This window comes from Geodermatophilus sp. SYSU D00965 (genome assembly GCF_054050075.1).
In genome coordinates this window covers 1-56,068 of the sequence record NZ_JBJGYQ010000017.1, presented here as the reverse complement: position 1 = coordinate 56,068, position 56,068 = coordinate 1, and the positions used below count along the sequence as shown (strand labels likewise).

The window sequence follows — 56,068 nt, the reverse complement described above, 5'->3', positions numbered from 1 at the left end:
GTCCGGCCGTGTCCGCGTCCTCCCGTGGTACGAGGCCTTCGACATCGGGTTCGCCGCCCTGGAGGACCTCGCCCGGCGGATCGAGGAGGTCGACTTCGCCGCCTTCCTCCTGCTGCCCGACGACCGGGTCGACCACCGGGCGGACTCGCACCCCGTCCCGCGCGACAACGTGGTCTTCGAACTCGGCCTGTTCATGGGCCGGCTGAACCGCGAGCGGACCTTCGCCCTGGTGGAACACGATCCGCAGTCCGGGTCCACGATCCGGCTACCCAGCGACCTGCGCGGGGTCACGACCGTGTGGTTCCAGCGGGAGGGCGTGGCCGAGGCCGCCAGGACGATCGCCCGGCGGGTGCGCGCGCTCGGCCCGGCGGCGCGCGTGCCGAGGGGCGCGCACATCGTCGAGAGCGGGGTGGAGGGCCGCAACATCCACGACTCCATCTCCTCCGCGGTGCGGGCCGCCTGCCCGGGCGACGTGGTCCTCGTCCGGCCCGGGATGTACGCCGAGCAGGTGGTGCTCACCAAGCCGCTGAGCATCCTCGGTGTGGGGGTCGTGGAGCAGCAGCGAGCCGTGCTCCGCGCCGCGGGCCCGTGCACGCTGAGCTACCGCGCCGCCGGCGGCACCGGGCGGGTGAGCGCACTGACCGTGGAGGGCGGTGGGCCGGCGCAGGGCGCGTCCATCGACGTCCTCACCGGAACGCTGGTCGTCGACGGGTGCGACGTCATGACGCGCGGACCGGTCGAGGCCGCCATCCGGGTGCGCGGGGACGGTCAGGCGCGGATCACCGGCAACCGCATCACCGACGGCAGTGGGATCGGCGTGCTGGTGTGCGAACGGGGGCACGCGCACGTGGCCCACAACCTGATCACCGGGCACGCGCACTCCTGCGTCGAGGTCCGGGACGGGTGCCGCCCGGAGCTGTCCGACAACCGGATCGGCCTCGGTCTGGGCGGCGGCGTGCTCGTCCGCGGCCCGGGGACGCGTCCCCGCATCGAGCACAACGACATCTCCGGCAACCGGGACGCGGGTGTCGCGATCACCGAGCAGGCCCAGCCCGTGCTGAGGGGCAACCGGATCCACGACGGCTACGGCCCCGGGCTGTGGGTGGGCGACGGCGGTGGCGGCACGGTCAGCGACAACGACCTGTACGGCAACCGGGGGACGGCGGTGGAGATCGCCGGCGGCGGGCGGCCGCTGCTCGTGGACAACCGGATCCACAACGGCACAGCCGGGGGCGTCCTCGTCGCGGCCGGCGGGAGCGGTCGCATCGAGCACAACGAGATCAGGAACAACGAGCGGGCGGGGGTGGCCCTCTTGCGCGGCGCCCGTCCGGAGACCTTCACCCGCAACCGCATCGTCGACGGCCGCGCCGAGGGCGTGTACGACGAGACGAGCGCCGACCGCGACGACAACGACGTCCACCGCAACGCCCGGGGGGACTGGCGCACGCCCGACGACCCGAGGTGACCGGCCGCGGCGTCGCGCTCGGCGGTCGGCGTATCAGCGCGCTGCGCGCCCCCTCTACCTGGAGCAGGACCACCCCTTCGACCGACAGGAACGAGGACGATGGACCACTCCACCACCGCCGACCCGCCCACGGGAGCACCGGACCGGACGGGAGCGGGCCGATGAGCTGGCGCGTCGCACGCTCTCTGGAGACCTTCCGCGCCCAGCTCGATGCCGCGTGCCCGTCCCGGGACAAGCGCAGCGACGGGTCGATCGGCGACGCGGCGCACGCAGCCCGGACCAGTGACCACAACCCGTGGTACGGCCCGGGGATCGTCACGGCGCGGGACTTCACGCACGACCCCGCCGGGGGAGTCGACATCGGCGTGGTCACCGACCAGCTGGTGCAGACCCGGGACCCCCGGATCAAGTACGTCATCGCCAACGGGCTGATCCTCGACTCGCGGCCGGGGAACCAGCCGTGGACGTGGGTGCCGTACCGGGGGCCCAACCCGCACCGGCACCACTTCCACCTGTCGGTCGTCGCCTCGCCCCTCTGCGACGACCCGGCGCCCTGGGCACTGCCCATGTTCGCCGGCGTGGACCTCGGCTCGGACCAGGTCAACGGCGACCTGCTGCGGTCGGGCAGGCGCGGTCCCGCCGTCCTGGGCCTCCAGCGTCGGCTCAACCGCGACCACCCGGAGTTCGCCCGGTTGCGGGAGGACGGAGTGTTCGGGCCTGCCACCGAGGCCGCCGTGCGTGAGTTCCAGCGGCGCTCGGGACTGACTGTCGACGGCATCGCCGGACCAGCCACCATGCGGGCACTGGGCCTGGTGCCCGTCTGATCCGCAACGCGCCGGCGGCCACGTCGTGTCCGCCGGCGCGCTCACCGACGGCCCGGGACGGCACACCGTCCCGGGCCGTCCGCGCGCCCTGCCGCCGCGGCAGTCCGGGGGCGGACGAACCGGGGCGTATCAGGCAGCCGACTCCGTGGCTCCTCTCCTCGGGCGCCCACGGAGAGGCCGCCACGCACGACGGCCTGTTCCACCGCCGCCTCGACGGTGCGGTGTACCGGTGGCCGCGTCCGTGGGTGCCCGGCCCCGCTCCACATCACCCCGAGGGAGACCCATGCCCACCATCGGCGAGCTCGGCAAGACCCTGATGGACAACATCGGCGTCGTCCTGCGCGGCGGTCCCGACCAGCCGCTCCCGGAGTCGGCGTTCCTGACCTGGTGCCGCCCCGGCATCCCGTTGACCGCGGCGGACCTGGACTTCGCCGAGAACGGCGTCTTCAGCGCGGCGACGGCGGAGGGTCAGAAGGCGCTGTCGAACCACGCGTTCGCCTTCAGCACGCTCATGGACTACATCCCGACCATCGGCCGGAACTACGACCACGCCCAGCAGGAGGCCTCCTTCGCGCCGCAGGGCGGGATGCGCCTGAGCGTGATGTACGAGCAGATCCTCAAGGCCGCCAAGGTCGTGCACCACGAGCTGACCGACGAGGAGAAGGCCCGCCTCGAGCGCTGCCGGGCCTTCCTGCAGAACACCGTCAAGGTGCAGGACCTCATGAGCGGGCAGCTCGTCGAGAAGGCGACGCCCTCCGCGGCGGTGAAGGCCTACGACGACGCGATGGCGGCGTGGATCCTGGCCAAGACCAGCCGCGGCAACAAGCTGGCCGCCGCACGCGCCGCCACCGGAGCGGCGGGGCTGGCCGCCGTCACCGACTGGGAGACCAACCACGAGGTCTACGACATGCAGGTCGCCCTCGCTGAGGCCAAGTGGGCGGCCGAGGGCCACCGCAACGAGGTGGACCAGGCACGGGCCATCGTCGACCAGACCACACTGCGCAACCTCGTCCTCTGGAAGGCCGCACTGCTCGACCAGTTCGCGAAGGGCCGGCTGGCGCACGTCGACTCGGGCACCAGTTTCCCGTACACGACTCTGGTCCCCGGCAACGTCGCCAATTCGCCGGGGTGGACGACCTACGAGCAGACGCACGAGCACCGCAGCATCTCCACCCACCAGGAGTCGACGTCCTGGAACGCCTCGGCGGGCCTCGGCTTCGGGCTGTGGTCCTTCGGGGCGAACGCCGGCGGGGAGAGCCACAACAGTGGCATCGACGTGCAGTGCCAGAGCTTCCGGCTCTCCGTCGAGCTGGCCCAGGCGGTCGTCGTCCGGCCGTGGTTCTTCCCGGAGTTCCTCGTCAGCCGCGGCTGGACGCTGCGCCCGGGGGACGGCTGGACCTTCGACGGCGTGCCCTCCGACGGAGGGGACCCACCGCGCGGCCTCCTCGTCGGCTACCCGACACAGGTGATCCTGGCGCGCAACCTCACCATCACGTCGGACGAGTTCGCCTCCACCTACCGCGAGACGTCCTCGCGCGTGGGTGCCGGCGGGAGCGTGGGCTGGGGACCCTTCCGCCTCGCGGGCGGCTACTCCCACAGCGACCACGACACCAAGCTCGAGGTCACCCAGGACGGGGCGACGATCAGGACGAACGGCATGCAGGTCCTGGGGTTCGTCAACCACAAGCTCGGCAAGACCCCCGACCCCCTGCCGAGCATCCCCGAGACGGACTTCGCCTGATGCCGGGGGACGAGGCCGCGGTGCGTCCAGGCGTGGACACGAGGGTCGTCCTCGCACTCCACGCCCTGGGCGTCACCGGTTTCGCTGCGGGCCGGACGGCGGCGGTGCCCCGGCCTGCCACGGGGTTCTCCTTCGAGGACCTGCGCTTCTGGCCGGCCGAGGAGGCCGAGGACAGCCGGCGAGCCGAGGCGTTCGCGCTGCTGCTCAACAGCCGGCTCCGCCCACCGTTCGCCACTCCGGAGCCCCGCCTCCTGTGGGACGTCTACGGCGAGGTCCTCGATCCCGCGCGGGTCCGCCTCGCCGAACGGACCCCGACCCCCGAGGAACAGGCGCGCCACGACGCAGCGAAGGCACTGCTCACGCCCCAGGTGCTCAGCACGTACTTCTCGTGCAGACAGGCCGTGGGGACGGCGCTGGTCGACCTCGCCACGGTGCGTGCCTCCCGGCCCGACCCCTCGACCGGGTCGGAGGCGGCCTGGCAGGCGCAGGTGGCCCTCGCCGAGGACCGGGTGGCTGCGGCGCAGGTCGAGCTGCAGCTGACCGGCCGGGCCGGGGAGGTCGAGGCGGCCATGGCCGTGGTCGATGCCTGGCCGGGAGCGGCTACCGCCGTGTCCTGGTCGGAGCACCGGCAGCAGTTCGAGCTCGCCGACGTGGGGTCACTCGACGGCGTCTCGAGCTACTTCCTCACCCGCTTCGTCCCCACCGACGTGCTGGAGGGACGGGGCTGGGTCCGCTTCGAGCTGCCCGGGTCGCGGATCGGGGAGCTGATCGCCGGGCTGCCTCCCGAGGTGGCCGCTGCCGGTGGTGAGCCCGCGCAGGACGCCGACATCGACCGGCTGACCGTCGAGCTGAGCTACGTCCAGGTCCTGCGGCCGTGGTTCGACCCGGGGGTCCTCCGCTCGCGAGCGTGGCGGTACGCCGACGACACCTCACCCGTGGTGTCGGACGGGGGCACACCCGCGGCCGGGGACTTCCCGTACCTGGTGACCGGGCTGGTCCTCGCCCGCAACCTGGAGCTGACGGCGGCGTCCGGGACGGGCGGAGGGACCCCACCGCTACGGCTGGGCTACCTCCGGCACGGGATCGAGATGTCGCCTCCCTCTGCGCTGCCGGGTCTGCGACCGCCGGTGCCGATACCGGAGCCGGACGGTCCGCGGGTGGTCGACGTGAGCCACGTCGTGCGCCCGGACCCGGTGGACGGGGGACTCCTGGTCGACCGTGACCCACCGGTGCTGGCCCGCCGCGAGACCGACCTGGTCGAGGTCGTCCACCCGCGGTGGCGTGCCGAGCTCCGTTCCCGTCGGCTGACCGAGCTCCCCGTTCGGCTCCGGACCTGGCTGGCGGACGTCGACTTCGCCAGTCCCGATGTGTCCACCACCCCGACGACACCCCCGTCGCCGTCCACGCGTGTCCTCGTGGGCGCTGACGAGGCCATCGTCGTCGCCTACCTGCTGGAGCCTGTGGGCCCTGCTCCGGCGCCCGACCCCGGGCTGAGCTGGCCCTGAGTCGCCCGGCCGGCCGGGGCGCCCGCGCGTAGGCCCCCGGCCGGCCCTGGGTTCGCCGCGGTCCACGACCGGCGCCGCGACCGCTTCGTCCACCCCACCCCTCAGCTGCACAGGAGGTGCACCATGCCCGTGTCCGACCGTGAGCTCGTCATCGGGGACGGTCCCGAGATCTACTACGTCCAGGGCCAGTTGCGTCGCTGGGTGCCCGACGCCGTCACCCTCGCCACGCTGGATCCGCGGAGCTGGGCCGCCGTCCGGCGCGTCCCCCAGGACGAACTCCTGGCCCTGGAGCTCGGGGCGCCCCTGCCGCCGATGGTCGACGGCAGCGTGCTCGTCTGCCCCGACGGCACCGCCTACCTGGCACGCGGCGGAGTGCTGCACCGGATCCCGGACGCCGAGACCCTCGCGCGTCAGCCACGCGACCGCGTGGCCGCCGTCGATCCGGCCGACATCGCCCTGCTCCAGGCCGCGGTCGGCGATCCGCTCCCCAGCGTTCGGGACGCCGACGCCGGAGCCCTGGCGATCGACGCCTACATCCGCTCCCTCGCACCGCTCCCGCACGAGGGCGATGGCGACACACCCGGGCCGGTACAGCAGCGGCCGGGGGTCACCGACGTGGACGGCGTAGCGGTGGAGGTGTTGGAGCAACGTGTCCGGATGGCCCGGCAGGTGGCCGACTTCGTGGAGGTCAGCCCCATCCCGGACACCATGTGGCCCGGCGCCGCCGTGACCGGGGCCTCCGTGCAGTCGGGCGCCCTGGCACCGATCGCCCTCGGCCGGGCTCCGGGGTGGGTCACGCTCACCACCGACCTGACCCTGCCGCAGGTGCGCTCCCAGTCCCGTCGCCTGGACGAGCCCTCTCTGCGCGGGTACGTGGACACGCTCAACGAGCTGGTCGACGACCTCGCCCCGCAGGACAGCGCGGCGGTCATGTCCCTCCGGCTGGAGAAGGTCAGCACGCTCGAGGAGGCGATGGTGAAGTTCGGCCTGAACCTCAAGGGCTCCGGCTGGGGGGTCGACGCGAAGGCGCGACTCGACACGCACCTCGAGCGGAGCACGACCTTCGGGGTGTTCTCCCAGGCCTACTACCAGGTGGTGTTCACGCCCGACGGCTCACCGCCGCGCTTCTTCTCCGACCAGGTCACCCTCGCCGACGTCCAGGCCTACGCAGGCCCGGACAACCCGCCCTGCTACATCTCCTCGGTCACGTACGGTCGGATGCTCACCTTCCTGGTGGACAGCGAGGCCTCCAGCCTCGAGGTGCAGGCGGCCGTCAAGGGGAGCTGGCAGGCGGCCGTCAGCGGTCAGGCCGATCTGGAGGCGACCTACAAGAGCACCCTGTCCCGCAGCTCCGTACGGGCCGTCGTGGTCGGTGGCTCGAGTGGTGCGGGCGGTGACGTCATCGTCGACCCGGCCAACCAGCTCCTGCCCTGGATCAAGAGCCAGCTCCGGATCTCGCGAGACCTGCCGGCGGCGCCGATCCAGTACACGGCGCGCTACCTGGCCGCACCGCACAACCTGGTCCGGGTCACTCGGGTCACCGACCCGGTGAAGATCGTCGACGCGAACGTCTACGGCGGCCGGGAGTTCGCGGGCCGGTTCGAGGTGGGGGAGGGCTCGGGCCGTGGTCCGGTGGCCACCGGCGTCCGGGTCAACCGTGGTGACGAGGTGACCGTCACCGCCACGGGGTCGATCTGGGCGGGCTGGGTCTTCATCGGGCGGAACGGCCCGGAGGGACTCGATGGCCCGCCGAAGCCGTGGTACCCGCTCCCGGAGGGCGACGGCGTCCGCGGGTCGATGCTCATCGGCGGGTACGACAACGGCAACTGGTTCCCCATCGGGTCGGGAACCCGCTTCCACGTCCCACCCGACAGGGACGACACCGAGCTGTGGTTCCGACTGAACGACGACAACATGGAGAACGGGAACGGCACGTTCGACGTCTCACTCACCCTGCGACGCCGCATGCCGGTCATCAACGCGATGGGCTGATGCACCTGACGCCCCCGGGAGCGCCCGACGGTCGCTCCCGGGGGCGTCGTGCTTCGCAACCCGTCTGGCGATCGCCATTCCACCGCCTCCGCCCTACGACTACCGGCATCGTTCTCCCTCATTTCCGCAGGGGGTGATCCACGTGGTCGCGTCGCGCGTCGCGTAGCGACCAGGTACAGCCGCCCGCATTCCTACGTCATGACGGCGGCCATTCCTACGTAGTCCTCTGGATGTGGCCTGACCACTCGTCTCGGAAGAGTCCTCCTCGACCAGTTCGACGCACCACAGAGGAGGGCGCAATGGCCACCGATGAATGGCGAAATGGAGCGGGGAGTGCCTCTCGCCGAGGCGATTCGTCCCCTTCTGACGTCATCGAGCGGCTGCGGATCGGGGACGAGGCGGCCTGGACCGACGTCGTGCGGTCGCACGAGTCCCGGCTGCGGGCGGTCGGCCGTGCCCACCGGCTGGGTGGCCAGGAGGTGGAGGACGCGCTGCAGCGCACCTGGGTCTCCCTGCTGACGCATGCGCGGCAGATCCGCGACCCCCGGTGCCTGCCCGCGTGGCTGACCACCACGATGCGCAACGAGTGCCTCCGGGAGCTGCGCGGCCCCGGCCGGCTCCGCGACCAGCTGGTCGGCGACTGGGATCCGTACGAGGCCCGGTGCGCGGACGACGACGTCTGTGACGTGCTCCCGGACCTGCTCCACCGGAGGGAGCTCGCCGCGCGGATCTGGGACCACGTCGACGCCCTGCCGCCGCGACAGCGGGACCTCGTCCGGGCGCTGTACGGCGAGGAGGAGGTCTCGTACGCCGACGTGTCGGCTCGGACGGGCATGCCCGTGGGCGCGATCGGACCGACCCGTCAGCGAGCTCTCTCCCGGCTGCGGGAACTCATCGGCACGCAGGATGGCTCGGAAGACGGGACCGCCCTGCTGAGCGCATGAGATGAGTAGTCAGCCGCCAATGGGCGGAGCTTCCGGTGCAACACACGCGAGCAGCATTCGAGAGGGTTCCGCTGACCTCCTGCCACGGCTAGGCTGCGGCTACTGCAATTCTGCCGGAACACCCCGACGCGCAATCCGAGGTGGCACACCGAAATCGCACCGTGGGAACCATCTGCTGTTCTCACGGCGACACCCAGGGGGCGGGATGCCGGAAGAGTCGAAGAAGGTCTGGATGGACATCTGGATCGACAATCGCGAGCCGGTGGCCGTAGAGGGCATCCCCGACGACCTCGTCCGGCAGATCGAAGACGCCCTGCGCGATGGCACGGTCCTCCGCCTCGACGTGGACCAAGGCGTCATGCTCATCAACGGGACGGCCACATCGACCGTCCTGGTCGCGGCCCACCGCCGGCCGGCGACCGCGGAAGCTCGTAACACCTGACCCGCTCGCGGACTCAGCGTTCAGCGGCTGGGCTGTCCGCCTCGGACACCAGGAGCCGGTGGGCGAGGGAAACCGCCTCCACTCGACTGGACACCCCGAGCTTGCGCAGCAGGTTGGAGACGTGTGTCGCGGCAGTGCGTTCCGTCGTGCTGAGAGCCCGGCCGATCTGACGGTTCGTCCGCCCGCGCATGAGCAGGTCGAGCACCTGCCGCTCCCTGACGGTGACCCCCAGCGCGCTGATCGGGTCCTCGGGCGGCGTACGGCCCGAGTCGCGCACCGGCGAGGCCTGGACCGCGATGGCGTCGCGAAGCAGCTGCGCGCGGCGCAGGAGGGGCGTGGCGCCGAGGTCCACGAGCAGCGTCTCGGCCTCGCCCAGCCGGTCGGCGGCCTCCCTCCGGCGTCGCCCTGCCGCCAGATCCTCGGCCTGACGCAGCAGGGCGTACGCGACGTCGTGGGGCTGGCCAGCCGCCCGCCACGCACCGGCTGCGATCGCCCAGCGTGTTCCCGGTTGAGCATCACTCTCCGGGTCGAGTTCGGCCTCGCACTGCGCGAGCAGTGCCCGTTCGTGCAGCGAGCACCGGTCCGGGTCGCCCCGCCGTGCCGTCAGGACCTCGACCACCGCATGCTCCACGGTGGCCATCCCGGACCGGAGGGCTGCGTCCGACCGGCGGGCACGGACGTGCGCCAGCGCCCGCGTGCAGACCGCGCACAGCCGGAGGGCGGTCGTCTGCAGGCCCACGCCCGGGAGGTCCCGCACCGCCTCGGCGGCGATCCGGAGCCCGTCGTCGCCGCGGCCCTCCAGCAACGCGAGCTGGATCTCCAGACCCCGGAGTCCAGCGGTGATCCGCGGGTCGGTGACGCTTTCCGCAGCAGTTCGCATGTCTTCCAGCAGGAGGCGGGCGGAGGCGGTGTCCCCGCGGGTGAGGTGCACTTCCACCAGCAGACCCTGCAGGTACTGGCGGTCCAGCGGCCCCCAGTCCTCCAGACCGGCCTCCGCCACTTCCCGCGCCTCGGTCAACCGCCCGGCCCGCAGGTGGGCGACGGCCAGGTTGGTGATCAGCACCGCGAGCATCGAGCGCGGCACGTCCAGGCTCGTCAGCTCCGCGACCCCCTCGGCCGCGGTGTCGCCGGCGTCAGCGGGGCGGCCTGCCTCCAGCAGGACGAACGCCTGGTTGGCGAACACCCGCATCAGTTCCTCGGCGTCGCCGGTGCGCCGCGCGAGGTCCCGGGCCTGACTCAGCCGCTCCAGCCCGGCCTCGAGCTCACCGGACACCCCCTGGCTGGTGCCCCAGGTGGTGAGGGCGTGCGCCTCGACCGCGGTGAGCTCCAACGTCCTGGCCGCCTCGACGGCCTCTTCCGCCACGGACGCGGCGCGGGCGAACTGCCCGGCGGTCGAGAGGCGGGTGGCCCACGACGCGAGGGCGCGCGCCGTCACGGGCGTCATGCCCTGGTCCCGCGCGAGGGTGACCGCCCGTTCGTGCAGGTCCAGCGCGCCGGACAGGTCCCCGTCGGCCCACACCAGCTGCCCCAGCCGCTCCAGCGCCATGGCCTCCTCGAGGGGCGAACCCCGGTCGACCGCCAGGGCGACGGCCCGACGTGCGTGCGCCAGTGCAGGTCCCAGGTCGCCGGCCCAGCGGCGGTCCTCCGCCGCCTGGAGCAGCAGGGGCACCAGCCGGGTCCCCGATGGACGCTCCGACGCGGCGTCCCACACGGCCAGCGCCGACTCGGCCTGCCGTGCCGCCTCCCCGTGGGCGTGTGCGTGCCGGGCCAGCGCCTCGGCCGTGACCGCCGCTGCCAGCGCCGCGGTCGGTTCAGCGGCCGCTCGCCAGTGGAAGGACAGCGCCACGGCCGTCCCGAGGTCGGGGCCCCGCTGCTCGGCGACGCGCTGGAGTGCGGGAGCCACGGCCCGGTGCACCCGACGACGCTCGGCGGGCGGCAGGCGCGCGTACACGGCCTCCTGGAGCAGCGCGTGCCGGAAGCGGTACGCCTCTCCGTCCGGGACGAGAGCGCCACGGTCGAGCAGTTCCCGCAGCGCCGCCAACCGGCGGGACTCGGGCAGGTCCAGGACGGCTTCCAGGAGCTCGTCGGTGAACTCCCGGCCGATCGCGGCGGCCGACCGCAGCAGCTCGGCGGCGTCGCCGGCCAGGCCTCGGAGCCGGGAGAGGGCGGCGTCGGCCACCTCGTCGGGCAGGACCGCGGCCCCACGCTCCCAGGCCGTCCGCAGTTCCAGCGCGTAGAAGGGGTTGCCGTCCGCACGCCGGGCGATCTCCCGCCGGACGTGGCCCGGGAGGCCGCCCCCCGCGTCGAGGAGGGCGTGGACCGCCGCGTCGTCCAGCGGAGGGAGGTCCACCGCCGTGGCCGAGCCCCGGCGCCGCAACTCGGTGAGCAACGTCCTCGTCGACTCCGCCGAGCTCTCGTCGTCCCGCGCTGTCACCAGGACCAGGAGCCGCTGCTCCCGGAGACCGGCCACGAGGAAGGCCAGCAGGTCCAGGGAGCTCCGGTCCGCCCAGTGGACGTCCTCGAGGACGAGGAGGACCGGGAACTGGGCGGCGAGCTCCGTGACCGCCCGCAGGCACTGCTGGAACAGCCGGCCGCGGTGAGTGCTGCCGCCCGCACGCACACCGGTGCCGATCGCGTCCAGGTCCGGCGCCGACTCGACGGCGGAGAGCAGGCGCGAGACGTCCCCGCGCAGCCCCTCGGGGAGGTCCGGCACCGTGAGGACGTCGTCGAGGACGCCGAGGAACGGCCCGTAGGGGAGGTCCTGGCCGCCCAGGGGGAGACACTCGCCGCGCAGCGCGCGTCCACCTCGCCGGGAGACCTCGTCCACGAGCTCTGCGGCCAGCCTGGTCTTCCCGCTGCCGGCCTCGCCGACGAGGAGTGCCACCGCCGGCATCGCGGCTTCGGCGCCCTCCCAGAGCCGCCGCAGGGTGACGAGTTGGCGCTCACGTCCCACCAGCGGTGGGGTCATGAGCCGGGCCCTCACGTGTCCGAGTGTCCCGCCGAGGCGCGTGGTGGGGAAGGCGATCGGTGACCGTGCGGGGTCGAGGAACTGCGGTGCGGCCGCCGCGGAACGGCCGGTGTCCACCCCGCCCCACTGGCGACCGGCATGTGGTGCGATGCAGCGGCGGGGAGGGGGGAGGGCCCATGACCGCCGCGTGGACCGGCGACGACGGTCCCGCACCGTGCCGCGGCCCGGCGATCCCGGCCCCGTCCCGGCCCCTTCGGCGGGGGACGGTGACGCGCGCGCTCGCCGTTGTCCGCCGGGTTCCCGTGGTGCAGGTCCTGACGAGCGGGCCGGTGCTCCGCGCCTCGGCGTACGCGGTCGTCTCGGCGGTCGTCGGTGGCGTCGTGCGCCGCCTGGCGACCGCGGGGCGGCCGGCCCGGCCCGAGCCGGTGAGCCGGGCCCGGGCGGCGCCGGCCGCGGGTGCGGAGGTCCGGGTCAGCTGGACGGTGGTCGACGTCCGCTGGACCGTCCGCTGAGCCCGCGGACGCGCCCACGGCGGGCCGGGCACCCCCGCCGCCGGCGCTCCGGTAGGATGGACGGCGTAGGGGAGTACCCCTCCACGCTGCGTCGTCAGTACGACCTGCCACCAGGTCCGGCGCGTCGGCCCGGGAGACCACCGGGCGGGGGAGACCTGCCGACCGTGTGGTGGAGGCCCCTACCGTGAGTACCGCTGACCTGTCGACCGTCGCTGCGCCGGCCGAGCCCGAGGGCTGGGTGACGCCGACGTGGGAGCAGGTCGTGCGCGACCACTCCGCGCGGGTGTACCGGCTGGCCTACCGGCTCTCGGGCAACCCGCACGACGCCGAGGACCTCACCCAGGAGACGTTCATCCGGGTGTTCCGCTCGCTGGCGGACTTCTCGCCGGGCACCTTCGAGGGCTGGCTGCACCGCATCACGACCAACCTGTTCCTGGACATGGTGCGCCGCCGGCAGCGGATCCGGTTCGACGCGCTGCCCGAGGACACCGAGCGGCTGCCGGGCACCGCGCCGGGCCCCGAGCAGGTCTACGCCGACACCCACCTCGACCCGCAGGTGCAGGCCGCGCTCGACGCCCTGCCGCCCGACTTCCGGGTGGCCGTGGTGCTGTGCGACATCGAGGGGCTGACCTACGAGGAGATCGCGGCCACCCTGGGCATCAAGCTCGGCACGGTCCGCAGCCGCATTCACCGCGGCCGCGTCCAACTGCGGCAGGCGCTGGCCCACCTCGACCCGCGGACGGGCGCCGTCCCGGCGGAGTAGCCGGCGTCAGCCCAGGACGTGGGTCTCCAGCCAGTCGTTGCGGAAGGCCCCGCGCGGATCCAGCCGCTCGGCCAGGCGGACGAAGTCCGCGTGCCGCTCGTAGCGCCCGGCGATCGCCGCCGCGTCGGCCGCGAACAGCTTGCCCCAGTGCGGCCGGGGCGCGAAGGGCTCGAGCACCCGCTCCAGGTCGACCAGCAGCTCGGCGACCGGCTCGGGGGCCGGCTGCCAGGTGAAGTGGAACGCCACGCTGGGCCGGTCGTGGTTCATGCTCAGCCAGAGCCGGTCGGCGGCCACCGTGCGGACCTCGCAGACCTGCACCACCGACCGGATCCGCGGCGCCAGCGACCGCATCGCCTCCAGCGCCGGGACGGCGCACCCGCTCGGCACCAGGTACTCCGACTGGAGCTCGTCGCCGGCGCTGGGGGTGAAGCCCATCCGGAAGTGCGGGAGGCGGTCGGACCACAGCCCGCGCCGGCCCAGCTGCGGAGTGGCCGGCGCGGGGTCCAGGCCGATGACCGGGTGCCGGTCGACCGTCGCGGGGACGGCGCCGAACAGGTCACCCTCGGGGACGACGTCCCGGTCGACGCGGGACTTGACCCACACCATGTCGACGTCCTCGCCCCAGCCGGTGAAGACGCTGACGCTGTAGCCGCAGGACACGATGTCGTCGAAGTGCTCGGTGAGCGCCGTCCACGGCAACCGCTCGAACACCCGCTGCTCCACCTCGTAGGCCGGCTCGACGTCGAGGGTGAGCCGGGTGACCGCACCCAGCGCGCCCAGCCCGACGACCACGCCGTCGAAGTCGGGCTCACCGCGGGCGAACCGCACGAGCTCGCCGTCGGAGGTGACCAGCTCCAGCGCCGCGACCGCGGTCGCCAGGTTGCCGTTGGTGACCCCGGAGCCGTGGGTGGCCGTGGCCACCGCACCGGCGACCGAGATGTGCGGGAGGGACGCGAGGTTGTGCAGGGCCACGCCGGCGTCGCGCAGGACGTCTGCCAGCTCCCCGTACTTCACGCCGCCGCCGAGGGAGACCGTGCGTGCCTCGGGGTCGACGTCGATGTGCGCGGGCAGCGTCGCCCCGCTGGTCATCGCCTCGAGCGAGATCAGCTCGGCGGAGTCGGCGATGCCGGTGAAGGAGTGCCGGGACCCCAGCACGTGCACGCGCGGCGCGGCGGCCACGACCTCCTGCACCTGTTCGACGGTCGCCGGCCGGTGCAGGCGCCGGGCGCCGTACGTGTAGTTGCCCGCCCAGTTGGTCCCCGCGGTCGCGTCTGCTGTCACGGTGCCCAGTGTGCCGAGGAAGCGCCCCGGTGGTCCGGCACACACCCGGATGAACCGGCCCCGGGTCGGTGTTGCACCGAAGTCCACCCACCGGCCGGGGCTCCCGGCCACCAGAGGAAACCCCATGCCCCACCGCACTCCCTGTTCCCGTCACTCCCGCTCCGTCTGGATCGCCAGCTGCGACGACTGCACCGCCTGGCACCTGTCCGACCTGCGCTCCCGCCGCGACGCCCCGGCTCCCGTCGACACCGACCGCGGAGCCGAGCCCCGGGCCCGCCCCGGCGAAGCCGACGCCGCCTGACCGCCGTCCCGCCTCGCCGGGGGACGGCGGGGTAGCGTCGGTACCGACCGACCGTGGCGGCGGCCCGCGGGTCCGCGGCCGCGCCGGCTGACGCAGAGGGGGTGCCGGTGTGACCGTGGTGCGCCCCACCGGCGACTGGGACGGGGCCACCTTCGCCCACGAGGGCTTCACCTTCGGCACCGACCAGGAGGTCGTGGACCGGGTCGTCCCCTTCGTGCTGGAGGGCCTCTCCCGCGGGGAGCCGGTGCTGGTCGTCGCCGGTGAACGGGTGCGCACCGTGCTCGCCGAACACCTGGGACCGGACCTGGACCGGCTGGCGTCCTTCACCGCCGCCGAGGGCTGGTGGCAGGGCGGCCACCGCACGCTGCACGCCTACGACCGGGACCTGCGTGCCCTGCGGGCGTCGGTGCCCACCTGGCGGCTCGCCGCCGAGCCGGTCTGGCTGGCCGCGGAGGACGGCCGGGAGTGGAGCCGCTTCGAGGCGGTCGCCAACCGCTGCTACACCGCGATGCCGTACTACAGCCTGTGCCTGCACGACCGGCAGCGCCTCACCCCGGCGGTGCTCGACGCGGTCGGCCGCACCCACCCGCTGACGTGGGGCGGCTCCACGCCGGTGGCAGCCGCGGCGTTCGAGGACCCCCGGCACTTCCTCCGATCGGCCCAGCCGGCCTGGCGGGAGCGGCCCGCCGGGGCGCCCGCCGTCGCGGTCACCAGCCCGGCCGAGGCCCGCCGACTGCTCGGGGCCGCCAGGGACGGGTGGTCGGCCCGGTGCGACGACGTCGTCGCGGCCGGCCACGAACTGGTGGCCAACGCGCTGGCCGTCGCGCCCTTCGCGTCGGTCGCCACCTGGACCGACGCGGACGCCCTCGTCGTCGAGGTCGCCGACGCCGGGCCCGGCCTGCGAGACGAGACGCTGGGCTACGTCCCGCCGGACGACGACCCGCGCGCCGCGCGGGGGATGTGGCTCGCGTGGAGCCTCGCCGACGACGTCGCCGTCCGCACCGGGTCCTCGGGGACGACCGTCCAGCTGTTCTTCCGCCGCTGAGGATCGCGCCGCGACCTCTCGCCGGCGGCTGAGGCGAGGAGGGGAACGGCATGGACATCACCACCGTCAACGACCGCCACCTGTACCAGGCGCGGGTCGTGGTCAGCGACGCCGATGACCCCGGGGGACGGGTCGAGCTGCCCGGCCGGGTGGTCCGGTTCGGGCCGCCGGGCTGGCTGACCGTCGTGGACCAGCTGACCGACGACGCCGACGTCGAGCTGTACCCGATGACCCGGGTGCTGGCGGTGACGCACCTGCGCGAGTACGGCGGCGCCGCGCTCCGCTCCAGCGCCGCCCACTGACCCGGTCGGGCTCGGGAGACGGTGGGACGCCGGTCGGTCAGCCGCCGGCCAGCAGCCCGCGCACCGCGTCGATCGTGTCGGCCTCGGCCGGCGTCTTGTCCGGGCGGTAGCGCAGCACGCGGGCGAAGCGCAGGGCCACGCCGCCGGGGTAACGGGGGCTGCGCTGGGCGCCGTCCAGGGCGATCTCGACGACGAGCTCGGGCCGCAGCAGCACCCCCCAGCCGGGCCGCTCCCGGGCCAGCTCCGGGAAGGTCCGCGTCTGCCAGTCCAGCAGCTCGTCGGTCATGCCCTTGAAGGTCTTGCCGACCATGACCGGCTCGCCGCCGTCGGGGTCGCGGGCGCCGAGGTGGATGTTCGACAGCTTCCCCGAGCGGCGGCCGTACCCCCACTCGGCGCCCAGCACCACCAGGTCGAGGGTGTGCACCGGCTTGACCTTCTGCCAGGCCCGGCCGCGCCGGCCGGCCGCGTACGCGGCGTCGAGGGCCTTGACGACGACGCCCTCGTGGCCGGCCGTGAGCGCGCCGTCGAGCACGTCGGCGGCCTGGCCGGGGGAGGGGCGGCGGACGCCGGGCATCCGCAGCGGCGCGTGCTCGTCGGCGGCCAGCAGCCCGGCCAGGGCGTCGAGGCGCACGCGCAGCGGCTCGTCGAGCAGGTCGCGGCCGTCGAGGTGGAGCAGGTCGAAGAAGAACGGGCTGAGCAGCACCTCCGCCTCTGCCGCTTCCCCGCCCCCCTCGCTGCCGAAGCGGCTCATCGTGTCCTGGAAGGCGCGCGGCCGGCCGTCGTCGTCCAGCGCGAGGGTCTCCCCGTCGAGGACGGCCGCGGTGCACGGGAGCGCGCGCACCCGCTCGACCAGCTCGGGCACGCCGGCGGTCACCTCCCGCAGGGTGCGGGTCCACACCCGGACCTCGTCGCCGTCCCGGTGCACCTGGATGCGGGCGCCGTCGAGCTTGTACTCCACGGTCACGTCCTCGCCGAGGTCGGCGAGCGCGGCGTCCAGCGAGGAGCCGGGGCTGGCCAGCATCGGCCGCACCGGACGGCCGACCTGCAGGCGCACCGCGGTGAGCGCGTCCACCCCGCCGGCCAGCGCCGCGGTGGCGGTGGTGGGGAGGCTGCCCGACAGCATGAAGGCCCGCCGGACGTCGCCGGCCGGGACGTCGGCCGCCGCGCCGACCGCGTCGAGGACGACACCCTCGAGCGCCCCCTGGCGCAGCTCGCCGGTGAGCAGCCGGACGAGGAACCGCTGCTCGTCGTCGGTGGCGGCGCCGAACAGGCCGGCGAGCGCCGCCTCGCGGCGGGCCGCCGACCCCGGGCCGGAGGTCGCGGCCAGCTCGGTGAGCGCGCCGTCGACGGCGCCGACGGTCAGCGACGCCTGCGGTGCGGGGTCGTGCGCCTGCCGCGAGAGGGTCCGCCAGCCCACGCCGAGCCGGCCCTGCAGGGGCTCGCCGGCCAGCCAGGCGGTGACGGGCGCGACGTCGTCGGCGTGCGCGCGGCGCAGCAGGTCGGCGATCGCCGCGGCCTTCGCGGTGCGGGAACGGGTGGCCGCGACCGCGGCGGAGACGGCGACGACGTCGGCGAACAGCACCGCGCCATCGTGGCAGCAGGGACCGACCTCAGACGGGGGTGCTCAGCAGCTCGCGCAGGGTCTTGTCGACGAACTGGTTGTCCGGGCCGTACACCCCGAGCCCGCCGAAGTGGCCGTAGATCGTGTCGATCACCCGGACCTGGCCGTTCGGGATGAACTGCGATGCCCACTGTTCGTCCTCGGGCGGGAAGTACAGGTCGGTCCGCGCCGGCATCGACACCAGCGGGCAGCGGATCGAGCGCAGTGCCGCCTCGGTGTCCCCGTCGAACCCCGGGGTCTTGCCGACGTCCCCGTTCTCCCACGTCCACAGCATGGCCAGCAGGTTGTTCGGGTCCCGGCCGTCCAGCCAGAAGCCCTCCCAGAAGCCCACGAGGAAGTCCTCGAGCGTGGAGTAGCCCATCTGCCGGTACTCCTGCTGCCAGTAGAACGCCTGCGACAGCCCCCAGCCGGCGTAGATGCGGGCGAAGGCGCGCAGCCCGGCAGTGGGCAGCGCGTCCGGGGTGTAGTGGCCGCCCTTGAAAGCGGGGTCGAGGGTCAGCGTGGCCCGCAGGCTCTTCAGGAACACCTGGTTGTGCTCGCTGGTCCGCGGCGAACCCACGATCGGCGCGGCCCGCTTGACCATCTCCGGGTGGCTGACCGCCCACTGGTAGGTCTGCCCGGCGCCCATCGAGGAGCCCAGGACCAGCTCCAGGGACTCGATGCCCCACTTCTCGGTGAGCAGCCGGTACTGGGCCTCGACCTGGTCGTAGAAGGTGACCGGCGGGAAGTGCGGCCCGTCGAACGGGGGCGGGGTGTTGCTCGGGGACGACGAGAGCCCGTTGTTCAGCTGGTTCGGGACGACGATGAAGTACCGCCCGGGGTCGCAGGCCAGGCCCGGCTCGATGCTCCACTCGTTGGCGTCGTGCCAGGCGCTGAACCAGGTCGGGTGCAGGATGACGTTGGACCTGTCCTCGGCCAGCGTGCCGTAGGTCTTGTACGCGAGCTTCGCCCCGCGCAGCGTGCCTCCGGACTGGAGGGGGAGGTCTCCCAGGTCGAACAGTTCGTGGTCGCTCGGTGCCGGCATGGCGCGCCTCCGTGGCTGGGAACCGTGGGGGCAGCCTGCAACCGGCGGCACGCCGTGGCAATGGCCCGGTGCGCGGGCCCGGTGCGCGGACCGGCGGGTGCGGACGTCGCCGCACCCGCCGGCCGGACTGGTCAGGCGCCGCCGTCGGCGTCCTGCTGGCCGATGCGCTGGTCGGCCAGGTCGCCGGCCTTGTCGGTCTGCTGGTCGAACTTGCCGCCGGTCTTGTCGTCGGCGAACTGCTCGGCCTTGTCCAGCGCCTGGTCGCTGCGCTGCTCGCCCTGCTCGCTGTTCAGGGCGTCCTTCGCCTTGTCCGCGAAGCCTCCGACGTCCATGTCGTGCTCCTCCCAGTCGGTGTGCGGGAGGTCGGGGACTACCCCACCGGAACGGCTCCGACCCCCGGAACGACGCGGCGATGAGTTCTCCCGCCGGTCACCGTCCTGACCTCGACACCGCTTACCACCGGGAGGAGACCCGATGTCGTTCCAGGCCTACCTCGACGCGATCGAGGAGAAGACCGGCAGGACGCCGCAGGAACTGCTCGACCTGGCCGCTGCCCGCGGCTTCGGTCCGACCACGGAGGCCGGGGAGGTCGTGGCCTGGCTGGAGGACGACCACGGCCTGGGGCGTGGCCACGCGATGGCCTTCTACTCGGTGCTCAGGAACGGGCCGGTCATCAGCGACAGGCACATCGGCAGCAGCGGGTCGCACCGGGACGAGTCCACCGTGCTGCGCCTCGACGGCAAGGCCGACCGCTCCCCGTCGTAGCCCGGCCCGGCCCGTGGCTCAGTGCAGGGGACGGGCGGCGCACCGCGCGTAGCTGTCGGCCCAGGGCCGGAGGCGCTCGACCGCCGCGCTCGCGGCGAGCACGTCGGCGTCGCCGTAGCGGCGCCCGATGACCTGCATGCCGACCGGCAGCCCGTCGACGTCCCCGGCGGGCACGGAGGCCGCCGGGTGCCCGGTGAAGTTCACCGGGTAGGTGAGGCACCAGCCGATCAGCGGGTCGACGTCGACGCCCTCGACGCGGCTCGGGCCGACCGTGTTGCCGTCCGTGGCGTTGTCCACCGGCAGGGCGGCCAGGGTCGGGGTCACCAGCAGGTCGTGGGTCCGCAGCACCTCCTGCACCCGGTCGTAGACGGCGGTGCGCATCCGCTGGTCGCGCAGCACGTCCATCGCGCTGAGCCGGTAGCCCTCGTCGATCCAGCGCAGGTACTCCGCCGGGAGGTCGTCGCGGTGCTCGCCGAGCACGTCGACGCCCTGGTCCCGCAGCCCCTCCAGGCCCTCGATGTTCAGCGGCGCGATCAGCCGGCACCACAGGTCGCTCAGCTCGCGCTGGTCGGCGTCGAAGCGGAGGTCGACCTGTTCGACGACGGCGCCGGCCTGCTCGAAGACCCGCACCGCGTCGGCGACGACGGCGGCGACCCGGCGGTCCACGGGGAAGCCGCCGAAGTCGGGGCTGTAGGCGATCCGCCGGCCGCTGACCGACCGGCGGGTCGCCGCTGCGAAGCCGGAGGGTTCGTCCAGCGAGAACGGGTCGCGGTCGTCGTAGCCGGCCAGGACGTCGAGGGCCAGGGCGGCGTCGTCCACGGTCCGGGTCAGCGCCCCCTCGAACAGGAACGGGTTGACCGCACCGAATGCGTTCGGCCGGGAGACCTGCGGCACCCGGCCGAAGGAGGCCTTGAACCCGTAGAGCCCGCACCAGGACGCCGGGATGCGGATGGAGCCCCCGCCGTCGGTGGCCTCGGCCAGGGGGAGCAGCCCGTCGGCGACGGCGGCCGCGCTGCCGCCCGAGCTGCCGCCGGTGTTCTTCGTCGGGTCGAACGGGTTGCGGGACGGGCCGAACAGCGGGTTGTCGCAGGTCCCGCGGAAGCCCATGACCGGGCTGTTGGTCTTGCCGACGAGGATCGCCCCGGCGGCCTCCATCCGCTCGGCGTACGTGCAGTGGGCAGGGACGCTGAAGCCCTGCAGCGCGGGGATGCCGCCGAAGGTCGCCGGCCAGCCGGGCTTGAAGTCGAACAGGTCCTTGAGCGCGGTCGGCACCCCGTGCAGGGGACCGAGGGCCTCCCCGGACACCAGCGCCCGCTCGGCCTGCCGCGCGCGTTCGCGGGCCTCGTCGAACGCGGTGAACACCAGCGCGTTCAGGCTCGGGTTGCGCGCCTCGATGCGGTCGACCACGGCGTCGAGCAGTTCGACCGGGGAGAGGTCGCGGCGCCGGATCCGGGCGGCGAGCTCGGTGGCAGGGGTGTAGGCGAGATCGTCGGACACGGTCTTCTCCGCACTGCGTCGTGGGGGGATCCCGGGCGTGCGGAGTCTGCCCAGGTCGCCGCGGCCGGGACAAGGGAGAGCGGCTCAGCCCCTCGCCGGGAGCCGGCCGTGTGCCGCGAGCGTCTCCAGCGCGCGCAGCGTCACGCCGCCCCGCCACTCGACCCGCTGGCCCTCGGACCAGGCCAGCCAGGAGAACTCCCACCCGCCGTCCGGGCGCTGCTCGGCCTCGAGCCGGTCGAGGTCGGCGTCGACCTGCTCGGGGGTGAACAGCGCGCGGCTGCGCAGGCCCGGCCGGGGCGACAGCTCCACCGGGGTGAGCCGCTCGTCGGCCGTCCCGCCGGGGACCGCGATGGTCCCGTCGGGCCCGATCGCCGGGCGCAGCCCCTCGACGGCGGCGCGGGCGCGGTCGTCGTCCGGGACGGCGTCGAGGAAGTCCAGCGCGAACTTCACCCAGTAGGCGCCGAGTTCCGCGGGGGCCTCGACCCGCGACCAGCACCACGCGGTCGCGTCGGCCAGCCAGGCGTCGTCCCGGCCGGCGCGGGTCAGCAGCGCGACGACGGCGAAGGTGAGGAACGACGGGCCGTCGTCCGGCGCCATCCAGGGCGCGTGCGGGAAGGCCGCCGCGCTCGGGAGGACGAAGGGCAGCGCGCCGTCGGGGCGGGCGGTCCGCGCCGCCCACGCGGCGGCTCCGGCGACCATCGGGTCGTCCAGCGCGCCCACCTCGTCGAACACCTCCAGCGCGTGCAGCAGGGCCGCCGGCTGGCTGGCGGGGTCGCGGACGTCGGGCTCCAGGGCGTGGCCGAACCCGCCGTCGGGATTGCGGTAGGCACGCAGGGCAGTGAGGACCGGCTCGACGGGCGCCCCGTGCAGCAGCACGGCGAGACGGTGCCGGTCGAGCAGGCGGGCGGTGTCGAGGACGAACCGTTCGGCTGCGGGGACGTCGATGGCCATGGACCGCACGCTAGGGAGCGGTCGGGGCGCCGTCTTCCAGGAATCGGACGGGCGTGGTTCCGGTGAGCCGGCGGACGTCGTCGGTCATGTGCGCCTGGCTGGCGTAGCCCGCGGCGAGGGCCCGGCCGGCCAGGTCGCCGGCGGGGAGGGCCCGCAGCCGGGCCAGCCGCCCCACCCGGGCCAGCATCTTGGGGCCGTAGCCGACCGCGGCCAGCGTCCGCCGGTGCAGCCGGCGCTCGGTCACCCCCAGCTCGGCGGCCACCGTCGCGACCCGCGCCTGCGGCCGGGCGAGCAGCCGGGCAGCGGCCGCCACCAGGGGGTCCGGGCCGGCCCGCCGCGACAGCACGGCCGCCAGCAGCAGCGCGCGACGGCGGACCGGGTCGGCCTCCGCCAGGGGAGCCGCCAGCCGCCGGGCGCCGTCCCCCCACAGGTCGGCCAGGTCGACCTCGCGGTCCCGCAGCTCCGCGGCGTGCGCCCCCAGTGCCGGGCCGGCCGCCCCGGGGCGGAGACGGACGCCGGTGAGCACCGTTCCCGGGGGGAGGTCCACCAGGCGTGGGCCGGTGTCGGCCCCGGCGACGACCAGCTCCCCGCCGGCTCCGGCGATGACGTCGAGACAGCCGTCGGGGACGACGAGCTGCACGTGGCCGGCCGGCGCCCGCTGCTCCCACACGCAGGCCACCAGGGTCGCGGCGGCAGCGGCCGGCCGGACCTCGCGGTACTCCGACGCCACCCCGCGACCCTACGACCGCGCGCCCGGGCGGAGGAGGGCCGTGCAGGTGACCCGCACCGACCTCCTCCGCTCGGCCGGGCGGGGGGGCATGACGTCCTAGACATCTGTTGCGAGACCCCGGAGTCCATCGCATCCTGTGCGTGGGCGGGGCCCCGGGGTTCTCCTCGGGTGCGCCCCGCCCGCCAGCTCCCCGCCCGTGCGGCGGGTCCCCGGCTCAGCCGCCGTAGGGCCGGGTGATGATCTCCAGGACGTGCCCGTCGGGGTCGTGCCAGTAGACGCCGCGACCGCCGTCGTTGGTGTTGATCTCGCCGGGGTGCTGCTCGAACGGGTCGGCCCAGAACGGCAGCCCCCGGGCCCGGATCCGGCCGAAGATGGCGTCGAACTCCTCCTCGGTGACCAGGAACGCGTAGTGCCGCGGATGCGCCTGCGGGTCGTCCATGAAGTCGAGGGAGACGTCGTTGTCCAGCGAGACGACGGCGAACGGGCCGAAGGTGGTGGGCGGCGGGAGCCCGAGGACGTCGGCGAGGAAGGCCGCCGACCGCTGCCTGTCGCGCGCGCCGACGATGGTGTGGTTCAGGTGCACCGGCATCGCGAGCTCCTCTCCGCGCCGGTCAGCCAAGCACCCGGACGGGCGCCGCGGAGGTCAGCGGGCCGTGGCAGGGCGGTTGGGCCCTGTCGGCACGGGGAGCCGGCGGTGAGCATCGGCCCCGGACGCGCCGTCCCGACGACCCGCGAGGGGCAGACGATGCTCGAGCACCCGACCACCGACCGCAGCCGGTTCCTCGAGGGGCCCTACGCCCCGGTCACCGAGGAGGTCACCGCCTTCGACCTGCCGGTCACCGGTCGCCTGCCCGCGGAGCTGACGGGCCGGTACCTGCGCAACGGGCCCAACCCGCTGGGCCTCGACGAGCCCGTGCAGCACTGGTTCCTCGGCCCCGGCATGGTGCACGGCGTCCGGCTGCGCGACGGCCGCGCCGAGTGGTACCGCAACCGCTGGGTCAGGTCCCGGCAGGTGGCCGAGGCGCTGGGGGAGCAGTGGGCCGGCGGCCCGGTGCACGCCGACATGGACTTCGCCGCCAACACGCACGTGATCACCCACGCCGGCCGGACGCTGGCCACCGTCGAGGCCGGTCCGCTGCCCTACGTGCTCACCGACGAGCTGGAGACCGTGGGCCCCTGCGACTTCGACGGCACGCTGCCCGGTGGCTACGCCGCGCACACCAAGCTCGACCGGGCGACCGGGGACCTGCACGCGGTCGCCTACTTCTGGGGCTGGGACCACGTCCAGCACGTCGTCATCGGTCCCGACGGGAGGGTCAGCGGCACCACCGACGTGCCCGTCGCGGACGGGCCGATGATGCACGACTTCGCCCTCACCGAGCGGTACGTGGTGCTGCTCGACCTGCCGGTCACGTTCAGCATGGACGCCGCGATGGCCGGGGTGCGGCTGCCCTACGCCTGGAACCCCGCACACCCGCCGCGGATCGGGCTGCTGCCCCGGGAGGGCGCGACCCGGGAGGTCCGGTGGGCCGAGGTCGACCCCTGCTGGGTCTTCCACACGCTCAACGCCTACGACGACGAGGACGGCCGGGTCGTCGTCGACGTGTGCCGGTACGGCGGCGACTACGACTTCTCCGCGCTGGCCGGGCAGGGGCCGCTCACCCTCGACCGCTGGGTCGTCGACCCGGTCGCCGGGCGGGTGTCCACGAGCCGGCTCGACGACCGCGAGCAGGAGTTCCCGCGCGTCGACGAGCGGGTCGTCTCCCGGCCGCACCGCTACGGCTACAGCGCCGCCATGGGCGACCTGGGCCCGGCGACCGTGCAGCCGACGGGGACGTTCACCGACGGCGCGTTCGCCAACGCCCTGCTCAAGCACGACCTGGTCGCCGGGACCGTCGAGGCGCACGCCTTCGAGCGGGACGCCACCGTCGGGGAGGCCGTGTTCGCGCCGTCGTCCCCCGACGCCGCGGAGGACGACGGCTACGTCCTGGCCTTCGTGCACGACCCCGACCGCGGCGCCGCCGACCTCGTCGTCCTCGCCGCGCAGGACTTCACGGGGGAGCCCGTGGCGCGGGTCCACCTGCCGGCGCGGGTGCCCCTGGGCTTCCACGGCAGCTGGCTCGCCGACGGCTGAGGCCCCCGCCCTCCGCGGAGCCGTCGGCGGTGTCCGCGACACTGCGGGGGTGAACCGGGTCGTCCTCGTGCGCCGCGGCGAGGAGGCCGTCCAGGCGCGCGAGTGCACCGAGGACGGCAGGCCGGTGGAGGTCACCCTGCTGCCGCCCGGGGAGCTGCCCGGCTACGTCCGGGAGCGGGAGTCCGCGCCGGTCCGCTGGGTGTGGGACGACACCACCCGGTGGTACCCGGCGCTCCTGGCGGCCGGCGTCCGGGTCGAGCGCTGCACCGACCTGCGGCTCGGCCACGCCCTGCTGCGGCGCTCGCCGTTCGCCGACCAGGCGCTGCTCGGCGGCGGCGACACCGCGGGGTGGGACGCGCTGCAGCCGGTGACCGAGGCCGCCCCGGCGCTGTTCGCGCTCGACGACCCCGCCGACCGCCTCGACCCCCTCGCCGAGCACGAGCGGCAGCAGGCGGTGCTCGCCGCGTCGCCCCGGCGGGCGCGGCTGGGCCTGCTGGTGGCGGCGGAGTCCTCCGGCGCGCTCGCCGCCGCCGAGATGACCTGGGCCGGCCTGCCGTGGCGGGCCGACGTGCACGAGCGGCTGCTCACCGGTCTGCTCGGCCCGCGGCCGGTCGGCGGGGCCCGGCCCTCGGGTCTGGAGGCGCTGGCCCGGGAGGTGCGCGCCGCGCTCGGCGTGCCCGACCTCAACCCGGACTCGCCGGGCGCGCTGCTGCGGGCCCTCCAGGACGCCGGGCTGCCGGTCCGCGACACCCGGTCCTGGACCCTCGAGCAGGTCGACCACCCCGTCGTCGCGCCGCTGCTGGAGTACAAGAGGCTCGCCCGGCTGCTCGCCGCCAACGGCTGGAACTGGCTGGACAGCTGGGTGCGCGAGGGCCGGTTCCGCTCGGTCTTCGTGCCCGGCGGCGTGGTCACCGGGCGCTGGGCGTCGAACGGCGGAGGAGCGCTGTCGGTGCCGGTCCAGGTCCGCCCCGCGGCGGTGGCCGACGACGGCTGGCGGTTCGTGGTCGCCGACGTCGCCCAGCTGGAACCGCGGGTGCTCGCCGGGATGAGCGGCGACCTCGCGATGGCCGAGGCGGCCCGCTCGTCGGACCTCTACCAGGGCATGGTCGCCTCCGGTGCGGTCGCGACCCGCGCCGAGGCCAAGGTGGGCATGCTCGGGGCGATGTACGGCGGCACCCGCGGCGAGAGCGGCCGCATGATGCCGCGGCTGGCCCGCCGGTACCCGCGCGCGATCGGGCTGGTGGAGGAGGCCGCCCGCGCGGGGGAGCGCGGCGAGGTCGTGCACACCCTGCTCGGCCGGGGATCGCCGGCGCCGACCGGGGCCTGGGCGCAGCGCCCGGTGGGGCTCGGCGAGCCCGCCGACGGGGACGACGGCAGCGAGCAGCGGGACCGCCACCGCCGCGCCTGGGGGCGGTTCACCCGGAACTTCGTCGTCCAGGGCACCGGGGCCGAGTGGGCGCTGTGCTGGCTGGCCGACCTGCGCAACCGGCTGTGGCGGCTCGGCGGCACCGGGCGGGTCGACGAGCGCCCGCACCTGGTGTTCTTCCTGCACGACGAGGTCGTCGTCCACACCCCCGAGGCCCTGGCCCAGGACGTGACCGCCGAGGTGCGGCGCGCGGCGGCCGAGGCGGGCCGGCTGCTGTTCGGGGCGTTCCCCGTGGACTTCCCGCTCGACGTCGCCGTGGTGCGGTCCTGGGCCGACGCCGGCTGAGGGCTCCGGGATCGTCGGTGGCAGCTGCCACGCTCGCCGCCCATCGCAGCCCGCAGCCCCGGAGGACCCGTGACCGACGACACCCTCGCCCCGCTGGCCACCGCGCTCGACGGCACCGGACAGCTGGTGGCCGCCGTGACGCCCGACCAGTGGGACGCCCCGACCCCGTGCACCGACTGGACCGTCCGCCAGCTCGTCAACCACCTCGTCGGCGGCAACCGGCTCGTCGTCCGCGTGCTGCGCGGGAAGCCGCTGCCGCCGATGGACCAGCTCGGCCGGCGGGCCTCCGTCGACCAGCTGGGGGAGGACCCCGCGGCCAGTCACCGGGACTCGGCCGACCAGCTGCTGGCCGCGCTGCGGGAACCGGGGGTCCTGGAGCGGGCGCACACGCTGCCCGCCGGGACGCTGCCCGGCCCCGCCCTCGTGCACCTGCGCACCGTCGAGACGCTGGTGCACGGCTGGGACCTCGCCCGCGCGACCGGCCGGCCCGCGCCGTTCCCCGACGAGCTCGCCGAGCCCGAGCTGGCGTTCAGCCGCGACCTGCTGGGGCGACTCCCGGAGGACCGGCAGCCGTTCGCGCCGTCCCGGCCGGTGGCCGACGACGCACCGGCGATCGACCGGCTCGCCGCGCTGCTCGGCCGGTCCGTGGGAGGAGGCGGACGGTAGCCGTGCGGCTGGACGTCCACGACCGCACCGGGCTGGACACCTCCACCCGCGAGTGACGCGCGCCCCGCGCCGGTCCACCCGCGCCCGCACGGCGGGCAGCGATTACGTTGAGCGGCATGTCGATCGAGTCGCCGGGGGGCGGGCCGGCGGGGACGATCCGCGACCTGGGGTTGCCCGGGCGGGCCGTGACCGCGCTGCTGCGCGCGGGCGTGACCACCACCGAGGAGCTCGCGGGCCTCAGCCGGCGGGAGCTCGCCGCGATCGACGGGCTCGGCCCGGGCCTGATCGCCGCGATCCGCACCGTCGTCCCCGAGCCGGTCACCCGCGTGCCCCGCGCGACCCCCTCGGAGGCCGAGGTGCACACCGAGGCGGTCGCCGCGGGGATCGAGGCCGACGACGAGGCGCCCACGCCGCCGCCCATCCCGTCGTTCGAGTCGCTGCGCGCGCCGCGGCGGCGGACGACGGTCGACCTGATCGTCCCGGCGACGCCGCCCCCCGAGGAGGCCGCGCCGGCCGCGGGCCCCTGGCCCGCTGCGGCGAACCGTCCGCGGCCCGCCGAGTACGCCGATCTGCGGCGCCTGTGCGTGCGCGGGGCCCGGGCCGCGGCCGGCGTGCCGGTGCGGCTGGCGTGGTGGTCGCTGCGCGCGCCGGTGACGGGGCTGCGTCGGCTGCTGGGCCGGTAGCGCCGACCGGGCTCAGCCGTCCCCGTCGCGGCGCCGTCCGGCCGCGACCACCTCGGTGAGGGTCTGGTCGTCACGGGCGATCCACGCCCGGCCGTCGTCGGTGAGCACCAGCGGGCGCTGGATGAGCCGCGGGTGCTCGGCGAGCAGGCGGATCCACGCGTCGGCGTCCTGCGGCAGGTCCGCCAGGCCCAGCTCGCGGGCGAGCGGCTCGGACATCCGCGTGACGTCCCACGGCTCGAGGGAGAGGGCGGCCAGCGCGGCGCGCAGCTCGTCCCCGGTCGGCGGGTCGTCGAGGTAGCGGCGCAGCGTGTACTCGACCCCGGCCTCCTCCAGCTGGGCGCGCGCGGCGCGGCACTTGGAGCAGGACGGGTTGAACCAGACCTCCACGGACCCACCCTAGGGCGGCCTCGCGGCCCTTCCCGCGGCCCCGACGACGGTTCGTGCACGTACCGCGTTCTGCGGGCACCGACCACCGCGGTACGTGCACACCCGGCGCGGGCGGCCCCGCGCACGCGGATCGACGGCGCCTACCAGCTCCGACCGTCGGGCGGGGAAGGCGCGACACGCATCACCCGACGAATCGTCGGCGCGCGATTGTCACAAACGCATAACGCCGGTTACTGTCGGTGGGTCCGCCCGGTCGTCACGTCCCCTCCGGGGAAGCCGGCGGACGCCGCCGAGTCGCCCTCTGGGGCGAGCCGGGGACCCACCGCAGTACTGGGGTGAATCCGCTCCGGGCCACGTGCCCGGGGCCGGTAGGGCTGCTTCCCGCCCGAACCCGTCAGCTAACTCGGTAGGCGGCTCACGGAAGAACGGAGAGCCGCCGCATGGCGTGCCCCTGCGCTGCTGGACGCCCCTCGTCGCTCCGGTACCGGGCGCGCCGGCGCACCTGACCGCACGCGGCCGTCCCGGGCCCGCACCCGCCGCACCCCCGAGCACCCTCGCTCGACCGGCGCCCCCGCCGTCCCCGGAGTGCCGCGGACCGGCCCGCCCGGACCGCCGCCGCCCCCGCCCGACCTCCCCCGCCGCAGCCCGCGCCCCGCCGTGGTCCCGCTGCGCTCGCACACCTCGGAGCAACACCCCATGGACCCCCGCACCACCACCTCCACCCGCGCAGACCGCCGCGGGAAGCCCCGCTCGCGCCGCCGTCCGGCGCTGCTCCTGGGCACCGCCGTCGCCGGCGCCGTCCTGGCCAACGCCCTCATCGGCGTGGAGCCGGCCGCGCAGGCGGAGGCCGGCGCGTCGGAGTCGGTCAGCGTCGCCGCGGAGCTCGGGCTCAGCGCCCAGTCCGCCCCAGCGCGGGTCGACGCGGCTCCGGACCTGCAGCCGCTCGAGGACCTCGCCGCCAGCCGCGCCTCCCGCGAGGCCGAGCAGACCGCCGCACAGCAGGCGCAGGCCGCCGCCGACCAGGCCGCGCGGGACCGGCAGCAGGCCGAGGCCGAGGCCGCCGCCCGGGCCGCCGCCGAGGCCGAGGCCGCCGCGCGCGCAGCCGCCGAGGCCGAGGCCGCCGCTGCCGCCGAGCAGGCCGCACCGGCGGCTGCCGCCGCCCCCGCGCGGGCGGCGGCCCCGGGCGCGGTCGCGCGGATCACCAACACCGCCGGGAGCATCAAGCCGGCCGCCCAGGCCGCCGCCAACGCCGTCGTCTCGAACGTGCCGGGCGCCGCCGACATCACCCTGGGCGGCACCCGCGCCAGCGCGGCCGACCCGCACGGCCACCCGTCCGGCCTGGCCGTGGACTACATGGTCCTGACCGACGCCGCCCTGGGCGACGCCATCGTCCAGTACCACCGCGACCACTGGGCCGAGCTCGGCGTGGAATACCTCATCTGGGAGCAGCGGATCCTGCAGTCGCCGAACGGGTCCTTCGAGCCGATGGCCGACCGCGGCGGCGTGACGGCCAACCACTTCGACCACGTCCACGTGAACTACCGGGGCTGAGCCCGCTCGGCCGGCCGCCGCGGGGAGGACCGTGGAGGTCGCCTGCGGATCGGTCGGGGAGGTGGTGGCCGGTGCTCGAACCGGGAACCGTGGCCGACCAGCTCGCGGCCGTCCGGGCGGACCCGCTGCGGGTCCTGGTCGTCGGCGCCGGCGTGGCGGGGGTGACGCTCGCGCAGTGCCTCCGCGGAGCCGGGCTGCACCCGGTCCTGCTGGAACGACGGCCCGCCGGCCCCGACCGGGGCTACATGCTCGGACTGGTCCCCCTGGTCGATCCGGCGCTGCGACACCTGCAGGTGGAGGGCGCCTACCGGGACCGCAGCGTGCCCATCCGCCGGTACACGCTGCGGGACCGGGCGGGCCGACCGGTGCGGGAGTACTCCTTCGAGAGCCTGCTGGCCTTCGGGGACCACCGCGGCATCGAGCGGGGCGAGCTCCTGGCCGTCCTGGCCGCCGCGGGTGGACCGGTCAGCAACGGCGCGACCGTCCGCCGCCTCGAGCAGGACGGCGCCCGTGTGCGCGCCGAGATCACCGACGGGTCCGCGGTGGCGACCGGCGAGTTCGACGCGGTCGTGGCCGCCGACGGGATGCGCTCGGCCACCCGGTCGCTGGCGATGGGCGACGGCGCGGCCCGGGGGTACGACACCGGCTGGGGCGGCTGGGTCGGCTGGACCGACCCGGACGACGCCCCCGACCGGTACGAAGAGTGCTGGGGGCAGGGGTTCTCCCTCGGCACGTACCCGGTCCCGGGCCGGGTCGGCGTCTTCCTGGGCGGCCCGCGCCGGGACACCGCCCGGGGAGCCGCCGAGTTCGTCGGCCGGGTGCGCCGGCGGCTGCGGGCCCACGACCTCCGGCTCGAGCGCGCACTGCGCACGGTCGCCGCCGGCCACGGCACCCACTACTGGCCGATGACCGACGTCCGGGCCGGCAGGTGGACCGCCGGCCGGGTGGTGCTGCTGGGTGACGCCGCGGCCGGGTTCCTGCCCACCGCGGGCATCGGGGCGGCCATGGCCATCGAGTCCGCCGACGTGCTGGGCCGGGCGCTGGCAGGGGCCACGCCGGGGTCCGTGCCGGCGGTGCTGCGGGACCACGAGGCCCGGCAGCGCCCCCGCGTGGAGTCCGCGCAGCGCACCTCCCGCGTCCTGGGCCGGCTCGTGTTCCGCAGGTCCCGGCCGGCCGCCGTCGTCCGGGACCTGGTCGCGCGGTTCGGAACGCTCGACCGGGCGCTGGCCCCGATCGTCCGGCTCCTCGCGGACCGGCCGCACGGCGGGTGAGCGGGCCCCGCGCCGTGCCGGGGCCCCGGGGGGCCACCCTGCGGTGGCGGTGCCGGATGTCCGGGTGTGCCATGTGCCTGCAGGCCTCCACCGGCAGGAGTTCCCGTGAGCACGTCGAGAGCATCGCTGGAGACCGACGACCACCCCGTCGACCAGGCCAACGTCCGGCGGGCCGCCCTCGGCGGGCTCGTCGGCACCGCGCTGGAGCAGTACGACTTCGTCATCTTACGGCACCGCGGCGGCCATCGTCTTCAACCGGGTGTTCTTCCCCGACGTCTCCCCGGCCGTCGGGGTGGTGGCGTCGCTGGGCGCCTACGCCGTCGGGTTCGCCGCCCGCCCGCTCGGCGGCCTGTTCTTCGCGCGCTTCGGTGACCGGCTCGGCCGCAAGTGGGTGCTGGTGGCCACGCTGTTCCTGATGGGCATCGCGACGTTCGCCATCGGCCTGCTGCCCACCTACGACCAGGTGGGGATCCTCGCGCCGATCCTGCTGGTCGTCTGCCGCTTCCTGCAGGGCTTCGGGGCCGGGGCCGAGCAGGCCGGCGGCGTGACGCTGCTGGCCGAGACCGCGCGGCGCTCCCGGCGCGGCCTGTACTCGTCGCTGGTCTTCGTCGGTGCGGCCCTGGGCTCGGTGCTCGGCGCCGTCGCCTGGATCCTCGCCCAGCGGCTCGACGACGAGGCGCTGCTGTCCTACGGCTGGCGGCTGGTCTTCTTCTCGTCGGTGTTCGTGACGATCGGGGCCTACGTCCTGAGGCGCCGGCTGCGGGAGTCCCCGGTCTTCCGGGAGACCGAGCGCGCGCGGATCGGCACCCAGGACACCCCGGTCGGCGACGTCCTCAAGCACGGTCGCCCGGGCCTGCTGCGGGTCTTCCTGATCAACATGGGGTCCAACGGGCAGTCCTACATCTACCAGGTGTTCATGGGCAGCTACCTGGTCACCTGGCTCGGCGTCGAGGCCGACTTCATCCCCGAGATCCTGCTCTACGGCGCGATCGGCGCCTGCTTCGCCGCCGTCGGGGCGGGTGCGGCCACCGACCGGTTCGGCCGCAAACCGGTGATCCTCGCCGTCCTGGTGTTCCTGTTCCTCTTCCCGGTGCCGGCGTTCCTCCTGGTCAACACCGGCTCGCCGGTCCTCATCGGGCTCGTCGTCGTGGTCGGGTTCATGGTCGCCGGCTACGGGACCGTGGGCAGCCAGGGCGCGTGCTACGCGGAGATGTTCGGCGCCCGCTACCGCTACGCCGGCATCTCGCTGGCCCGCGAGTTCTCCTCGGTCTTCGGGGGCGGCATCGCACCGCTGGTCTCCTCCGCGCTGATCACCTGGGCGTCAGGCAGCTGGTGGCCGGTCGCGGTCTACATGATGGGGATGATCGGGATCTCCGCCGTCGCCATGCTGCTGTCGCCGGAGACCCGTGGCCGCGACCTGCGCCTCGAGGACGACGCCGTCCCGGGGCGGCGCCCGGTCGCCGCCTGACCTGCGACGAGAGGCCCCCCGTGAAGCTGCTGCTGCCCGACTCCGTCCCGCTGGCGCCGGACCTGCCCGACGGCGTCCGCACCGTCACCTACGACGCCTCGGCCCCCGTCCCCGACGAGCACCTGGACGCCGAGGCGCTGGTCGTGTGGGGCAACGCCCCGGCCGACCTCGCCGCCGTCGCCGGCCGGATGCCGCGGCTGCGCTGGGTGCAGACGCTGGCGGCCGGACCCGACGCCGTGCTCGCCGCCGGCTTCCCCGAGGACGTCGTCGTCACCGCCGGGGTGGGGCTGCACAGCGCGACGGTGACCGAGCACGCCCTGGCGATGGTGCTCGCGCTGGTGCGCCGGCTGCCCGCTGCCGCCCGCGCGCAGGCGGAGCACCGCTGGGCCCGCGAGCTGGGCGGCCTGCAGCCGCTGCACCCCGAGGGTGCGGTCACCACCCTGATCGACGCCCGCGTCCTCATCTGGGGGTTCGGCGCCATCGGGCAGACCCTCGCGCCCCTGCTGGCCCAGCTGGGCGCCTCCGTCCGCGGCGCGGCGCGCAGCGCGGGGGAGCGGTCCGGGTTCGCCGTCATCGCCGAGGACGACCTGGACGCCGAGCTGAGCCGGACCGACGTGCTGGTCATGGTGCTGCCCTCGACCCCCGGCACCACCCGGGCCCTCGACGCCGGCCGGCTGGCCGCCCTCCCGGCGCACGCCTACGTGGTCAACGTCGGCCGCGGCTCGACGGTCGACGAGGCCGCGCTCGTCGCCGCCCTGGAAGAGGGCCGCCTCGCCGGCGCCGCCCTCGACGTGACCGAGACCGAGCCCCTGCCCGCGGACTCCCCGCTGTGGGACGCCCCCAATCTGCTGCTCACGCCGCACGCGGCCGGCGGCCGGCCGGTCGGCGCGGACGACCTCGTCTCCGCCAACCTCGCGGCGCTGCTGGCCGGCGGCGAGCTGCGGAACGTGGTGGACCGGTGACCGACGTGCTGGCCGCCCTGGGACGGGCGCGGCTGGTCCCGGTCGTGGTGCTGGACGACGCGGGGCACGCCGGCCCCCTGGCCGACGCGCTCGTCGCCGGCGGCCTGCCCGTCGCCGAGGTCACCTTCCGCACCCCCGCCGCGGCGGACGCCATCCGGGCCGTGGCCGACCGGGGGGACGTCCTCGTCGGGGCGGGGACCGTGCTGACCCCCGCCCAGGTGGACCGGGCCGTCGCCGCCGGCGCCCGCTACGTGGTCTCGCCGGGCCTGAGCCGCGCGGTCGTCGAGCGCTGCGCCGAGCACGGCGTCCCCGCCCTGCCCGGCGTGGTCACCGCGACCGAGGTGCAGGCGGCCCTCGAGCTGGGCGTGACGACCGTCAAGTTCTTCCCCGCCGGCACCTCCGGGGGTGCCCGCGCGGTCGCGGCGCTGGCCGCTCCGTTCGGCGAGGTGCGGTTCGTGCCCACCGGCGGCATCGGCCCCGCGGACCTGGCCGACTACCTGCGCCTCGACGCCGTCGTGGCGGTCGGGGGCTCGTGGATGGTGCCGCGCGACCGGATCGCGGCCGGCGACCTCGCCACCGTCACCCGGCTCACCGCGGAGGCGGTCGCGCTCGTGCGGGGCGGGCCGCCGCCCGGGCGGTGAGGCCTCAGTGGTTGTCGCGGGGGATGCCCGCGGTCCGCGCGACCCGCTGGTAGCCCACCGCCGGGCGCAGGACCATGCCGTCGCACAGCTGGGTGACCATCGAGCGCTGGATCTCCTGCCACGGCGTCTGCGACGGCGGGACCGGGTAGCCGCCGGCCTCCTCCAGCGCCCGGCGGCGCTCGGCCAGCTCCTCGTCGGGCAGCAGGACGTCGGCCCGGCCGGCGGGCAGGTCGATCCGGACGACGTCCCCGGTCCGGAGCAGCGCCAGCCCGCCGCCGGCCGCGGCCTCGGGTGAGGCGTTGAGGATCGAGGGGGAGCCCGACGTCCCCGACTGCCGGCCGTCGCCGATGCACGGCAGCGCGTGGACGCCCTCCCTGATCAGCGCCGCGGGCGGCTGCATGTTGACGACCTCCGCCGCGCCCGGGTACCCGAGCGGGCCCACGCCGCGGATCACCAGCAGGCACGTCTCGTCGATCTCCAGCGCCGGGTCCTCGATGCGGGCGTGGTAGTCCTCGGGCCCGTCGAAGACCACGGCGCGGCCCTCGAACACCCCCGGGTGCGCGGGGTCGGACAGGTAGCGCTCGCGGAACTCGGGGGAGATGACGCTGGTCTTCATGATCGCGTCGTCGAACAGGTTGCCCCGCAGCACGAGGAAGCCCGCGTCGGGCAGCAGCGCCCGGTCGAAGGTGCGGATGACCTCGCGGTCGGTCGCGGCGCTGTCCCGGCAGTTCTCGCCGATCGTCGCGCCGTTGACGGTGAGGGCGCCCTCGTGCACCAGCCCGTGGGCCATCAGCTCGTGGACGACGGCGGGCACCCCTCCGGCCCGGTGGAACTCCTCGCCGAGGAACCGGCCGGCCGGCTGCACGTCGACGATCAGCGGGACGGTCAGCCCCAGGTCCTGCCAGTCGGCCAGGTCCAGCGGGACGCCGGCGTGCCGGGCGAGGGCGCCCAGGTGGATCGGCGCGTTGGTGGAGCCGCCGATGGCGGAGGTGACGACGACGGCGTTCTCGAACGCCTCGCGGGTCAGCACGTCGGACGGCTTGAGGTCCTCGTGCACCATCTCCACGATCCGCCGGCCGGTGAGGTAGGCCATCCGGGCGCGGTCGCGGTGCGGCGCGGGGATGGCGGCGCAGCCGGGCAGGCTCATGCCGAGGGCCTCGGCGATCGCGTTCATCGTCGAGGCGGTGCCCATGGTGTTGCAGTGGCCGGGGGACGGCGCCGAGGAGGCGACCAGGTCGACGAACCCGGCCTCGTCGATCTCCCCGGCGGCCAGCAGCTCGCGGGCTTTCCAGACGATCGTCCCCGACCCGGTCCGCTCCCCGTCGTGCCAGCCGTTGAGCATCGGCCCCCCGGACAGCACGATCGCCGGCAGGTCGACGGTGGCCGCGGCCATCAGGCAGGCCGGGGTGGTCTTGTCGCAGCCGGTGGTCAGCACGACGCCGTCGAGCGGGTAGCCGTGCAGCACCTCCACCAGGCCGAGGTAGGCCAGGTTGCGGTCGAGCGCCGCCGTCGGGCGCCGCCCGGTCTCCTGGATCGGGTGCACCGGGAACTCCAACGCCAGGCCGCCGGCGTCCCGGATGCCCTCGCGCACCCGCTCGGCGAGCACCAGGTGGTGCCGGTTGCACGGGGCGAGGTCCGAGCCGGTCTGCGCGATGCCGATGACCGGCCGGCCCGACTGGAGCTCCTCGCGGGTGAGCCCCCAGTTGAGGTACCGCTCGACGTAGAGCGCCGTCATCCCGGGGTTCTCGGGGTTGTCGAACCAGGCCTGGCTGCGCAGCCGTCGTCCGGGCGTTCCGTCGTCGTCCACCGGGGCCTCCTCTCGCCGGCCGGGGCCGGGTGCCGCGCGACCGCTCCGGGCGCGATTGTGGGACGACGCGCGGGCTCCCGGCGACCCTGCCACCCTGGACGGTGCCGCGGCCCACGCGCGCACGGACGTGCGGCACACGGGAGGAAGGGACATGGGGGACAAGCCGCCGCTGGGGCCGGTCTCCACCGCCCGTCAGGTGCCGCGGTGGTCCGAGCTCCGCGAGGTCGTCCAGTTCCGGCGGCCGCGGCTGGGCCGCACCGCTCGGCGGCTGGAGCACGCGCTCACCGTCCGCGACCTGCGGGCGGCCGCCCGGCGCACCACGCCGCGCGCGGTGTTCGACTACGTGGACGGCGCCGCCGAGGAGGAGATCACCGCGGCCCGCAACGTCGCCGCGTACCGGCGGGTGACGTTCCTGCCGGACGCCCTGCGCTCGGTGGCCGACCCCGACCCCGGCATCGAGCTGTTCGGGTCGCGCATCGCGATGCCGCTGGTGTTCGCGCCGACCGGCTACACGCGGATGATGCACCACCACGGGGAGGCGGCCGTGGCGGCCGTGGCCGAGCACGTCGGCGTGCCCTACGCGCTGTCGACGGTGGGCTCGACCTCGATCGAGGACGTGCGGGCCGCGGCCCCGGGGGGCGAGCTGTGGTTCCAGCTGTTCTTCACCGCCGACCCGGCGGTCAACGAGGACCTCCTGGCACGGGCCGAGGCGGCCGGCTACACCACGATCCTGCTCACCGTCGACACCACGGTCTCCGGGATGCGCTACCGGGACGTCGTCAACGGCCTGACCATCCCGCCCACGCTGACCGCCCGCACCGTGCTGAACATGTCCCGCTTCCCGGTGTGGTGGTTCAACAAGCTGACCACCGGCGGGATGACCTTCGCCTCGCTCACCGGGGTCCCGGGCAACCCGACGCCGGGCGAGGTCGCGAGCATGATGTTCGACCCCGGCCTGGACCTCACCTCGCTGGACTGGCTGCGCGCGCGGTGGCGGGGCAACCTCGTGGTCAAGGGCGTGACGACACCCGCGTCGGCCCGCGAGGCGGTGGAGCACGGGGCCGACGGCGTGGTCGTGTCCAACCACGGCGGCCGCCAGCTGGACCGCTCGGCCGCCACGCTGGACGTGCTGCCCGCCGTCCGAGCCGCCGTCGGCCCGGAGGCCACGGTGCTCATCGACGGGGGCGTCCTCCACGGCCAGGACGTCGTCGCGGCCCGCGCGCTCGGCGCCGACGCGGTGATGATCGGCCGCGCCTACCTCTACGGGCTCATGGCCGGCGGCCGGGACGGCGTGCTGCGCACCTACGAGGTCCTCGCCGAGGAATACCTGCGCTGCATGCAGCTGCTCGGGGTGCGGCGCAGCGCGGACCTCTCCGAGCGGCACGTCGCCTTCACGCCGCACGGCCCGGGGGACTACCCGAACGTCTCGGTCTGACCGCCGCCCGCGCACCCCGGGTTGCCCCCGTGCCGCGGACGTGCAGCAATAGGGCCACGGAGGCGGTGACGCAGCTCACACAGGGGGCGCGATGGTCACGACTCGTCCGGGCGGCCGGCCCTCCTCGGTGGTCGACCGGTTCCCCACCAAGTACCTGCCCGCACCGTCGGTGCGGGACATGCCGGAGCCGCCGTCGAGCTTCCGGCACGTGATCGGACCGGGGATCATCGCCGCCGGCGTCGGCATGGCCAGCGGCGAGTTCATCCTCTACCCCTACATCGCCTCGCAGGTCGGCCTCGTCTTCGTGTGGGCCGCGTTCGTGGGCCTGGCCACCCAGTACTTCCTCAACATGGAGATCGAGCGCTACACGCTCGCCACGGGGGAGACCGCGCTCACCGGCTTCAGCCGGTACTGGCGGCACTGGGGCCTGGTCTTCGCGATCATGGCGTACTTCGCCAACATCTGGCCGGGGTGGGTGACCAGCTCGGCGACCCTGGTCACCTACCTCGTCGGCGGCAGCGTGGTGCCGATCGCCATCGGCATGCTGGTCCTCATCGGCCTCGTCCTGACCCTGGCGCCGGTGGTGTACCAGGCCCTCGAGAAGATCGAGATGGTGAAGGTCGCCGCCATCCTGCTGCTCATCGCCGTCGCCTCGGTCGCCGTGATCGGCGCCTCGACGTGGGCGGACCTGCCGCACATCGTCACGCGCGCGGGGCTGCCCTACGAGGAGCTCGGGTTCGCGCTGCTGCTGGGCGCGCTGGCGTTCGCCGGCGCCGGCGGCGGGCAGAACCTGTGCCAGAGCAACTGGATCCGCGACAAGCGCTTCGGCATGGGCGCCTACGTGCCGCGGATCGTCAGCCCGGTCACCGGCCACCTGGAGGCGGCCCCCTCGACCGGCTACGCGTTCGAGCCGACCCCGGAGAACCTCGGCCGGTGGCGGCGCTGGTGGAAGTTCGCCAACACCGAGCAGCTGACCACGTTCGTGCTGATCAGCTTCCTCACCATCCTGTTCACCTCGCTGCTGGCGTACGCCACCGTCTTCGGCCAGGAGGGGCTGGCCAGCGACATCTCGTTCCTGCAGGCCGAGGGCGACGCGCTCAACGCCAGCGTCGGCGGCTGGTTCGGCACCTTCTTCTGGATCATCGGCGCGTTCTCGCTGTTCGCCGCCGCGCTGGGCATCGTCGACTACACCAGCCGGCTCGGGGCCGACGTCCTCAAGACCGCGTACCTGCGCAACGCGAACGAGAGCAAGATCTACTTCGCGCTGGTGTGGGGCCTGGTCGCGATCGGCTGCATCGTGCTGCTGTCCGGCCTGTCGCAGCCGCTGATCCTGCTGGTCATCTCCGCGGTGACCGGCGGGCTGATGATGTTCATCTACTCCGCGCTGCTGCTGCTGGTGAACCGGCGGGTGCTGCCCGAGGAGATCCGCCCGGGCGGCGTCCGGGTCGCCGCGCTGGTCTGGTCGTTCCTGCTGTTCGGCTTCCTCTCCGTGCTGACGTTCAACGAGCAACTGGCGAAGCTCTTCGGTGGGTGAGCAGGGGCCGGGCGCCGTCCCGCGGGTGGTCACCGCGGGGGAGACGATGGTGCTGGTCGTCCCCCTGGCCCCCGGCCGGCTCCGGCACGCCGGCGCGGCGACGCTGTCGATCGGCGGCGCGGAGAGCAACGTCGCCATCGGGCTGTCCCGGCTCGGCGTCCCGGCCGGCTGGGTGAGCGCCCTCGGCGAGGACGAGCTCGGCGAGCTGGTCCTGCACCGGGTGCGCGCCGAGGGCGTGGACACCAGCGCCGTGCGGCGGGTCCCCGACCGGCCCACCGGGCTCTACCTGCGGGAGGAGGTCGCCGGCGCGCTGCGGGTGTACTACTACCGCCGCGGGTCGGCGGCCTCCACCCTGGCGCCGGGCGCGTTCGACCCGGCGGTCCTCGAGGGCGCCGCCTTCCTGCACCTCACCGGGATCACCGGGGCGCTGTCGCCGGAGTGCGCCGAGTTCCTGCCGTGGGCGGCGCGCACCGCTCGGGAGGCGGGCGTCCGGGTGAGCTACGACGTCAACTACCGCAGCCGGCTGTGGGAGCCGGCGGCCGCGCGGACGGCGACCGAGGCGCTGCTGCCGCACGTCGACGTCCTGCTCGTGGGCGACGAGGAGGCCCGCGCCCTGTGGGGGGAGGACGAGACCTGCCTGGAGCGCCTCGCCGACGCCGGACCTGCCGAGGTGGTGCTCAAGCTCGGCGCCCGCGGCTGTGCGGCGGCGGTGGACGGCGAGCGGCTCACCTCCCCGGGGTTCCCGGTCCGCCAGGTCGACCCGATCGGGGCCGGGGACGCGTTCGCGGCCGGCTACCTCGCCGCGACCCTGTGGGGCCTCCCGCCCGACGAGCGGCTGCGGACGGCGAACGCCATGGGCGCCTTCTGCGTGCAGAGCGCCGGCGACTACGAGGGCCTGCCCAGCCGCCGTGAGCTGACCGCGTTCCTCGACCGGACCGTCGACCTCGGGAGGTGACCATGACCGCCGCGGCCCTGCTCGAGGGCGTGTACGTCGCCAACGTGACGCCCTTCCGCGACGACGAGCGCGCCGGCATCGACGTCGACGCCTACCTCGCCCACGTCCGGTGGCTCGCCGGGCACGGGGTCACCGGCGTCGTCCCGTTCGGCACCAACGGCGAGGGGCCCTCGGTCTCCGCGGGGGAGAAGCGCGCCGTGCTGAGCGCGCTGCTGCCGGAGGCGGGCGCCCTGCACGTCGTCCCCACGGTCGCGGAGGGAAACTTGCCCGACACCCTCGACCTGCTGGCCTTCCTGCAGGACCTGCCGGTGCGGGCGGTCATGGTGCTGCCGCCCTACTTCTTCAAGCCGGTGCCCGCCGAGGGGCTGCGGCTGTTCTACGAGCGCGTCCTGGCCGCCACCCGCCACCCGGTGGTCGTCTACCACGTCCCGAAGTACGCCGTCCCGGTGCCGCCCGAGCTGGTGACCGGCCTGCCGGTGTGGGGCGTGAAGGACTCCGGGGGCGAGGCGGGCTACGCCGAGACCGTCGCCGCGGCGGGGAAGGGGGTGCTGCTCGGCACGGAGGACGACCTGCCCGCCCGGCTGCCGAGCGCCACCGGCGCCATCTCCGCGTTGGCCAACATCGTCCCCGAGCAGGTCGTGGCGCTCTACGGGCACGTCCGCGGCGGGCGCGCCGCCGAGGCCGCGGCCCTGTCCGCGCACCTGCAGCGGGTGCGGGCGATGACCAAGCAGCACGCCAGCCCGGGGGTGCTCAAGCGCGTCGCCGAGGCGCGGCACGGGTACCCGATGGGCACCGTGCGGCCGCCGCTGGTCCCCGTTCCCGCGTCGTTCGACGCCGCCGCCGTGGCCGAGGGCGCCGCGGCGGTCCCCGTCGGCTGAGGCGGGCGCGGGATGCGGGTGCTGGTCACCGACGCGGCGTACGGCGAGCTCGACATCGAGGCCGGCGTCCTCGCCGGCGCCGGACTAGAGCTGCGCACCGCGCAGTGCACGACCGCGGCCGACGTGATCGCCGCTGCCCGGGACGTGGACGCGGTGATCGTCCAGTACGCGCCGATCACGGCCGAGGTGCTCGAGGCGCTGCCCCGGCTGCGGCTGGTCAGCCGCTACGGCGTGGGGGTCGACGTCGTGGACACCGAGGCCGCCCGGGCGCGCGGGGTGTGGGTGTGCAACGTGCCCGACTACGGCACGGCCGAGGTGGCGCTGCACGCGGTCGCGATGCTGCTGGCGCTGCTGCGCAACCTGGCCGGGCACGACCGCGAGGTGCACGCCGGGCGGTGGGACCACCGGCTGGGCGGGCCGCTGCGCCGTCCCGGCGGGCTGACCCTCGGGGTGGTCGGGCTCGGCCGGATCGGCCGGACGACGGCGGAGCGGGCGGCCCCCTGGTTCGGCGCCTGCCTGGGCTACGACCCGCACCTCCCGGACGAGGCATGGCCGCCGGGCATCGAGCGGGCGGGCCTCGCGGAGCTGTTCGCCCGGAGCAGCGCGGTCACGCTGCACCTGCCGCTGACGCCCGAGTCGCAGGGCCTCGTGGGCGCCGAGCTGCTCGGGCGGATGCCGCGCGGCTCCTACCTGGTCAACACCGCCCGCGGCGGGCTGGTCGACCTCGACGCGGTGCACGCGGCGCTGGAGGAGGGCCGGCTCGCGGGCGTCGCCCTCGACGTGCTCCCCGAGGAGCCGCCGCCGGCCGGCCACCCGCTGCTGCGCCACCCGCGGGCGCTGCTCTCACCGCACGTCGCCTGGTACTCCGCGGAGGCCGAGGTGGAACTGCGGCGCAAGGCGGCGGAGAACGTCGTGGCGTGGGCCCGGACCGGGCGCCCGACGTACCCGGTCGTCGAGGGCCGCTGAGGGAGCCGCTCCCGCGTCAGGAGGCGCAGCCGGCCAGGCGGCCGAGGATGGCCGGGCTGGCTGCGTGGACCACCCCCATGAGGCCGGCCTCCTCGAGGTGGTGGGCCCGCAGCCCGGACACCGCGTCGGAGGCGAGCAGCACCCGGTAGTCCCGCGCACTGGCGCCGTACACCGTGGCCCGGGGGCAGTTCGGGTAGTTGCACCCGGCCAGGACGACGGTGGTGACCCCGAGCCCGCGCAGGTGGTGGTCGAGCGGTGTGCGGTGGAAGGCGTCCCAGCGCGGCTTCCACACCGCCCACTCGCCGTCCGCCACGGCCTGCACCGCACCGGCGCGCAGCCGATCCGGATCGAGGTCCCCGGCGCCGGGGGGCCGCAGCTCCGGGACGATCTGCGAGCCCGCCGATCCGGGCCGCACCAGCGGCGCCCCGGACGCGATCAGCGTGCGCCGGGCCAGGTCGACGTCCTGCCCCTCGTACAGCCGGACGACGTGCACGATCGGGCGCCCGGCGTCCCGGTAGCCCTGCAGCAGGCGGGCGATGACGGGCACGACGTCGCTGGTGCCGGGGACCGGGTTGGCGCCGCCGTCGACGAAGTCGACCTGCGTGTCGATGACCACGAGTGCGGAGCGGTCGAGCTCCGGGACGACGTGCGGGTCGAGGTCGGTCGGCCAGGTGCCCACGCGCACTCCTTCCTGGGTCCCGCGGCCGCGGTGCGGCGGCCGGTGCGGCCACTCTGGCGCAGCGGCGGCCGGACGTCACGGCTCCGCGGGCCCCGCTGCGCGCCATCGCCCGTCCGGGTGGCTCGGCCTCGCGGTCGCGCCGCTTCCTTGACGTTCGGAAACTCCTCCGTCCACGATGCGCCGTGTGATGAGGCTCACACTCCACGGATCCGACACGACCGGCACGAGCCGCGCCCACGGCACGGCGGCCCCCCGATGAGGCTCGTCTCGTTCCACGGCGAGGGCGGTGTGCGCCTCGGGGTCGAGACCGGCGCCGGCGTGGTGGACGTCCGCGCGGCCGCTCCGGACGCGCCGGCCACGGTCGCCGAGGTCATCGCAGCCGGCCCCGCGGCCCTCGAGGAGCTGCGGCGCGCCGTGGGATCGGCGAGCGACGCCGTCCCCGTCGAGGAGCTCCGGCTGGCCGCGGCCGTCCCCGACCCGGGGAAGATCATCTGCGTCGGGCTCAACTACCAGAAGCACGCCGCGGAAGGCGGTCTCCCGGTCCCCGACCACCCGATCTACTTCGCCAAGTACCGGAACAGCCTGGCCGGCTCCGGGCAGGACGTGGCCATCCCGGCGGCGACCCGCCGGGCCGACTACGAGGTCGAGCTGGTCGCGGTCATCGGGCGGAGCACCCGCCGCGTGTCGCCGGAGGAGGCACTCGACCACGTCTTCGGCTACGCCACCGGCAACGACCTGTCCGCGCGTGAGCTGCAGATGCGCAGCAGCCAGTGGACGTACGGCAAGGCGATCGACGGCTTCGCCCCGCTGGGGCCCTACCTGGTCACCGCCGACGAGGTCCCCGACCCCCAGGCGCTGGACCTGCGGTGCTGGGTCAACGGGGAGCTCCGGCAGAGCTCCACCACCAGGGACATGGTCTTCTCCGTCGCCGACCTGGTCAGCGACCTGTCCCAGATCATGACGCTCGAGCCCGGGGACGTCGTCTACACCGGGACGCCGGAGGGCGTGGCCATGGGCATGGCCGACCCGGTCTGGTTGCAGCCCGGTGACGAGGTCGTCTGCGAGGTCCAGGGCCTGGGACGCCTGGTGACCCCGCTGGTGGCCGACCCGACCTGACCGACAGCTCCCGCCCCGGGACCCGCACACGGGGGGCACCGGGCGGCCCTCCCCACTCCCCACCGACGAGGAGTCCTCGTGGAACCGTCCCTGCTGTCCCTCCTCCCGCCGCTGGTCACGATCGTCCTGGCCATCACCACCCGGCGGATCCTGCTGTCGCTGGGCGTGGGCATCGTCCTGGGGGCCCTGCTGTTCGCCCAGTGGGACGTCGGGGGCGCCGTCGACCTCGTGCTCGACACCGCCGGCGGGCTCGTCGTGGCCGACGGCGAGGTGGCGGAGGAGGTCTACATCCTCGCCGTCGTCGTGCTGCTCGGCGTCCTGACGTCGTTCATCTACGTCTCCGGCGGGCTCCTGGCGTTCGCCTCCTGGGCGGTCACCAAGGTCCGGACGCGCGTGCAGGCCGCCTTCGTGCCCGTCGTCATCGGTTTCGTGATCTTCTTCGACGACGCGTTCAGCAGCCTGGTCGGCGGCACGGTCAGCCGGTCGATCACCGACCAGCACCGGATCTCGCGCGCGAAGCTCTCCTACCTCGTCGACTCCACCGCCGCGCCGGTCATCGTCCTGGTGCCGATCTCGGGCTGGGCCGCGTTCATCGCGGCCACCATGACCGGCATCCTGGACGAGAACGGCGTCACGGACATGAACGGCTACGAGGCGTTCCTCCGGACCATCCCGGCGATGATCTACCCGATCACGGCCCTGCTGCTGGTCGTCGCCGTCGCCTGGCTGACCATCGACTTCGGGCCGATGCGGCGGCACGAGCGGGCCGCGATCGAGCGGGGCGTGCTGTTCGACGACAGCCGGGGAGCGGTGCCCGGCGAGACCGACCGGGACCTGCCGGCCCGCCGCGACGGGAGGATCGGCGACCTGCTGTGGCCGGTGGCCACGCTCCTGGGCGTGACCGTCGTGTGCGCGCTGTGGTTCGGCATCGCGGGGTCGGAGGGCTCGCTGAGCCCGATGGACATCCTCACCAACACCGACGTGATCCTCGCGCTCTTCTACGGGACCATCGCCGCCACGCTCGTCTCGGCGGCCATCCTCGTCGCGCGCCGGACGCCGGGCGGCCTGCTGGGTCGCGCCGCCTGGGCGGGTGTGCGGTCGATGCTCATGGCCGCGGCGGTGCTCTTCCTGGCCTGGATGACCGCCGAGATCATCTCCGAGCTGGGCATCGGTGAGTACCTGGCCGGGGTCGTCGACGCGGCGCTGCCGCTGGCGCTGCTCCCGGTGGTCCTCTTCCTCCTGGCGAGCTTCATCTCGTTCTCTATGGGGAGCACCTTCGGCACCTTCGGCCTGCTGCTGCCGATCGCCGGTCAGATCGCCGTGGCCCTCGACCCGGGCCTGCTGATCCCGGTCTTCGGGGCGGTCCTGGCCGGCGCCATCTTCGGGGACCACACCTCACCGCTGTCGGACACGACGATCCTGTCGTCGATCGGTTCCGGCGTGCACCTCATCGACCACGTCAACACGCAGTTGCCGTACGCCCTCGTCGCGGCTGCCGCCTCGGCGGTGGGCTTCCTCGTCGCCGGGCTGACGGAGAGCACCGGCCTGGCGCTCGTGGCGGCGGTGCTGGCCCTGGCGCTGGCCGTCGTCGTCCTGCACGCCCGGTCCCGCCGGACGGCGCGGTCCGACGCGGTCGTCGAGGGCCGCGGCAGCCCCCGGGACGTCAGGCGCTGAGCGGAGCCCGCCGCTGCAGCCGCAGCCGGCGCCGCTCCCGCTCGGACAGGCCGCCCCAGATGCCGAACCGCTCGTCGTTGCCGAGCGCGAACTCCAGGCACTCCATCCGCACCGGGCAGCTGGCGCACACCCGCTTGGCCTCGCGGGTGGAGCCACCCTTCTCCGGGAAGAAGGCCTCCGGGTCGGTCTCGGCGCACAGCGCGTCCAGCCGCCACGACTCGTCGCCGGCGGGGACGGCGCTGTCGAAGAGCGGCGCGGGGGGCTGCACGGCCGGAGCGGGGGCGAGGGTCAGGTGGGGACGCGCGAAGGACGACACGGGGAACTCCTCATGCAGGGGGAAGTTGCGCTCTGGCCGTGACGGACCAGTACGCCCTGAATTCACTTCGTGACGTTACGCAGTCATCCACCCGCGTCGCACTGGCACAACCTCAAGGAGAACTCGGAACAGGTTCGGCGGGATCTGCCCGACCCGACGCGGCGGACGGCGGGTCCCGGCCCCCGCGGGCTCACGGGGCGTCGAAGTACGTCACCCGGTCGGGCTGCGCGGTGAAGGGGTTGGCCCACTCCGACGGCGCGCCGGTGATCGGCTGGGCGTCGGTGACGACGACGAACGGCGTCCCCGGGTAGACGGCGAGCACTCGCGAGGCGGAGGAGAGGTCCTCGGTGCGCTCGACGAGCTCGCCGCGACGCAGCTGCCGGGTGGTCCGCCGCCCGCGCAGCTCCTGCCCCACCTCGGCGACCCACTCGGCCCCGTCGGAGGTGAAGGCGATCGAGTGCACCCGCCGGTCGGCGGGGGCCGGCTCGCAACCGGCGAACTCGGCGAGGGCGTCGTAGAGCCGCTCGGCCTGGTCGTCGTCGCCGGCCCGGGGGAGGAAGAAGGCTGCCACGCCCCGATCCTCTCCGTTCCCACCGACAGACCGGCCGTCACGTCAGGAGCGCGAACCCCGGCACGTGCTCGGTCAGCCACGCCGTCCAGCGCGGCGCCTCGCGCTCGGCCGCCTCCGCGCCGCCGTCGCCGAACAGGTGGGCGCGCACCGTGACCTTCGCGCCGCCGTGGTCGAACGCCCCCAGCTCGACGATCCCGGGGTGCGGGTGCTCGGCGTGCAGCGTGACGGTGCGCCCGGTGGCGTCGACGACCGTTCCCGCGGTCGCGGGGGCACCGCCGTCCACCTCGACCCGGTCGCCGACCCTCGCGCCGGCCAGGCCCAGCGCGGCGAGCAGGTCGCGGCCGACGTCGTCGGCGGAGCGGTCCGCGACGGAGCCGAAGACGAGCAGCGGCGCGACCGGCTGCCCCCGGAAGGAGGTCAGCACGAGGCGCAGCGCGAGCAGGGCGCCCCGCCAGCCCTCGTCGGTGCCCTCGAGCTGGTCCTCCCAGCCCTCGCCGCCGGCGAAGAAGCCACTGACCAGCCGGACCACGCACGTGCCGCCGTCGCGGGCCTCGACGAGGAGCTCGGTGGCCCACGGCGGCGCGTCGGGTGCGTCGGGGTCCCAGTCGCGCTCCTCGTAGGCGAAGCGGTGCGGCGGTTCCCAGGCGGTGACGACCCCCTCGGAGCTGCCGAACGGCCCGTGGTGGGTGACGATCCGGCCGCCCTCGCGCTCCTCCACCTCGGCGGGCACGAACCACGTGGAGATGCCCGGCCCGGTGGCGATCGCCTGCCACACCTCCGCCGGGTCGCCGGGGACCTCGACCTCGGCGGCGGAGACGCGGGCGGTGGGCTCGTCGGGGTCGTAGCGGGTCACGGCGACTCCTCGCGGGGCGGGCCGACGGGGACGTCGGCGGGAACGGGGTGCACGCCGACGAGGACGCGCTGCCAGCGGCCGTCCGCCGCTCCCTCGTCGTGGTACCGGGCGACGAGCCGGGTGACCGCCGCGGCGAGCTCGTCGGCGAACGCGGCGCGGTCGGCCGGGGAGGCGAAGCGGACGTCGGCGTCCAGGGCCAGGACCGGCAGCGGCGCCTCGGCGCGCCGGGCCCGCGCGGCCATCCCGCCCACCTCGCGCAGCACCCGGCCGGCGAGCGCCAGGAGGTAGGCGGCCGACAGCCGGTCGGGCGTGCGCGCGGCGTCGGCCGCGGCGTCGCCGAGGGCTCCCGGCGACACCAGGTAACCGGCGGCGGTGGCGACGAGGAGCCGTTCGGTGAGGCCGCCCCACCGCCGGGTGTCGGACGCCTCGACCAGCCGGTGCTCCTCGAGCTTGCGCAGGTGGTAGTTGACCTTCTGCCGGCTCAGCCCGAGGCGCTCGGCGAGCGTGGCCGCGGACGCCGGCGCGCGGAGCTCGGCGAGCAGGCGGGCGCGCACCGGGTCGAGCGCGACGGCGGCCGTGGCCGGGTCGCTGATGACGTCGACGGCTCGCACGGCCCCAGACTGGTCTTGACAGGAATTGTTGTCAAGGGTGGCCGGTCCAGTGGCGCGGCGGCCGGGCCACCACGGCGGCCGGTGCGGAGGACGATCGCAGGACCCACGTCAGGGGAGGTCTGGTGCGCCGTACCGTCCGGGGCCTGCTGGCCTTCTTCGTGGTCTTCGGCCTGGTCGTCGGTGGATGGCAGACCCTCGCGCCGGCGTCCTTCTACCGGGACTTCCCCGGCTTCGGACGGCACTGGGTCAGCGTCGACGGCCCCTACAACGAGCACCTGCTCCGCGACGTGGGCCAGGGCAACCTCGCCGTCGGCGTGGTCGCGCTCGTCGCGCTGGTGACCGGCGGGGTCTGGCTGGCCCGGGCGACCGGGCTCGCCGCGGTCGTGGCGTACCTGCCCCACCAGCTCTACCACCAGCTGACCCTGCACCTGCTGGAGACGCCCGGCGACCAGGTGCTGCAGACCCTCACGCTCACCCTGGTGTCGGTGGCCGCCGTCGTCCTGACCGTGTGCGCGTTCCGGCTGCCGGTCCGCGTCGCCGACGGCCGGCCGTCGTCCGCGGTGGGCGAGGGGGCCGAGGGGCGGTGACCGGCGTGCTCAGCCGCCCAGCCGGGTCACCGGCGAGACGCCGAAGCGCTCGGCGGTCATCCGCTTGATCCCGGCGGGGAAGTCGGCCGACGCGGCGCGGTGGGCGGCGGCCAGCCCGGCCTGGGCGGCGCCGTCGCCGGCGAACGCCGCGACGCACGGCTCCGGGGCGGCGTTGGCCAGCGCGAGCAGCGCACCGGCGACCCCCAGCGCGCCGCACATGGTGAGCAGCGTCGGCGAGCCGGTGTAGATCTCGCCGCCGAAGACCTCGATCTCGTCGAGCAGCCGCTCGGCGTCCCCGGAGGAGTCCTTGAGGCCGGACACCGGCAGCTCGGGCAGCAGGTGCACCGGGACGCCGGGGGAGGAGGCGAGCGGGAAGTGGTAGGCCAGCAGCGGCCGACCGGCCGCGGTCTTGGCGACCCGCTCGTAGTACGGGCGCGGGTCGGCGACCCCGGGCGGCGAGAGCGCCAGCGCGGCGTCGGCACCCGCGTCGAAGGCCTGCTCGGTCAGCGCGGCGGCCTGCGCTCCGGTCGGTGCGCCGGTCCCGGCGATCACCGGCACGTCCTGCGGGACGGCGGTGCGCACGGCGCCGACCAGGGCGCGGCGCTCCTCGGGGCTGAGCGTGGCCGCCTCCCCGGTGGTCCCCGCGACGAGCACGGCGCGCACGCCGGCGTCGACCAGGCGGACGGCCAGGTCGGCGGTGGCCGGGGCGTCGAGGGCGCCCCGCTCGTCGAACAACGTGACCAGGGCGACGCCGACACCGGTGAAGGACGCAGGCACCGCCCCATCCTGCTCGCCCGGGCTCCCGGCGACAACGGAGCGGAACGTCGGACGGCAGGCGCGCTCGGCTACCCAAGGACCCGCCGTTCCTCTTCACTTCCTGCATGCAGGACTGGGATCCCGCTGCATCGACAGCACTCCTCGACTGCAAGCAGGCGCTCGAGGAGCGGGACGTCGTGCGCTGGCTGCAGGAGGTCACCCGCGCCATGTGGCGGCCGAACGCCGAGCGCTACGAGCCGTCCCACCTGTTCGACACGCCCCGCGGCATGGCCGGGCTGTCCGCGGAGAACTTCCGGGAGCGCATGCTCGCCGAGTACCGCGCGGCCCACGCGTCGTGGCGGTCGCGCGGGATCCGCCTCACCCTCCCGCACGGCTCCCTGGTGATCGAGGCCGGCGGGCTGGCCGTGCACGTGGTCAAGGCCCCGGGTGTGCAGATCCGCGAACCGGACTGGACCGGCTTCGCCTGGGACACCAGCGCCGTCCGCCGGGCGGCCGCCGCCCGCAACGCCGGGACCCACGCCCTGCCGCCCCCGCCCGTCGAGGGGCAGCTGGCGTTCGACTTCGACGTCCTCCCCGCCGGGGGCAACCCGGTCTACCGGGACCTCTTCTTCGTCTGGGCCGGGGACGCCGTCGGCCTGACGGCCGGCTGGCTGGGCCTGCCCCGGCTGGGCCGGCACCGCTGGCTGGCGGTGACCCAGCTGTGGCGGGACGACGCCGACGTGGCCGGACCGGGCGGGGACGACGACCCGCGACCGGCGACGGCTCCGGCCTCCCCGGGGCAGGCGGCGATCGACGTCTGAGGGGAGAGCGGCATGACGACTCCGCGCGTGCACCTCCGGGAGGTCACCGACGACAACCGCGAGGCGGTGCGGGCCGTCCGGGTGCGCAAGGACCAGAAGCGGTTCGTGGCCTCGGTGAAGCGCTCCCTGCGCGACGCCGCCGAGGAGCCCACCGCCCACCCCTGGTACCGGGCCGTGTACTGCGGCGACGAGCCGGTCGGCTTCGTGATGCTGTCGTGGCCGCCGTCCGGGCGCCCCTACCTGTGGCGGCTGCTCGTCGGCAAGGACCACCAGCGGCGCGGGATCGGGCGGGAGGTCCTGGCGCAGGTGGTCGACCTGGTCCGCGCGGACGGCGCCACCGAGCTGCTCACCAGCTACGAGCCCGGCGAGGGGAACCCGGGGCCGTTCTACGAGCGGTTCGGCTTCCGGCCCACCGGCGAGGTGGACGACGGCGAGATCGTCCTGCGGCTGCCCCTGACCGACGAGTGAGCCTCAGCGCCCGGGAGCGAGGCGGGCGGCGTCGATGCGCTCGCGGGCGACGTAGTACAGGGTGGCGCCCGCGGCGACGGGCTGGTCCCAGTGCGGGCTGACCAGCAGGCCGCCGTCCTGCCGCACGGCCAGGACCGTGGCCCCGAAGGTGCGCCCGAAGTGGCTCTGGGCCGCGCCGAACGTCGCGTGCGGGTAGCCCGCCGGCACCCGGACCGAGTAGGTGTTGCCCGAGCCGCCCGCGGTCATGAGCTCGTTGTAGACGGCGGTGATGCCCGGGTCGCTGGCCTCCTCGGTGAGCAGGAACGGCATGTGCCACTGCACCGCCTGCACCGCGGCGTTGACGTACCGGAGGCTCTCCCGCCGGGACAGGTCGCGCAGGGCGGCCACCATGTGCACCCGCGGGTTGGCGTGGTCGACGGCGACCGCGATGGCGAGCGTCTCGTTGTCGTCGCGGCCGTCGATCACCGCCGTCCGGGCCGCCGGCACGCCCGCCCGGAGCATCACGTCGTCGCGGGTGAGGTCCCCGCGCACGAAGTGCACCTCCGGCCGGTCGGGCATCGGGTTCTCGGTCACGTCGTCCCACGCGCACAGCGCGACCTGCTGCCGGCCCTCGGCGGTCAGCTCGGCGACGATCCGCTCGGTGCGCCCCGGGACGTACCCCAGCAGGACGACGTGGTCGTGCAGGTCCAGTGCCACTCCACCTCTCAACCGCTTGCCCCGGACCGACTGCAGGGCGTCGGCCAGCCGGGTGAACAGCAGCGTCAGCGTGACGATCCCGCCGACGATCACGTAGCTGCCCACGACCCGGCCGGCCGTCGACGTCGGGAAGACGTCGCCGTAGCCCACCGTCGCCGAGGTGACGACGAAGTACCACCAGTAGGTGCCCGGCCGCACGATGTCGCTGCCCGGCGGCTCCGCCAGGGCCATCGCCAGCCAGCTGGTCGCGAAGACCAGCAGTGCCACCGTCAGGGGCAGCCGCCAGCCGTGCAGCCGGAGCCGCAGGAACCGCGACAGGCGGATGACGAAGAACGGCACGCGTGCTCCCGGCTCGGCGACGGTCCGCGCAACCTACCGGGCCCAGCGGGTGCGCTACCGCCCGCCCGGCTGCGCGCCCGGCGGGCGGTAGCGCACCTGCTGCGCCCGGCGCATCGCCTCCATCGTCTCGTCGACGGTGAGCAGCACGGTCGTCTCCAGCGGGCTGAGCGCACCCCCGGCACCGAGGGCCAGGGCCACGGCGGCCATCGAGACGTTGTCCGGCGCCTCCCAGAGCGTGTAGCCGTCGCGGGGTCCGAAGGCGTACCAGAACCCGTGCAGCGTCCCGCCGACGGACTCGATGTAGGACCGGGCGGCCTCCCGCCGGTCCTCGGGGTGGGCGATCAGCCGGGCCCAGGTCTCCGGCGTGTAGCTGAACCTGGTCAGGTAGAGCGGCATCGTCGGCCCCTCTCGTCCGTCTCCCCGGGGACGCCGAGGCTAGCCCCGGGGAGACGGACGGGGGACCCGCTGCCTGCCTCAGCCGGCGGCCGGGCCGTAGGTGAGGTGTGCGACCCCGTTGCTCAGGCGGTCGGCGCCGAGCAGGGACAGCGGCGTCCGCGGTGCGCCGTCGGGGAACAGCCGGATGCCCGTCCCGACGGCGATCGGGTACACGTACAGGTGCAGCTCGTCGACCAGGCCGTCGGCCAGCATCGCCCGGACCAGCGTCGCGCTGCCGCTGACGTAGAGGTCCCCGGCCTCCTCGCTCTTGAGCGCGCGCAGCCGGTCGGCGTCGTAGCCGCCCACGACGGTCGAGTTCGACCACACCGCCTCGGCGTCGCTGAGGGTGGAGGAGACGACGTACTTGCGGGTGTCGTTGAAGAAGGGGGCGCCCGGGTCGTCCTCCTCGGTCCGGGTGGACCAGGCCGGGGCGAACATCTCGAAGGTGGTCCGCCCGAGGAGGATGCCCGACGCCGACCCCGTGAGGGCGCCGATGGAGGCGGCCAGGTCCTCGGGGAAGCCGTAGTCCATCGTCCACATCGGTGCGTCGACGACCCCGTCGACGGTGGTGAACTCGTGGACCTTGATCGCGCCCAATGCCTTCTCCTCTGCGGTGGTGGAGCAGTTGTCGTGGGGGAGACGCCGGCCGGCGCCGGTTCTCATCGGTGGCCCGGGACGAACCCGCGCCGCCGGGGTGCTCAGCGAGTGTCGCCGAGCAGCCCCAGCCGTTCCAGGACGCCGACCAGGTACAGCCGCCGCGGCCGGATCAGCCCCGGCACGTGGCACCACCCGGGACCGGCCACCTGCGCCATCCGGCCCAGCGCGCGGTCGACGTCGGCTCGCGCGCCGTCGGGCAGCTGCGCGTACACCTCGACGAGCTGCTCGCCGGTCAGCTCCGGCAGCCGCGGTCCGTCGGGTGCCGGAGCCGGCGCGGCGACGGGCGGGCGCAGGGCCGGTGCGGTCGGCAGCGCGGCGGTGGCGGCGACCTGCGCGGCCGGTCGGGCGTCCTGCGCGACGGCGGCCGCGGCCGGTGCGCTCGGCAGCGGAACGGCCGGGCGCGGGAGCGGCGAGCCGGTCCCGCCGTGCCGCGGCGCCGCCGGGCCCCCGCCGGCCAGCAGCCGGCGCAGGTAGGCGCCGGGGTTCTTGATCTCGGAGAAGCGCGCGGAGATCTCCCGCAGGGCGGCGTCGAGCACGCCCGGGTCGGCGGTCCGGACGACGGACTCGGCGTCGAACACGCCCCACTGCTCGAGCAGCGACACGACCTCGGCGGCGGACAGCCCGGCCACGGTCGTCGGCGCCGCGAGCACGGCGGCACCGGACGCGTCGACGGGGAGCCCGGCCGACGGCGGCGTCAGCCGCGCGTCGGTGGGGGACAGAGATGGATGGTCTTCATCCATCCCATCCTCATGACGGTGACTGCGCGCACCGGTGTCGGCGAACCGGTCACCGGTGCGACCTGCAACTCCTCGCCCGGTGTCAGGCCTGCTGACACCGGCGGACGTGGTGTCAGCTTCCCCGACACCGGCTCCCGGGACACCGGTGCCAGCTTCCGTGACACCGGTGGAGGCATCACCCAGCGGCCGGTCACTGTGCGTGAGGGTCTGCCGGCGCTCGACGGCGCGGTAGAGCTCCGGGCAGAGGACGTAGCGACCGCGGCCGAACCGGTCGGCACGGCCGCCGACGCCGCGGGCCTGCTGACGGTCGAGGAAACCGGCCTGCTCCAGCTGGGTGACCAGCTCGCCGGCCTTCTGCCGGCTGCAGCCGAGCTGCTCGGCGAGCTTCGTGGCGTTGGTGTCCACCACGAGGCGGTGACCGTCGTCGCCGGCCATGCAGATGAGGGTGAACAGCGCCGAGAACAGCTTGACGCCGAGGGCCCGCTGCAGCTGCAGGGCGGCCTCGGGCATCACGGTCACCTTCAGCCCGCCGCCGGGCGCGATCCCGTCGGTCGTGTAGGCGGCGATGGTCTTGGTGACCTCGAAGACGAGCGCCGGGCGGGCGGCGCTCGGCGCGGGGTCCCCCGGGCGCGGGGGAGGGGAGGAAGGCGTCATCGGCGTCTTTCCGTGCGCAGGGCGCGCGACACCGCGGGAGCGGACCGACGCGTCCTGAGGGAACAGCACAGAGCACCCGACGGATCGCTGCTAGCCTGTGGCTGTCGACTCCGGAGGCTCGCAGAGGGCGTCGGGCGTGCGTGGCATCAGCTCCGAGGCTGGTGCCACGTTTCGTATCTGGAGGAAGTCAGCTCATCGCGGCGTTGCTCCGGCTCGTCGCGTCGGCGGTCGGGATCACGCGGCGTCGGAGACGACGGCCGGCACGGTGAGCGTGGTCACCAGCAGCGAGGCGACCGGCACCGGGTAGCTGTGCAGGTACTCCACCAGGCCGCTCGGGTCGTCGAGGAGCTCGACGTCGCCGTCCCGGTCGATGACGACCAGGCCGCTCCAGCCCGGCCGCAGCCGCTTGCGCTTGAGCCGCAGCGCGTCGCTGAGCCGGCGCAGCTGCTCGCCGCGGACGCCCAGCCGGTGCGCGGCCATCGCGAAGCGGCCGATGGCCAGGTCGCTGGTCGAGTAGAGGACCGGCCGGGTGTCGCCGCGGCGGCGCCGCTGCTCGGCGCCGAGCACGCCGGCACGCTCGAAGGTGTCCAGCTCGGTCGCCGTCAGCCCGAGGTCCTCCTCGACCTGTGCCCGGGTGTAGAAGCCCGGCTCGCGGGAGGTGCGGCGAGCCCGGGTGGGAGCCGCGCTGCTGGTCGCCAAGAGGGCCTCCTCGAATCACACGTCTGTCGTTCCCGCGCATCGTGACACGGTCCGCCGGGCCGGACCGCGACGACTCGCGGGGCGCATCCCGGTAGTTCTGCGCCCGCCGCCGGACGGGCCGTCCATTCGGGGGGTCCGCCCCATGAGTGGAGCCCACGCGCGGTGCCGCTCGGGGGAACCTCGCCCCGAGTTGTGCAGGCCGGGGATGGTTTGCGCAAAGCAGTACCGGGACGAACTCCGGTAGTTGCGCAAAGGCGATGACAGCTGCGTTTGCGCAAAGGTGGGCGGTACCGAGGTGCAGACCGACCACCAGGACGCGTTGATCCCCGTCCGTCGGCGCGGCATGCTGTTGCGCAACCGATGAACGCGAGGTTGCGCAACATGACGGATCCGCCGATCGACGACCGGGACGCCGAGGAGCGGGAGTTGCTGACGGTCGAGCAGGTGGCCCAGCTCCGCCGGGTCACGCCGGCGGCCGTCCGCGCGCAGCTGCGGGCCGGGACGCTCGCCGGGGAGCAGGTCCTCCAGGGCCAGCGGACGGTCTGGCGCATCCCGGCGAGCGCGGTCCGGCGCGACCGGCCGGAGACAGGGAAGCCGGCGGTCGGGCGCAACCCCGGGGAGGCCCCGGCCGGCCCGCCTGCGGGGGACCGCCCCGCGGCGCCGGTGACGCCGTCCGAGCCGGAGGCGGCGCCGTCTGGGCCGGGGCCGGGGCCGGCTGCGCCCGTGACCGGGGAACCGGGGCCCCGCTCGCCCGACCCGCTCCTGCCGGCGAGGCTGGCGGCACTGGAGGCGGAGGTGCGCCGGCTGCGCCGCCAGTTGACGCACCTGGCCGACGCCCACCACCGGCTGCTCGACGCCCTCACCGCCGACGGGGACGACGACCCGCTGCGCTGACCGTGCCGGCGGGCGGTGCCGGGGACATCATCGAGGGGTCGACGAGCAGTGCTGGCGTCGTCCGAGGACCGTTCGCAACCCGGGGAACGGGAGGTGCGGCGATGGCGCGCAGCGACTTCCACGTGGCACTGACCAACGCGCTGGACCTGGCGATGCCGCCGGAGGTGGGGCAGGAGTACGACATCGAGGCCGTGGTCGACCAGTGCATCGCCCTGCTGGAGCGGGCGGGGTGGCGGTTCACCCGCACGCCGCCGTCCCCCTCCGCCCCGCGCCGACCGACGTGACGCGTGACCGGGCCTCCGGGACCGACGGGTCTGTGCTCCACCGTGCGCGGCGCGGTAGGAAGCAGCGGTGAGCCGCATCAACGACGTCGGCGGGATGTCGGGGTTCCCGGCGATCGTCGAGGAACCCGACGAGCCGCCGTTCCACGCCGACTGGGAGGCCCACGTCCTCGCGCTCAACGGCGCGCTGATCCGGCGGGGCGTCTACAACCTGGACGAGTTCCGGGACGCCATCGAGCGGATGCCGCCCGAGGAGTACCTCGCGGCCTCCTACTACGAGCGCTGGTTCACCGCGGTCACCACGCTGCTCGTGGAGAAGGGCGTCGTCTCCGAGGAGGAGCTGGCATCGCCGGAGGAGCTCGGAGCGCCGCATGACTGATCTCGCCCCCGGGGGGGGGGGGGGGGGGGGGGGGGGGGGGGGGGGGGGGGGGGGGGGGGGGGGGGGGGGCGGCGCGGGGCGCCCGCGCCGCCCCCGGCCGGCGGGCGGCGGGCGCGGGGGGGG

General features: G+C 75.0%; 56 protein-coding genes and 1 riboswitch (1 of these 57 cut by a window edge). Of the genes, 34 read left to right on the top strand and 22 right to left on the bottom strand.

The window, feature by feature from the left end:
• From ACI789_RS16740 to ACI789_RS16710, 7 genes are all read left to right on the top strand, one after another.
• Positions 1–1,465 carry the 3' portion of a right-handed parallel beta-helix repeat-containing protein gene (locus ACI789_RS16740; RefSeq protein ID WP_457010500.1) on the top strand. The gene continues 89 nt to the left of window position 1, outside the view, so only the last 1,465 of its 1,554 coding nucleotides appear in the window; its start codon lies beyond the left edge, outside the window; it ends in the stop codon at positions 1,463–1,465.
• 161 nt (positions 1,466–1,626) lie between these two features.
• The gene (locus ACI789_RS16735; protein ID WP_457010499.1) at positions 1,627–2,289 is read left to right on the top strand and encodes a peptidoglycan-binding domain-containing protein; all 663 of its coding nucleotides are present in this window, start codon (positions 1,627–1,629) and stop codon (positions 2,287–2,289) included.
• A 283-nt stretch (positions 2,290–2,572) separates the two neighbouring features.
• Positions 2,573–4,030, top strand: a complete 1,458-nt coding sequence (locus tag ACI789_RS16730) for a hypothetical protein (RefSeq protein ID WP_457010498.1) — start codon at positions 2,573–2,575, stop codon at positions 4,028–4,030.
• Between the two features lie 32 nt (positions 4,031–4,062).
• Complete coding sequence (locus tag ACI789_RS16725) at positions 4,063–5,535, top strand: hypothetical protein (RefSeq protein ID WP_457010497.1); 1,473 nt, start codon at positions 4,063–4,065, stop codon at positions 5,533–5,535.
• 123 nt (positions 5,536–5,658) lie between these two features.
• The gene (locus ACI789_RS16720) at positions 5,659–7,527 is read left to right on the top strand and encodes a thiol-activated cytolysin family protein (RefSeq protein ID WP_457010496.1); all 1,869 of its coding nucleotides are present in this window, start codon (positions 5,659–5,661) and stop codon (positions 7,525–7,527) included.
• Positions 7,528–7,757: 230 nt separating this feature from the next.
• Positions 7,758–8,471 carry an RNA polymerase sigma factor gene (locus ACI789_RS16715; protein ID WP_457010495.1) on the top strand — a complete coding sequence of 238 codons (714 nt, stop codon included), beginning with the start codon at positions 7,758–7,760 and terminating at the stop codon, positions 8,469–8,471.
• Between the two features lie 232 nt (positions 8,472–8,703).
• Positions 8,704–8,913: a hypothetical protein gene (locus ACI789_RS16710; RefSeq protein ID WP_457010494.1), complete on the top strand. Its 210-nt coding sequence runs from the start codon at positions 8,704–8,706 to the stop codon at positions 8,911–8,913.
• 13 nt (positions 8,914–8,926) lie between these two features.
• Here the strand turns inward: ACI789_RS16710 and ACI789_RS16705 are convergent, their stop codons facing one another.
• On the bottom strand, positions 8,927–11,896 hold the full coding sequence (locus ACI789_RS16705; protein ID WP_457010493.1) for a helix-turn-helix transcriptional regulator: 2,970 nt from the start codon (positions 11,894–11,896) through the stop codon (positions 8,927–8,929).
• A 290-nt stretch (positions 11,897–12,186) separates the two neighbouring features.
• On the opposite strand from ACI789_RS16705, the gene ACI789_RS16700 reads away from it, so the two are divergent.
• Both ACI789_RS16700 and sigE read left to right on the top strand, forming a co-directional pair.
• Positions 12,187–12,393, top strand: a complete 207-nt coding sequence (locus tag ACI789_RS16700) for a hypothetical protein (RefSeq protein WP_457010492.1) — start codon at positions 12,187–12,189, stop codon at positions 12,391–12,393.
• A gap of 184 nt (positions 12,394–12,577) precedes the next feature.
• Entirely contained in the window at positions 12,578–13,156 is a 579-nt protein-coding gene (gene sigE / locus ACI789_RS16695) for an RNA polymerase sigma factor SigE (RefSeq protein WP_457010491.1), read from the top strand.
• A gap of 6 nt (positions 13,157–13,162) precedes the next feature.
• On the opposite strand, the gene ACI789_RS16690 is transcribed toward sigE, so the two are convergent.
• The gene (locus ACI789_RS16690; RefSeq protein WP_457010490.1) at positions 13,163–14,437 is read right to left on the bottom strand and encodes an FAD-binding protein; all 1,275 of its coding nucleotides are present in this window, start codon (positions 14,435–14,437) and stop codon (positions 13,163–13,165) included.
• A 410-nt stretch (positions 14,438–14,847) separates the two neighbouring features.
• Between ACI789_RS16690 and ACI789_RS16685 the strand changes: the two genes are divergently transcribed.
• Positions 14,848–15,783, top strand: coding sequence for an anti-sigma factor RsbA family regulatory protein (locus tag ACI789_RS16685; RefSeq protein ID WP_457010489.1), 936 nt, complete (start codon positions 14,848–14,850; stop codon positions 15,781–15,783).
• A 50-nt stretch (positions 15,784–15,833) separates the two neighbouring features.
• A complete protein-coding gene (locus tag ACI789_RS16680) occupies positions 15,834–16,085 on the top strand; it encodes a hypothetical protein (protein WP_457010488.1) in 252 nt (83 codons plus the stop codon).
• 37 nt (positions 16,086–16,122) lie between these two features.
• Here ACI789_RS16680 and ACI789_RS16675 read toward each other — a convergent pair whose 3' ends face one another.
• From ACI789_RS16675 to ACI789_RS16665, 3 genes are all read right to left on the bottom strand, one after another.
• On the bottom strand, positions 16,123–17,667 hold the full coding sequence (locus ACI789_RS16675; RefSeq protein WP_457010487.1) for an ATP-dependent DNA ligase: 1,545 nt from the start codon (positions 17,665–17,667) through the stop codon (positions 16,123–16,125).
• Positions 17,668–17,695: 28 nt separating this feature from the next.
• Positions 17,696–18,730 (bottom strand): alpha/beta fold hydrolase, encoded by a 1,035-nt coding sequence (locus ACI789_RS16670; protein ID WP_457010486.1) that lies wholly within the window; start codon positions 18,728–18,730, stop codon positions 17,696–17,698.
• A gap of 131 nt (positions 18,731–18,861) precedes the next feature.
• Complete coding sequence (locus ACI789_RS16665; RefSeq protein WP_457010485.1) at positions 18,862–19,062, bottom strand: antitoxin; 201 nt, start codon at positions 19,060–19,062, stop codon at positions 18,862–18,864.
• Positions 19,063–19,204: 142 nt separating this feature from the next.
• On the opposite strand from ACI789_RS16665, the gene ACI789_RS16660 reads away from it, so the two are divergent.
• Complete coding sequence (locus ACI789_RS16660; RefSeq protein ID WP_457010484.1) at positions 19,205–19,495, top strand: DUF4287 domain-containing protein; 291 nt, start codon at positions 19,205–19,207, stop codon at positions 19,493–19,495.
• Between the two features lie 18 nt (positions 19,496–19,513).
• Here ACI789_RS16660 and ACI789_RS16655 read toward each other — a convergent pair whose 3' ends face one another.
• The 4 genes from ACI789_RS16655 to ACI789_RS16640 form a co-directional block, all read right to left on the bottom strand.
• The gene (locus ACI789_RS16655) at positions 19,514–20,992 is read right to left on the bottom strand and encodes an amidase (RefSeq protein WP_457010483.1); all 1,479 of its coding nucleotides are present in this window, start codon (positions 20,990–20,992) and stop codon (positions 19,514–19,516) included.
• 84 nt (positions 20,993–21,076) lie between these two features.
• Positions 21,077–21,943, bottom strand: a complete 867-nt coding sequence (locus ACI789_RS16650; RefSeq protein ID WP_457010482.1) for a hypothetical protein — start codon at positions 21,941–21,943, stop codon at positions 21,077–21,079.
• 10 nt (positions 21,944–21,953) lie between these two features.
• Positions 21,954–22,673: a DUF6597 domain-containing transcriptional factor gene (locus ACI789_RS16645; protein WP_457010481.1), complete on the bottom strand. Its 720-nt coding sequence runs from the start codon at positions 22,671–22,673 to the stop codon at positions 21,954–21,956.
• Between the two features lie 214 nt (positions 22,674–22,887).
• A complete protein-coding gene (locus ACI789_RS16640) occupies positions 22,888–23,262 on the bottom strand; it encodes a VOC family protein (RefSeq protein ID WP_457010480.1) in 375 nt (124 codons plus the stop codon).
• Positions 23,263–23,367: 105 nt separating this feature from the next.
• On the opposite strand from ACI789_RS16640, the gene ACI789_RS16635 reads away from it, so the two are divergent.
• From ACI789_RS16635 to ACI789_RS16620, 4 genes are all read left to right on the top strand, one after another.
• Positions 23,368–24,807: a carotenoid oxygenase family protein gene (locus tag ACI789_RS16635; RefSeq protein WP_457010479.1), complete on the top strand. Its 1,440-nt coding sequence runs from the start codon at positions 23,368–23,370 to the stop codon at positions 24,805–24,807.
• A 49-nt stretch (positions 24,808–24,856) separates the two neighbouring features.
• The gene (locus ACI789_RS16630; protein ID WP_457010478.1) at positions 24,857–26,518 is read left to right on the top strand and encodes a bifunctional 3'-5' exonuclease/DNA polymerase; all 1,662 of its coding nucleotides are present in this window, start codon (positions 24,857–24,859) and stop codon (positions 26,516–26,518) included.
• 69 nt (positions 26,519–26,587) lie between these two features.
• Entirely contained in the window at positions 26,588–27,184 is a 597-nt protein-coding gene (locus ACI789_RS16625; protein ID WP_457010477.1) for a TIGR03086 family metal-binding protein, read from the top strand.
• Between the two features lie 116 nt (positions 27,185–27,300).
• Positions 27,301–27,867 carry a hypothetical protein gene (locus tag ACI789_RS16620; protein ID WP_457010476.1) on the top strand — a complete coding sequence of 189 codons (567 nt, stop codon included), beginning with the start codon at positions 27,301–27,303 and terminating at the stop codon, positions 27,865–27,867.
• Between the two features lie 12 nt (positions 27,868–27,879).
• Here ACI789_RS16620 and ACI789_RS16615 read toward each other — a convergent pair whose 3' ends face one another.
• Positions 27,880–28,254, bottom strand: coding sequence for an ArsC/Spx/MgsR family protein (locus tag ACI789_RS16615; RefSeq protein WP_457010475.1), 375 nt, complete (start codon positions 28,252–28,254; stop codon positions 27,880–27,882).
• Between the two features lie 277 nt (positions 28,255–28,531).
• Positions 28,532–28,682: riboswitch (cyclic di-AMP (ydaO/yuaA leader) on the top strand.
• A 268-nt stretch (positions 28,683–28,950) separates the two neighbouring features.
• Here ACI789_RS16615 and ACI789_RS16610 point away from each other — a divergent pair.
• The 5 genes from ACI789_RS16610 (at position 28,951) to eda (ending at position 34,147) form a co-directional block, all read left to right on the top strand.
• Positions 28,951–29,805, top strand: coding sequence for a hypothetical protein (locus ACI789_RS16610; RefSeq protein ID WP_457010474.1), 855 nt, complete (start codon positions 28,951–28,953; stop codon positions 29,803–29,805).
• A 71-nt stretch (positions 29,806–29,876) separates the two neighbouring features.
• Entirely contained in the window at positions 29,877–31,076 is a 1,200-nt protein-coding gene (locus tag ACI789_RS16605; protein WP_457010473.1) for an FAD-dependent oxidoreductase, read from the top strand.
• 244 nt (positions 31,077–31,320) lie between these two features.
• Positions 31,321–32,544, top strand: coding sequence for an MFS transporter (locus ACI789_RS16600; RefSeq protein WP_457010557.1), 1,224 nt, complete (start codon positions 31,321–31,323; stop codon positions 32,542–32,544).
• A gap of 20 nt (positions 32,545–32,564) precedes the next feature.
• Positions 32,565–33,506, top strand: a complete 942-nt coding sequence (locus ACI789_RS16595; protein WP_457010472.1) for a phosphoglycerate dehydrogenase — start codon at positions 32,565–32,567, stop codon at positions 33,504–33,506.
• Positions 33,503–34,147: a bifunctional 4-hydroxy-2-oxoglutarate aldolase/2-dehydro-3-deoxy-phosphogluconate aldolase gene (gene eda / locus ACI789_RS16590; RefSeq protein WP_457010471.1), complete on the top strand. Its 645-nt coding sequence runs from the start codon at positions 33,503–33,505 to the stop codon at positions 34,145–34,147. Before ACI789_RS16595 ends, eda begins: the two co-directional genes overlap by 4 nt.
• A 4-nt stretch (positions 34,148–34,151) precedes the next feature.
• On the opposite strand, the gene ACI789_RS16585 is transcribed toward eda, so the two are convergent.
• The gene (locus ACI789_RS16585; protein WP_457010470.1) at positions 34,152–35,954 is read right to left on the bottom strand and encodes an IlvD/Edd family dehydratase; all 1,803 of its coding nucleotides are present in this window, start codon (positions 35,952–35,954) and stop codon (positions 34,152–34,154) included.
• Between the two features lie 151 nt (positions 35,955–36,105).
• Here ACI789_RS16585 and ACI789_RS16580 point away from each other — a divergent pair, with 151 nt between their 5' ends.
• The 5 genes from ACI789_RS16580 (at position 36,106) to ACI789_RS16560 (ending at position 41,722) form a co-directional block, all read left to right on the top strand.
• Complete coding sequence (locus ACI789_RS16580; protein WP_457010469.1) at positions 36,106–37,389, top strand: alpha-hydroxy acid oxidase; 1,284 nt, start codon at positions 36,106–36,108, stop codon at positions 37,387–37,389.
• Positions 37,390–37,480: 91 nt separating this feature from the next.
• Positions 37,481–38,923, top strand: coding sequence for an Nramp family divalent metal transporter (locus tag ACI789_RS16575; RefSeq protein ID WP_457010468.1), 1,443 nt, complete (start codon positions 37,481–37,483; stop codon positions 38,921–38,923).
• Positions 38,916–39,878: a sugar kinase gene (locus ACI789_RS16570; protein WP_457010467.1), complete on the top strand. Its 963-nt coding sequence runs from the start codon at positions 38,916–38,918 to the stop codon at positions 39,876–39,878. The genes ACI789_RS16575 and ACI789_RS16570 overlap by 8 nt, the downstream gene beginning before the upstream one ends.
• Before the next feature lie 2 nt (positions 39,879–39,880).
• Positions 39,881–40,756, top strand: a complete 876-nt coding sequence (locus tag ACI789_RS16565; RefSeq protein ID WP_457010466.1) for a dihydrodipicolinate synthase family protein — start codon at positions 39,881–39,883, stop codon at positions 40,754–40,756.
• 12 nt (positions 40,757–40,768) lie between these two features.
• Positions 40,769–41,722: a C-terminal binding protein gene (locus ACI789_RS16560; protein ID WP_457010465.1), complete on the top strand. Its 954-nt coding sequence runs from the start codon at positions 40,769–40,771 to the stop codon at positions 41,720–41,722.
• A 16-nt stretch (positions 41,723–41,738) separates the two neighbouring features.
• Here ACI789_RS16560 and ACI789_RS16555 read toward each other — a convergent pair whose 3' ends face one another.
• Complete coding sequence (locus ACI789_RS16555) at positions 41,739–42,401, bottom strand: cysteine hydrolase family protein (protein WP_457010464.1); 663 nt, start codon at positions 42,399–42,401, stop codon at positions 41,739–41,741.
• Positions 42,402–42,656: 255 nt separating this feature from the next.
• Here ACI789_RS16555 and ACI789_RS16550 point away from each other — a divergent pair, with 255 nt between their 5' ends.
• Both ACI789_RS16550 and ACI789_RS16545 read left to right on the top strand, forming a co-directional pair.
• Positions 42,657–43,517 carry a fumarylacetoacetate hydrolase family protein gene (locus tag ACI789_RS16550; protein WP_457010463.1) on the top strand — a complete coding sequence of 287 codons (861 nt, stop codon included), beginning with the start codon at positions 42,657–42,659 and terminating at the stop codon, positions 43,515–43,517.
• A gap of 78 nt (positions 43,518–43,595) precedes the next feature.
• On the top strand, positions 43,596–45,191 hold the full coding sequence (locus tag ACI789_RS16545) for a Na+/H+ antiporter NhaC family protein (protein ID WP_457010462.1): 1,596 nt from the start codon (positions 43,596–43,598) through the stop codon (positions 45,189–45,191).
• On the opposite strand, the gene ACI789_RS16540 is transcribed toward ACI789_RS16545, so the two are convergent.
• The 4 genes from ACI789_RS16540 to ACI789_RS16525 all read right to left on the bottom strand — a co-directional run bounded on the left by ACI789_RS16540 (position 45,181) and on the right by ACI789_RS16525 (position 47,542).
• Entirely contained in the window at positions 45,181–45,459 is a 279-nt protein-coding gene (locus ACI789_RS16540; RefSeq protein WP_456916901.1) for a WhiB family transcriptional regulator, read from the bottom strand. The genes ACI789_RS16545 and ACI789_RS16540 overlap by 11 nt on opposite strands.
• Positions 45,460–45,697: 238 nt before the next feature.
• The gene (locus tag ACI789_RS16535) at positions 45,698–46,078 is read right to left on the bottom strand and encodes a hypothetical protein (protein WP_457010461.1); all 381 of its coding nucleotides are present in this window, start codon (positions 46,076–46,078) and stop codon (positions 45,698–45,700) included.
• Between the two features lie 37 nt (positions 46,079–46,115).
• The gene (locus tag ACI789_RS16530; RefSeq protein ID WP_457010460.1) at positions 46,116–46,931 is read right to left on the bottom strand and encodes an SRPBCC family protein; all 816 of its coding nucleotides are present in this window, start codon (positions 46,929–46,931) and stop codon (positions 46,116–46,118) included.
• Positions 46,928–47,542, bottom strand: coding sequence for an ArsR/SmtB family transcription factor (locus tag ACI789_RS16525; RefSeq protein ID WP_457010459.1), 615 nt, complete (start codon positions 47,540–47,542; stop codon positions 46,928–46,930). Before ACI789_RS16525 ends, ACI789_RS16530 begins: the two co-directional genes overlap by 4 nt.
• 122 nt (positions 47,543–47,664) lie before the next feature.
• On the opposite strand from ACI789_RS16525, the gene ACI789_RS16520 reads away from it, so the two are divergent.
• A complete protein-coding gene (locus tag ACI789_RS16520) occupies positions 47,665–48,129 on the top strand; it encodes a hypothetical protein (RefSeq protein ID WP_456916691.1) in 465 nt (154 codons plus the stop codon).
• Positions 48,130–48,138: 9 nt separating this feature from the next.
• On the opposite strand, the gene ACI789_RS16515 is transcribed toward ACI789_RS16520, so the two are convergent.
• Positions 48,139–48,906 carry a dihydrodipicolinate synthase family protein gene (locus tag ACI789_RS16515; RefSeq protein WP_457010458.1) on the bottom strand — a complete coding sequence of 256 codons (768 nt, stop codon included), beginning with the start codon at positions 48,904–48,906 and terminating at the stop codon, positions 48,139–48,141.
• A gap of 104 nt (positions 48,907–49,010) precedes the next feature.
• Here ACI789_RS16515 and ACI789_RS16510 point away from each other — a divergent pair, with 104 nt between their 5' ends.
• On the top strand, positions 49,011–49,706 hold the full coding sequence (locus tag ACI789_RS16510) for a hypothetical protein (protein WP_457010457.1): 696 nt from the start codon (positions 49,011–49,013) through the stop codon (positions 49,704–49,706).
• A gap of 12 nt (positions 49,707–49,718) precedes the next feature.
• Positions 49,719–50,174 carry a GNAT family N-acetyltransferase gene (locus ACI789_RS16505; protein WP_457010456.1) on the top strand — a complete coding sequence of 152 codons (456 nt, stop codon included), beginning with the start codon at positions 49,719–49,721 and terminating at the stop codon, positions 50,172–50,174.
• Positions 50,175–50,177: 3 nt separating this feature from the next.
• Here the strand turns inward: ACI789_RS16505 and ACI789_RS16500 are convergent, their stop codons facing one another.
• The 5 genes from ACI789_RS16500 to ACI789_RS16480 all read right to left on the bottom strand — a co-directional run bounded on the left by ACI789_RS16500 (position 50,178) and on the right by ACI789_RS16480 (position 54,391).
• Positions 50,178–51,209 carry an ion channel gene (locus ACI789_RS16500; RefSeq protein WP_457010455.1) on the bottom strand — a complete coding sequence of 344 codons (1,032 nt, stop codon included), beginning with the start codon at positions 51,207–51,209 and terminating at the stop codon, positions 50,178–50,180.
• Between the two features lie 54 nt (positions 51,210–51,263).
• Entirely contained in the window at positions 51,264–51,605 is a 342-nt protein-coding gene (locus tag ACI789_RS16495; RefSeq protein ID WP_457010454.1) for a GYD domain-containing protein, read from the bottom strand.
• Between the two features lie 78 nt (positions 51,606–51,683).
• Positions 51,684–52,241: a dihydrofolate reductase family protein gene (locus ACI789_RS16490; protein WP_457010453.1), complete on the bottom strand. Its 558-nt coding sequence runs from the start codon at positions 52,239–52,241 to the stop codon at positions 51,684–51,686.
• Positions 52,242–52,342: 101 nt separating this feature from the next.
• A complete protein-coding gene (locus ACI789_RS16485; protein WP_457010452.1) occupies positions 52,343–53,692 on the bottom strand; it encodes a hypothetical protein in 1,350 nt (449 codons plus the stop codon).
• 234 nt (positions 53,693–53,926) lie between these two features.
• Entirely contained in the window at positions 53,927–54,391 is a 465-nt protein-coding gene (locus ACI789_RS16480; RefSeq protein WP_457010451.1) for a hypothetical protein, read from the bottom strand.
• 381 nt (positions 54,392–54,772) lie between these two features.
• Here ACI789_RS16480 and ACI789_RS16475 point away from each other — a divergent pair, with 381 nt between their 5' ends.
• The 3 genes from ACI789_RS16475 to ACI789_RS16465 all read left to right on the top strand — a co-directional run bounded on the left by ACI789_RS16475 (position 54,773) and on the right by ACI789_RS16465 (position 55,945).
• Positions 54,773–55,285 carry a hypothetical protein gene (locus tag ACI789_RS16475; protein WP_457010450.1) on the top strand — a complete coding sequence of 171 codons (513 nt, stop codon included), beginning with the start codon at positions 54,773–54,775 and terminating at the stop codon, positions 55,283–55,285.
• Between the two features lie 101 nt (positions 55,286–55,386).
• Complete coding sequence (locus ACI789_RS16470) at positions 55,387–55,569, top strand: hypothetical protein (protein ID WP_457010449.1); 183 nt, start codon at positions 55,387–55,389, stop codon at positions 55,567–55,569.
• A 67-nt stretch (positions 55,570–55,636) separates the two neighbouring features.
• Positions 55,637–55,945: a hypothetical protein gene (locus tag ACI789_RS16465; RefSeq protein ID WP_457010447.1), complete on the top strand. Its 309-nt coding sequence runs from the start codon at positions 55,637–55,639 to the stop codon at positions 55,943–55,945.
• Positions 55,946–56,068 lie beyond the last annotated feature (123 nt).

What these genes read in the sequence shown, in the direction of transcription:
- ACI789_RS16730 (WP_457010498.1), top strand. Translation starts at nt 2,573, where the DNA reads ATGCCCACCATCGGCGAGCTCGGCAAGACCCTGATGGACAACATCGGC.
- ACI789_RS16505 (WP_457010456.1), top strand. Translation starts at nt 49,719, where the DNA reads ATGACGACTCCGCGCGTGCACCTCCGGGAGGTCACCGACGACAACCGC.
- ACI789_RS16735 (WP_457010499.1), top strand. Translation starts at nt 1,627, where the DNA reads ATGAGCTGGCGCGTCGCACGCTCTCTGGAGACCTTCCGCGCCCAGCTC.
- ACI789_RS16680 (WP_457010488.1), top strand. Translation starts at nt 15,834, where the DNA reads ATGGACATCACCACCGTCAACGACCGCCACCTGTACCAGGCGCGGGTC.
- ACI789_RS16650 (WP_457010482.1), bottom strand. Translation starts at nt 21,943, where the DNA reads ATGGCCATCGACGTCCCCGCAGCCGAACGGTTCGTCCTCGACACCGCC.
- ACI789_RS16475 (WP_457010450.1), top strand. Translation starts at nt 54,773, where the DNA reads ATGACGGATCCGCCGATCGACGACCGGGACGCCGAGGAGCGGGAGTTG.
- ACI789_RS16565 (WP_457010466.1), top strand. Translation starts at nt 39,881, where the DNA reads ATGACCGCCGCGGCCCTGCTCGAGGGCGTGTACGTCGCCAACGTGACG.
- ACI789_RS16610 (WP_457010474.1), top strand. Translation starts at nt 28,951, where the DNA reads ATGGACCCCCGCACCACCACCTCCACCCGCGCAGACCGCCGCGGGAAG.
- ACI789_RS16550 (WP_457010463.1), top strand. Translation starts at nt 42,657, where the DNA reads ATGAGGCTCGTCTCGTTCCACGGCGAGGGCGGTGTGCGCCTCGGGGTC.
- ACI789_RS16670 (WP_457010486.1), bottom strand. Translation starts at nt 18,730, where the DNA reads ATGCCGGCACCGAGCGACCACGAACTGTTCGACCTGGGAGACCTCCCC.
- ACI789_RS16710 (WP_457010494.1), top strand. Translation starts at nt 8,704, where the DNA reads ATGGACATCTGGATCGACAATCGCGAGCCGGTGGCCGTAGAGGGCATC.
- ACI789_RS16575 (WP_457010468.1), top strand. Translation starts at nt 37,481, where the DNA reads ATGGTCACGACTCGTCCGGGCGGCCGGCCCTCCTCGGTGGTCGACCGG.
- ACI789_RS16640 (WP_457010480.1), bottom strand. Translation starts at nt 23,262, where the DNA reads ATGCCGGTGCACCTGAACCACACCATCGTCGGCGCGCGCGACAGGCAG.
- ACI789_RS16495 (WP_457010454.1), bottom strand. Translation starts at nt 51,605, where the DNA reads ATGCCGCTCTACCTGACCAGGTTCAGCTACACGCCGGAGACCTGGGCC.
- ACI789_RS16470 (WP_457010449.1), top strand. Translation starts at nt 55,387, where the DNA reads ATGGCGCGCAGCGACTTCCACGTGGCACTGACCAACGCGCTGGACCTG.
- ACI789_RS16715 (WP_457010495.1), top strand. Translation starts at nt 7,758, where the DNA reads ATGTGGCCTGACCACTCGTCTCGGAAGAGTCCTCCTCGACCAGTTCGA.
- ACI789_RS16665 (WP_457010485.1), bottom strand. Translation starts at nt 19,062, where the DNA reads ATGGACGTCGGAGGCTTCGCGGACAAGGCGAAGGACGCCCTGAACAGC.
- ACI789_RS16510 (WP_457010457.1), top strand. Translation starts at nt 49,011, where the DNA reads ATGCAGGACTGGGATCCCGCTGCATCGACAGCACTCCTCGACTGCAAG.
- ACI789_RS16485 (WP_457010452.1), bottom strand. Translation starts at nt 53,692, where the DNA reads ATGACGCCTTCCTCCCCTCCCCCGCGCCCGGGGGACCCCGCGCCGAGC.
- ACI789_RS16620 (WP_457010476.1), top strand. Translation starts at nt 27,301, where the DNA reads ATGTCGATCGAGTCGCCGGGGGGCGGGCCGGCGGGGACGATCCGCGAC.
- ACI789_RS16580 (WP_457010469.1), top strand. Translation starts at nt 36,106, where the DNA reads ATGGGGGACAAGCCGCCGCTGGGGCCGGTCTCCACCGCCCGTCAGGTG.
- ACI789_RS16720 (WP_457010496.1), top strand. Translation starts at nt 5,659, where the DNA reads ATGCCCGTGTCCGACCGTGAGCTCGTCATCGGGGACGGTCCCGAGATC.
- ACI789_RS16660 (WP_457010484.1), top strand. Translation starts at nt 19,205, where the DNA reads ATGTCGTTCCAGGCCTACCTCGACGCGATCGAGGAGAAGACCGGCAGG.
- ACI789_RS16560 (WP_457010465.1), top strand. Translation starts at nt 40,769, where the DNA reads ATGCGGGTGCTGGTCACCGACGCGGCGTACGGCGAGCTCGACATCGAG.